Consider the following 56,299-nt stretch of genomic DNA (forward strand, 5'->3'; position numbering starts at 1 on the left):
GCAGGCCGTGCTCAAGCATTTCGGCCGTTCCGCGCACGGCTTGCCGCTGGCCAGCATCGAAGAAGTGTTCCAGGAAGTCGCCAGTGGCGCCGCCGACTTCGGCGTGGTGCCGGTGGAGAATTCGGGGCAGGGCACCATCCAGATCACGCTGGACATGTTCCTGACCTCGGACCTGAAGATCTGCGGCGAAGTCGAGCTGCGCGTGCACCAGTTCCTGATGTCGCGCACCGGCCGCATCGACGACATCGAGCGCATCTACGCGCACCCGCAGTCGTTCGCGCAGACCGCCGGCTGGCTGCGCGCCAACCTGCCGAAGGTCGAGAAAGTGCCGGTCTCCAGCAATGCCGAGGGCGCGCGCCGCGCGCGCGGCAACGACGACGCGGCCGCCATCGGTGGCGAGAGCGCGGCGCACGTGTATGGCCTGAAGAAGGTCGTCATGAGCCCGATCCAGGACGACAAGGACAACACCACGCGCTTCCTGGTGATCGGCCGCAGCATCTTCCCGCCGTCCGGCCACGACCGCACCTCCGTGCTGGTCTTCATCCACGACAAGCCCGGCGCGCTGTTCGACGTGCTCAGCCCGTTCGCGCGCCACGGGATCAGCATGAACCGCATCGAGTCGCGGCCTTCGCACCACGCCAAGTGGGAGTACGGCTTCTTCATCGACCTGGCCGGCCACATCGACGACGAGGCGATGAAGCAGGCGCTGGCCGAACTGAAGCAGCATTCCGCGCAGATCAAGGTGCTGGGGTCGTACCCGGTCGCCGTGCCCTGATCCGCATGCGCTCCTTCCCCCGCTTGCGGGGGAAGGCTGGGATGGGGGCAGCGTCCGGAGTCCGGGTACGCAGTCGTCCATTTCCCTTCAAGGTCGGCTTGCCCCCACCCCAGCCCTCCCCCGCAAGCGGAGGAGGGAGCAGAACCCGAGAGATTGAATGGCCATGACACAAGACTGGATCGCCTCCGCCGGCCAACCGCTGCGCGGCACCCTCGACATCCCCGGCGACAAGTCGGTCTCGCATCGCGCCGTGATGTTCGCTGCGCTGGCGGACGGCACGTCGACGATCGATGGCTTCCTCGAAGGCGAGGACACCCGCGCCACCGCGGCGATCTTCTCGCGGCTGGGCGTGCGCATCGAAACGCCGTCACCGTCGCAGCGCATCGTGCATGGCGTCGGCGTGGATGGACTGAAGGCCGCCGACGGTGAGCTGGACTGCGGCAACGCCGGCACCGGCATGCGCCTGCTCGCCGGCCTGCTGGCCGCGCAGCGCTTCGACAGCGTGCTGGTCGGCGATGCGTCGCTGTCCAAGCGTCCGATGCGCCGCGTCACCGGTCCGCTGTCGACCATGGGCGCGCGCATCGATACCGACGAAGGCGGCCTGCCGCCGCTGCGCATCCACGGCGGCCAATCGCTGACGGGGATCGACTACACGCTGGAAGTGGCCAGTGCGCAGGTGAAGTCGGCCGTACTGCTCGCCGGCCTGTACGCCAACGGCGAGACCGTCGTGCGCGAGCCGCATCCGACCCGCGACTACACCGAGCGCATGCTGAAGGCGTTCGGCGTGGATATCGACTTCTCGCCCGGCTTCGCGCGCCTGCGTGGTGGCCAGCGCCTGAAGGCCACCGACATCGCGGTGCCGGCGGACTTCTCGTCGGCGGCCTTTTTTCTGGTCGCGGCCAGCATCATTCCCGGCTCGGAGCTGCGGCTGCGTGCCGTCGGCCTCAACCCGCGCCGCACCGGCCTGCTGCAGGCGCTGCGCCTGATGGGCGCCGACATCACCGAAGAGAACGCCAGCGAGCATGGCGGCGAGCCGGTCGCCGATCTGGTGGTGCGTTACGCACCGCTGCGTGGCATCGCCGTGCCCGAGGCGCTGGTGCCGGACATGATCGACGAGTTCCCGGCGCTGTTCGTTGCGGCGGCCGCGGCGGAAGGACCGACGGTCGTGAGTGGCGCGGCCGAGCTGCGGGTGAAGGAATCCGATCGTCTCGCCGCCATGGCCAACGGCCTGCGCACGCTGGGCCTGCGCGTGGACGAAACGCCGGATGGCGCCACGATCTTCCCCGGCGAGCTGCAGGGTGGGGCGGTGGACAGCCACGGCGACCACCGCATCGCGATGGCGTTCTCGATCGCGGGCCAGCTCGCGAAGGGCGAGGTGCGCGTGGGCGATGTGGCGAACGTGGCGACGTCGTTCCCGAACTACGATGGGCTGGCGACGGGCGCGGGGTTCGCGCTGCGCAAGGCGTAGCGCTGTTGCTTTCTGTGGGAGCGACGTAAGTCGCGATGAAGCTTTCCCGGTAAGTCTTCGCGACTTACGTCGCTCCCACAGGCAAGATTCTGTCCAACCGGATTTGATGCATACAGAAAAGGGGGCGCCTGCCCGCGCCCCCTTTCCCTTCCTCGTCGGTGGTGCGTGACGCGTTAGATCGGCTTGAAGTCGACCGGGACCTTCACGCTGGTCGCGATGGCCTTGCCGTTGCGCATGGCCGGCTCGAAGCGCCACTGCTTCACGGCGCTCAGGGCCGCACGGTCGAGGTCACGCGCGCCGCTGCGCTCGACCACGCTGACGTTGACCGGATTGCCCTGCGCATCCACCTCGGCCAGCACCACGACGGTGCCGCCGACGCCGGCACGCAGCATCGAAGCGGGATACTTCGGCTCGGCGTTGCCGGCCAGCGGGCGGGCATCGCGGCTGATCGGGGCCGGGCGGTTGGCGGCGGCACGCTCGGCGCGCGCCTTCTCGGCGCTGGCCGTCGCACGCTCGTTGGCAGGCGTGGTGGCGGCCGGATCGTCGATCACGTTGCCAGGCACGGTCGCGACCGAGGCGCCGGTAGGCGCACGCGACTGGCTCCACCAGATCAGGCCGCCGGCGGTCACCGCGAAGGCGAGCAACAGCAGCAGGACGGGCGAGGTGGTGCGGCGCGGTTCGACCGTGGTGTCTTCGATCGTATCGGTGGCGCGGTATTCGTTGTTGGTGGGCATCGACATGTGAACCTCCGTTTCGCGTTGTGGGTTCCGCGTTGGAACGGTGCCGAGTCTTTGCGCGACGATGTTTGCGATGCGTGATTGGGCGATGAAGCGAGCGGGATTGAGTTCAGGTATTCGAACCGACGTTCATGTGCGTGCAGATCGCGTGCAGATCAACGCGACAGCAGCCACCACAGCGCCACCAGCACCAAGAGCGCACCAGCGCCCAACTTTCCCAATGGCAACGCGCACCCAGAATGTGTATCCGCCTCTAGGAGTCTGCCTTTCTCCAGTCCGTCTATCAGAGCGTCGATGGCCTCTTCCTGCGTCGTCCGGTATCCGGCGTCGCGGACACGGACGTCTGCATCATGCAGGTAGAACATCACGACCTTCGGAAGACGCACATCCGGGAAACGTTCATGCATCCACGCATTGAATGCGGGCACGGTGGTCGCGTACCAGAATTTCAGGTCTGCTTTCCCAGTAGGGCTGATCGCCCTCAATCGCCTCAGTTCGTCCGCGATCTCGCGCAGGTTGTCACGATGCACGCTGAAGGCATCACCGCATCTTGAAATCGATTGGCACCGTCACCGCACCCGGCACCGGCTGCCCATCGCGCTGCGCCGGCTGGAAGCGCCACTGGCGCACCGCGGTGAGTGCGGCGCGATCCAGATCGCGCGAGCCGCTGCGCTCGGCGACCTCGACCGAGGTCGGGATGCCATCGGCGCCCACTTCGACGCGGACCATGACCGTGCCCTGGTCGCCGTTGCGCATCGCCGACGACGGATACTCCGGGGCCGGGGTCTGGCCGGGAATCGGTACCGGCACCTCGCCGGGTGCGAGGGCGACCGGCGCGGCCGGGGCCGTAGCGTCGCTGGGCGTGGCCGGCAGCGGGGTCTCGGAGACCGGGGCCGGCATCGGCGCTTCTTCCACCAACTGCGGACGCTCTTCCGCGGCCGGCCGCGGTGCCGGCTCTTCCATGCCGCTGGCGCCGGCGCCGTTGGCCAGCGGCTCCGGCAGCACTTCGATCGGCAGCGGCTTGCCCGGCGTGGTGGCCTCCGGGGTATAGAAGCCGTCGTCGCGGCCGGCCCACCAGACGATCACGAACAGCAGCAGGCCGATGCCGAAGGCGATGCCGGCGTTGCGCAGGGCAGTGCGGGGCAGGCGGAAGGTGAAGTGCGGGTCGTGCGGTTGCTGGGCCGACATGGGAGTCACCGGAAAAGACGCGCCGATTCTTGCACAGCCGCGGTTAACCGCGCGGGCAGGCGGTCGCAGATGGGCGATAATGCCGGCTTCCCACGCCAGACAGCTGTTTCCATGCTCGATCCCGTCCTGCTCCGCACCCAACCCGCCGAACTCGCCCAGCGCCTCAAGGAGACCCGCGGTTTCGACCTGGGCGTGTCCCGCATCGCCGACCTGGAAGCCTCGCGCAAGCATATCCAGAAGCGCACCGAGGAGCTGCAGAACCTGCGCAACACCCGCTCCAAGGCCATCGGCCAGGCCAAGGCCAAGGGCGAGGACGTGGCCGCGCTGATGGCGGAAGTGGCTGGCTTCGGCGATGAGCTGAAGGCCTCGGAAGTGAAGCTGGACGAGATCCGCAGCGAGATCGAAGCTATCGCGCTGGGCATCCCCAACCTGCCGCACGCCAGCGTGCCGGTCGGCAGCGATGAGGCCGGCAACGTCGAGCAGCACCGCTGGGGCACGCCGCGCAGCTTCGAGTTCGACGTCAAGGACCATGTGGAGCTCGGCGCCCGCCACGGCTGGCTCGATGCCGACACCGCCGCCAAGCTGTCCGGCGCGCGCTTCACCGTGCTGCGCGGCCAGCTGGCGCGCCTGCACCGGGCGCTAGCGCAGTTCATGCTCGACCTGCACACGAACGAGCACGGCTACGAAGAAACCAGCGTGCCGGTGATCGTCAACGCCGACTCGATGCGCGGCACCGGCCAGCTGCCGAAGTTCGAGGAAGACCTGTTTTCCACCCAGCTGGGCGAGCACAAGCGCTACCTGATCCCGACCTCGGAAGTGCCGCTGACCAACATCGTCCGCGACGAGATCCTCGACGACGCCCGCCTGCCGCTGCGCATGACGGCGCACTCGATGTGCTTCCGCTCGGAAGCCGGCAGCGGTGGCCGCGACGTGCGCGGCATGATTCGCCAGCACCAGTTCGAGAAGGTCGAACTGGTCTCCATCGCGCGCCCGGAAGAAAGCTACGACGAACACGAGCGCATGACGCGCAGCGCGGAAATCGTGCTGGAAAAGCTGGGCCTGCCGTATCGCCGCATGCTGCTGTGCACGGGCGACATGGGGTTCTCGGCCACCAAGACCTACGACCTGGAAGTCTGGCTGCCGTCGCAGGCCATGTACCGCGAAATCTCCTCGTGCTCGAACTGCGAGGACTTCCAGGCCCGCCGCATGCAGGCCCGCTGGCGCAATCCCGCCACCGGCAAGCCCGAGCCCGTGCACACGCTCAACGGCTCCGGCACCGCCGTCGGCCGGGCGCTGATCGCGGTGATGGAGAACTACCAGAACGCCGACGGCTCGATCACCGTGCCCGAGGCGCTGCGCCCGTACATGGGCGGCGCCGAGCAGATCGCCTGAGTCCTTCTCCCCGCACACGGGGAAGGCGGCAAACATTCCTTTTCCCCGCAAGCGGGGAGAAGGTGCCCGAAGGGCGGATGAGGGGCAGCTCTTCGTGCAGAAGCCTCCGTCTCGCAGCCCGTTGCTGATCGAACGTCGAATGTCACCGCGAGCCGCCGGCATGCCGCCTCCGCTCGCCCCTCACCCGCCTTCGGCACCCTCTCCCCGCTGTGCAGGGAGAGGGGAGTGAACCCGCCTTCTACTCACCAGAAAGAAAACGGCCCGCTTGCGCGGGCCGAACGGAGAGGAGTTGCGGGTACTTGGTAACTCAGGCGGCCTGGCGCAGCGGGGTGGGAATGCTGGCCAGCGCGGCTTCGATGGCCTGCGCCTTGTGCTCGGGCGAGTAGGCCACGCGCTCGGCGCGGATGAACTCGACGTCGGTGATGCCGAGGAAGGCGAAGACCTGCTTGATGTACGGCGCCACGAAGTCGATCGCGGTGCCGGCGTATTCGCCGCCACTGGCCTCGGCCACGATGACCTTCTTGCCGCCGACCAGGCCCACCGGGCCGTTCTCGGTGTACTTGAAGGTGCGGCCGGCCACGGCCACGCGGTCGATCCAGGCTTTCAGCGTGGACGGCACGCCGAAGTTGTAGCGGGGCACGCCCAGCACGATGACGTCGGCGGCCAGGAATTGCTGCATGGCGGCCTCGCTGGCTTGTGCGGCGGCGGCATCGCCCCCACCCAGTACGGCATTGGTCAGGTGGGCCAGCGGGTCGGCGTCGAGGTCGCGGTAGGTGACCTCCAGCCCGGGCACGCTGTCCTGCCAACGGGCTACGATGGCGGCGGTCAGTTGTCGGCTGACGGAGTTGGCGGCCAGCGCGCTGCTGTCGATGTGCAATAGTTTCACGGTGGTTCTCCAGTCGGATGCGGCCAGTGCCGCCTTGGAGATCACTGTAGGTCGTTGCATTAATGGGATAAACGTGGTCTAACGTCACTGATTGTTCTAAAGGCGGAATTATAGTCATGCAGCACGACCTCAACGACCTCTATTACTTCGCCATGGTGGTGGACCACGGCGGCTTCGCCGCGGCCGAGCGTGCCCTGGGCATTCCCAAGTCCCGACTGAGCCGGCGCATCAGCCAGCTGGAAACCGACCTGGGCGTGCGCCTGCTGCAGCGCTCGACGCGCCGCTTCGCGGTGACCGACGTCGGCACCAGCGTGCACCGCCATGCGCAGACGATGCTGGCCGAAGCGCAGGCCGCGCGCGAAGTGGTCGACCGCCTCAGTGCGGAACCGCGCGGCGTCGTGCGTGTCAGCGTGCCGGTGGCGGTGGCGCAGATGCAGTTGCCGAAGATCCTGCCGGCCTTCCTCGACAAGTACCCGAAGGTGCGGCTGCAGCTGCACGTCAACAACCGCCGGGTCGACATCATCAATGAGGGCTACGACGTGGCGCTGCGCGTGCGCGCCAAGCTCGACGACGACGGCAGCCTGGTGATGCGCAGCTTCGGCCAGATCCAGGAACTGCTGGTCGCCAGCCCGAAGTACCTCAACCGCGCCGGTCGCCCGAAGGTGCCGGAAGACCTGGCCGAGCACGTCACGCTGAGCATCAGCGAAGACGAGGCTCGCCAGCGCTGGGAACTGCACGGCCCGAACGGCGAGGTGCGCCGGATCGAACTGAATCCGCGCCTGGCCGGCTTCGATTTCCCGTTGCTGCAGTCGATGGCGAAGGACGGTTACGGCATCACGCTGCTGCCGGAGACAGTGTGCGCGGAAGCCGTGCGCAAGGGCGAGCTGGAAGTAGTGCTGCCGGAATGGAGCCTGCCGCAGGGCATCTGCCACGCGGTGTTCGCGTCGCGCCGGGGCCTGTTGCCGGCGGTGCGGGTGTTCATCGATTTCCTGGCCGAGCATCTGCCGCAGCAGATCGAGTCGTCGCGGCTGGATTGCGGTGGCAAGTGTGCGGAGGAGAAGGAGAAGGCCATCGCGATGGCCATCGACAACACCAAGGCCGCCAAGGTGAAGAAGGCCTCGTAAGCCACGGCGGCGGGGTTCGTGCGAAAATGCGCCACGGCCTGCAACGGGCCGGGCGCGCTGCCGGGGTAGGGCGGCGAGGCACCGCGACGGCGTCGCGGGCAGTTCCAGAAAACGGAGAGATGGCCGAGCGGTTTAAGGCAGCAGTCTTGAAAACTGCCGTAGGTGTAAGCCTACCGTGGGTTCGAATCCCACTCTCTCCGCCACTTCGATAACCATGAAACGTAGGATGGGTGGAGCGTAGCGATACCCATCGTTTCCATGTGCCGGATCGTCAGCGATGATGGGTATCGCTGCGCTCAACCCATCCTACTGGCTAGAGAGTGCAATCAAGCGGACATACTTCTGAAAGCGAGAAATCGATGACGATTGGGGTAAGTGAAGAGCACCTTCGGTAAGCTTTATCGGCAGTCTTTTGAGATAGCAATTAACCTAGCGGCACTCCCAAAAAGATACCTAAGGGCGTGAGGAGTGGATAGAGCTTCGGTAGGAGGTCTGCGGCTATAGCGCTTCCCGTAGCACTTTCGAGCACTGTCCGAAGTGAAGACAACGAGTCTCGCAAGATGCTTCGCTTGGGTGAGCCGGACTCAATCTGAGTAAGTATGGTTTTTGCATCAGCTGCTGCGATTTTCTCAGAGCTCTTATCCAATTCCCCTGCTCGCGCCAAAATTAACTGCATTAGTGACTTCAATGCATCAAGGTCGATTTCGTTCTCTTGATTTTGTCGGCCACCGGAGTGCTGCTGGATCTGAGAGTGACTCATTGTTCCTATGTTGTTCGTAGTGATGATCACGTTGCTTTGCGCAGCCTGCGTCACCTCTTTGCGTGTAAAAGTAAGTCCATCTCCCTTCACGCCTCGCCCTTCAAGCTCGAGTGCCCAATCAAGCACTCGATTTCTAGTTGCTTCAAGTGGTCGCAAAAGCGCTGACCTGGGTAGCTGGATAGCAATTTCTGTGTCGCTACCGATTGCTTCGCAAATTGCTTGTCGCTTCCCGGGAGGAACACTCATCATGATGAATCCGTCGCGGGCGTCCGATATTCCTTCTTCGAGTTCACGCACTGACTGGCGAAAAGCAGTTCGGTCCGCTAGAGATGAGATTTCTGGATTCTGAAAGAAAACAGGCTTCCAACTGCCGTCCCAATCTTTGGCCTGCAGCCTGCCTACAACTTCGCGATACGCAGGGAGGTCTACATCGTTCGGATACCCGTTAAGCTCGTAGCCAACCCATTGTTCAATGTCTGGTAGCTCAAGGCGGCGTGAAGCGACCTTAACTTTTCTCAGTAAATCGGCCAATGGCGTGTCTTTATCCATCGCTGCATTGACAATTTCATCGATGAGGCCCACAGAACCTCCTTATTGATTATTGGAGTTTTAACGATATTTAAAAGTAAGCGCGGATGCGAAATGCTGATTGCGATGACCTTTCCATTATCGGGCGCAAAGCTTCGATCTCAGAAATATAGAGCAGCAGCTTAGCCGGTAGGATGGGTTGAGCGAAGCGATACCCATGAAACCGGCTCCCCGAAGCCGGCCTCACCAGATTCCGCACAGCCCCAATCCATCGCTAGCCTTCCGTCGCCGACAAACCGATGGAACGTCGAATAGCCCGTAGGATGGGTTGAGCGCAGCGATACCCATCTCTGACGCTCTCCGAAACCCGCCTCATATCCGTCCCGGCCACAATTCTCCCAGCATCCCATCGCGCGCGGACCGATGGAATGCCGAGTTTCGGCGGGCCTGATTGGCCGCGATGAAGGGTAGAGTGGCTTCGCCGTTGAACGCCGCTTCGCTCCCCTCATTCTGCGTACTATCGCCTCTTCGCGTTGACCACCAACGTCTCATCCAAGGAGTCGCCTAGGCATGCCAGCACGTGCAACCCAAGTTGCTCGTCGGTGCAGTTCTTAGGCAGCGGTGAGTACTCTTTGTCGAGAGGTTTGCCGCTGGTTCCTTTGCTTACCCACGCCGTGAGGTCGTAATTCTGGTCATCGGGCCAGTCCTCACTGCTGACACTCCCGGATTCCCTGTCCGCCTTGTTCAAGTCCTTGTTCTTTATGTCGAGCGCCCGGGATACGGGCTCCCCGAGCGGCGCGTACACCTGCTCGAACTCCTCCCATTCGACCCATGGCAGCGACATGCCTATTGCATGGCGAATCGATTTTCCGAAGTCCTGTGGGCTGAGATCCGTCAGGTCGAATCTCGCTTCCAGGCGAAGCGGCGTATTCCCCAGCCTATTGACCAGCATCCTCGAAAAAATATAGACGTGATCTCGAAAGAGCTTTATGTGTGCAGCGTGGCAACGAAGTGATGTGCTGGTGCTCATCGGCAGGTTCCAGTTCCGTGGTTTCTGATCGGTCGCGACGATGGTAGAGGGGCTTCGCCGTTGAAAGCCGCTTTGCTCAACCCATCCTACGACCATTCGGTAGGCGGACCCTGGTCCGTGAGTCCGCTAGACTCCAGCCACGCCTAAACAAGACACCACCCACATGGCCCTGACGCCCACCCCCCTCACCGCCGCCATCGCCGGCGTCTTCGCCGGTGTCGCCATGTCGTTGATCTGGCCGAAGCTGGGGGACGAGACGATGTACTGGGTGTTCGCGTTCCTGCTGGTGATCGCGCTGCCCATGCACGTGCTGGTCGTGGGTACCAAACCCATGCAGACCGCCGAGGGCAGGGCGGGCATCGATGCCGCCGTGCTCAAGCGCGTCGCCATCTGGCTGGTGGCCGGCATCGCCAGCGTCGCCCTGATGAAGATCGTCACCGCCTGACACCCCGCGTGCGCCGCGCACGCACACGATACGCAGCGTCCTGAACCTGCCGCGCCGCCCCGACTGGACGATGGGCCGCGCACCTGCCTATCATCGTCCTGCCTGATTACGCATGCATACGCAAAGGGCCCCTTGGAATCGAGGAGCCAGCCATGCGTGGGCACACCCCCGTCTCGACACATCCGACGCCGCAGAGCGCCGAAGGCCTCGCGCAGTGGCGCCGGCTGACACGGCAGGGCAACACCGCCTTCGCCGCCGGCCGGCTGGACCTAGCCGCCCTCGACTACACCCGCGCCCTCCAGCTCGCCACTACGCTCGCGTCCGGTGCCGCACTGACCGCCACGCCCGACGACTGCCTCGCCGCCCTCGTCGTGGCGCACCACAACCTCGCCGATACCCACGAACGCCGCGGCGATGACAGCGCCGCGCTCGACCACCTGTGCGCTGCGCATGACGCGCTGATGCGCATCGCCTGCGATGCCGGCGCGCGCGACGACGTCCGCCTGCACGCCATCCGCCACCTGACCGAAGCCCGCATCGCGCTGCTGCACTGGCAGCGCACACACGGCCACTGCACGCGCACCGACGCCCTGCTGTGCGCCAGCGCCACCGTCGCCTTCTCGCCGTTCGACGGCGCCCGTCACTGATCCCGACTTTTCCCCCGGAGACCCCGACCATGCCGCACACGCTGCCCGCCCTGCCTTACGCCTACGACGCCCTGGAACCGCACATCGATGCGCAGACCATGGAGATCCACCACAGCAAGCACCACCAGACCTACATCACCAACCTCAACAACGCGGTGAAGGACACGCCGTACGCAGACACATCTGTCGAGGAACTGATCGCCGACCTTTCCAAGCTGCCCGCCGCGCTGCAACTGCCGGTACGCAACAACGGCGGCGGCCACGCAAACCACAGCCTGTTCTGGACGGTGATGGCGCCGGCCGGCGAGGGCGGTGGCGGCGCACCGACCGGAGCGCTGGCGGCGGCGATCGACAAGGACCTCGGTGGCCTCGACGCCTTCAAGGAGGCCTTCACCAAGGCCGCGCTGACCCGCTTCGGCAGCGGCTGGGCGTGGCTGGTGGTCGGAAGCGACGGTCGCCTGTCGGTCGAGAGCAGCGGCAACCAGGACAGCCCGCTGATGGCCGGCATCGGCTCCGGCGGCACGCCCATCCTCGGCCTGGACGTGTGGGAACACGCCTACTACCTGAAGTACCAGAACCGCCGCCCCGACTACATCGCGGCGTTCTACAACGTCGTCCGCTGGGACGAAGTGGCGAGGCGTCATGCCGAAGCCGGACGCTGACGCGCCCTTGGGTGGCCTGAAGGCGCCACAGCCGCTGCGCGCGCGCGACCTGCGCCGCGCGCTCGGCATCGCCATTCTCGTGCTCGGCGTGATCGCGCTGGGCTGGAACTTCTGGCAGTTCGTCAACAGCTCGCCGGTGATCCGCGACGCCTTCATGGGCGGCTCGGTCGCGGCGACGGCGACCGCGCTGGGCGCGTTGCCGGTGCTGTTCTCGCAGAACCTGTCCACGCGTACGCAGGACACGCTGCTCGGCTTCGGCGCCGGCGTAATGCTGGCCGCGTGCGCGTTCTCGCTGATCATGCCCGGGCTGGACGCGGCGCAGGGCACGCCGCTGTTCGGTGGCGGCGAAGCGGCAGCGAGTGCGCTGATCGGGCTGGCGATCCTGCTGGGCGGCGGCGTGATGATGGCGCTCGACCGGTTGCTGCCGCACGAGCACTTCATCAAGGGCAGGGAAGGACAGGTCTCGGAGAAGCTGCGGCGCACCTGGCTGTTCGTGTTCGCCATCGCCCTGCACAACCTGCCGGAAGGCCTCGCCATCGGCGTGGGCTATGCGGGAAACGACGGCGTGGCACGCGCGAACGCACTGGCCATCGGCATCGCGTTGCAGGACGTGCCGGAAGGCCTCGTCGTCGCGGTCGCGCTGCTGTCAGCGGGCTACAAGCGCTGGCTGTCGGTGTTCATCGGGGCCGCCAGCGGCCTGGTCGAACCGCTGGGTGCCGTGCTCGGCGCATCGGTGGCCGCGCACTCGCAACTGATGCTGCCGTGGGGCTTGGGCTTCGCCGCCGGCGCCATGCTGTTCGTGATCAGTCACGAGATCATCCCCGAGTCCCATCGCAAGGGCCACGAGAGCTTCGCCACCACCGGCCTGATGATCGGCTTCGTGCTGATGATGGTGCTGGATACGGCGTTGGGGTGATCCCACCGCCGTCCACACAACCCACGTCGCGACGTCAACGGGACTACGTAGGATGGGTGGAGCGAAGCGATACCCATCACGCCATCTCTCCAACATTGCCGACCTCACCTTCTAAGCATCCCCAATCCGAAGACAGGAGTCCTTCCCGCACAAACCGATGGAACGTCGAATACGGCCAATCCACCACACGCGCCACATACCCATGCTTCACCGGATTGACGTGGATATAGTCGATATGCCGCTGCAGATCCGCCTCGTCCCGGATCAGGTGCTCCCAATACCGCCGTTGCCAGATACCGCGTTCGCCCTTGCCGGCACGACTCGCACGACGATGCTCGCCTTGCGGCAGACCATGCGAGAACCGCGTCTTGATCAGGCGCCAGCGCATCGGAAAGTCGGTATCGCCGGGCGGTAGCGTCCACACGGCGTGCAGGTGGTCAGGAAGCACGACCATGGCGTCGATGACGAACGGATGCCGCTGGCGGGTATGCCGGACAGTGTCGCGCAGCAGGTCGACATGGTCGACCAGCAGGGTCGTGCGGCGGTCGGCGAGGTTGACGGTGAAGAAGTAGGTGCCGCCAGGGACGAGGGCGCGTCGGTAACGGGTCATTCCTTTGACCTTGTGGATGGCGATGATGGGTAGACCGGCGATGCGGAAGGCGCTTCGCTCCATTCATCCTGCCTCTGATGGATGGCGACGATGGGTATCGCTTCGCTCCACCCATCCTACAGGTGCGCGCATGGCCTCCGGCGCTTAACCCGTCCTCTGTTCTCCGTATCATCGGCTGACCATAGGAGGGGGCATGCGTCGAATGCTCGTAGCTACTGGTAGCGGATGAGACCGGCGTCGCGTGGCGCCGGAAGCACGGCCGCAGGCGAATGGGTCATTTCTATCCAGTGTCGGGTCTTATTGATGGATCAGCCGATCATTTCGATCCAGTGTTCGATCTTATTGATGGATGAGCGGATCATTTCGATCCAATGTTCCATCTTCTTGATGGATCAGCCGATCAATTCGATCCAACGTTCGATCCTGGCGATGGATGGGAGGATCGTTTCGATCCAGCGTTGGACCTTGCTGACTGGCAAGAGCATCTTTCAGTCACGTAGCGCGGGTAAGGCCCACGGCCGCACCCGGGGGGCGTCATCCATGACGGTCATCGCGTGCCCCGGGTGCGCTGCGCTCACCCGGGCTACGGAAGGAGATGTCGATCGACGGGGACGATCGGGGCATTTCGATCCAGGCATGGCTCTTTCCGGACAATTGGCCGGAAGAAAGGCCTCAGTCCAGCTTGTCCAGCAGCGCCCTGGCCACGCCGACCGCCGAGGCCGGGTTCTGGCCGGTGATCAGCTCGCGGTCGACCACCACGTGGGCCTGCCAGGGCTGGGCATTGCTGCGGTACTGCACGCCGGCCTGCTGCAGGGCGGTCTGCGGGTAGAACTTCATGGTGCCGCCGTTGAGCGCGCCCTTGGCCTGTTCTTCTTCGTCGTTGCTGATCACCGTCACCTGATAGCCGGCATAGATCCATGACGACGGCGCAGTGGCGCGCTGCTGGCCTTCCATCTGCTGCAGGAACGAGGCGTTGCCGGGCAGCGTCGACAGCAGGGCGATGGGGCCGTGGCAGACCAGCGCGGTCGGCTTGCCTTGGGTGTGGAAGTCGGTCAGCAGGCGGCCCAGCGCCGGGCTGGCCAGCAGGTCCTGCATCGGCGCGTGGCCGCCGGGGATGTAGACCGCGTCGAATTCGCCGTAGCCGATCTGCTCCACGCGGGACAGGCTGAGCACCGGCGACTGCGCGGCGGCGGTCAGCTTGAGCTGCGCCAGCAGCTCCTCGTGCGCCTTCAGGGCGGCGGGGTCGTTGCCGAAGTAGGCCGCATCGATCGAGGTGCGGTCGACCGTAGGCGCACGGCCTTCCGGGGTGGCGAAGGTGATGCGGTGGCCGGCGTCGCGCAGCGCCTTGACCGGCTGCATCAGCTCGTTGAGATAGAAGCCGGTGGGATAGACGCGGGCGTCGCGCAGCTCCAGGTGGTCGGCATCGGACAGCACCACCAGCACGTGGGCGGCCTGGGCGTTGGCGCTGCCGAGGGCCAGCAGCACGGCGGCTGCGAGGGGGGTGAACAGGTTCATGGCGGTCTCCGGGCGGGGCGGAATGCCCCGGTTGGCGCGCACTTTATTCCGGCCTTTAGGGGCGATAAATTGGCCTCGGGGGAAGTCATCTGTTCGCTGGAGGCAATAATTGGGGCGCCGATTCGATCATCTGGCCGATGTGGAAGCGCTGGTCGCCGTGGTCGACCACGGGTCGCTGACCGCGGCGGCCGTGGCGCTGTCGACCACGCCGTCGGTGGTCAGCCGTGCCGTCGCGCGGCTGGAGGCGCGGCTGGGCGGGCAAATGCTGCGACGGACCACGCGCCGGATCGGCCTGACCGAGGCCGGTCGGTTGTACGTGGAGCAGGCGCGTGCCGCCTTCCATCTGATCGACGATGCCGAACGCGCCGTGCAGGGCGAGGCGGGCACGCTGACCGGGCAGGTGCGGATCAGCGTGCCGACCACGTACGGGCATTACCGGTTGCCGGCGTTGCTGCGCGGCTTCGTGCAGCGGCATCCGCAGGTGCGGGTGGAGGTGAACATCGCCAACCGCAATGTCGATCTGGTGGCGGAAGGATTCGATCTCGCGATCCGGCTGGGCGAGCTGCCCGATAGTGGCCTGGTCGGGCGCAAGCTGGAAGACGCGAGCTTGAGCGTGGTGGCGTCGTCGGACTATCTCGCCGCGCATGGCACGCCGACGTCGCTGGCCGCGCTTGCGCTGCACACCTGCCTGCCGTTCGTGCTGCCGAGCAGTGGGCGCGTGGCGCCGTGGCTGTTCCGGGTGGAAGGCGACGATGTGGATTGGACGCCGGCTTCGCGCATCGAAGTATCCGACGATGTGCTCGGCGTGGTGTCGCTGGCGCAGGCCGGTGTGGGCCTGTGCCAGAGCTACGATTTCATCGTCGATGCGCCCCTGCAGCGCGGTGCGGATCTGGTGCGCGTGCTGCCGCAGTTGGCCGGACGCACGCGTCCGTTCTCGCTGATCTATGCGCCGCATCGTCGCCTGTCGGCCGCATCGCGCGCGTTGATCGACGCACTGGTGGAAGCGACATCGCGCGCGACGTGAGCGTATCCGCATGCGCGCACGGTGTTCGATGCCCGATGCGACAGCGGCGGAAATCCGCGGAAAACACGGGATTTCGCGCGTGCATTTAACATTCTTAACATCACGTTGACCTCTCAATGTGAGATGCGGACTACAATGCTGCATCGCATCAGTCGATGTCCGCGTCCATGTCTGGGGACGGACGCGCATCTGTAGCGCATATGCGCGCAGCGTGCCTGGCACGCGACGACTCTCTTCCTGCGCCCCTCACTGCGGCGTATTTCCGGTGCGTTTCCCCGCCTGCGTCCCTTGACGCTCTGCGTCGTGCCCCGTGCGCGGCCTCACCCGCGAACATGGAGTGCACCCGCATGACCCTGTTGAAATCCCCCTCGCAGCCGTTGCTGCTCGCCACCGATCTCGATGGCACTTTCCTCGCTGGCGATGCGGATGCCCGCAAGCGGCTGTACCACCTGGTCGATGCGCATCCGGACATCAAGCTGGCCTGGGTCACCGGACGCGGGCGCGAGGCGATCCTGCCGCTGCTCGCCGATCCCGGCCTGCCGACCCCCGATTACGTGATCTGCGATGTCGGCGCGACCGTGCTGCGCACCGCCGACATGCAGCCGATCCAGCCGCTGCAGTCGCAGATCGAAGCACGCTGGCCGGGCGAACACGTGGTGGCCGATGCGATGCGCCGGTTCCCGATGCTGGTGCGCCAGGAAGTGCCGCAGGAGCGTCGTTGCTCGTATTACTGCCATCCCGAACAGCTGTCGACGATCCAGGCCGAGGTGGAAGCCGTCGCCGCATCGCTGGGCTGCGAAGTGCTGTATTCGGCCGACCGCTATCTCGACATCCTGCCGCATGGCACACGCAAGGGCAGCACGCTGACCGCGCTGGTCGATGAGCTGTCCCTCGAACACGCCCGCGTGCTGGTCGCCGGCGACACGCTCAATGACCTGTCGATGTACGGCGAGGGTTTCCCCGGCGTCTGCGTCGGCGAGTCGGAACCGGCGCTGGTCGCTGCGACCACCGGCATGGACAACGTGCTGCATGCCGAGGCGCCGGGCTGTGGCGGCATCCTGCAGGCGATGGCGCATTTCGACCTGATCGAGGCCGAGGGCTATGCGCCGCCCACACACGCGCCCGGAAAGGCGGAACTGGTGATGGTCTACCACCGCCTGCCGTACGAGGAGCACATCGTCGATGGCCAGCGCCTGCGCAAGCCGCACACCTCGCCGAACGGGATCATTCCCAGCCTGCTGAGCTTCTTCGCCGATGGCCGCCCCGGTTCATGGGTGGCTTGGACGGTGGACGATCCGAAGGCGCCGCCGATCGAGCCGCGTGCGACCGTGGATGCCGAGCGCTATCCCGGCCTGACCGCGACCCATGTGCCGCTGACGAAGCACGAGGTGGACGTGTTCTACAAACGCTTCTCGAAGGAGGCGTTCTGGCCGGTGATCAACAGTTTCTGGGAACGCGCGCGTTTCAACGAGGACGACTGGTCGCTGTTCAAGCGCGTCAACCGGCGCTTCGCCGAGGCCGCCGCGGCCGAAGCCGCGCCCGGTGCGACGGTGTGGTTGCACGACTACAACCTGTGGATGGTGCCGTCGGTGCTGCGCGAGCTGCGCCCGGACGTGAAGATCGCCTTCTTCCACCACACGCAGTTCCCGTCGGCGGACATCTTCGCGATCCTGCCGTGGCGCCGCGAGATCCTCGGCAGCCTGCTGGCCTGCGACTACGTGGGCTTCCATATCCCGCGCCATGCGGAGAACTTCACCGACGCGGTGCGCAGCACGTTCCCGGTGGAAGTGACCGCGCGTGCGTCGTGCGCGCCGCGCTTCCTGACCTTCGGCTGTGCGGTCGGGGTGGAGGACATGGCCACCGAGCTGCGCATCGACGGTCGCACCGTGCGCATCGGCGCGCACCCGATCGGCACCGACGTGGGCCGCATCCGCGCCAGCCTGGAGACCGAGCAGGTAGCCGACGACATCGTGCGGATCCGCGACGAGATCGGCCGGCGCAAGCTGGTGCTGTCGATCGAGCGCCTGGACTACACCAAGGGCATCCTGCAGAAGCTGCATGCCTTCGAGCGCCTGCTGGACGAATCGCCGGAACTGCGCGGCGAGGTGACGCTGGTGCTGGTGTGCGTGCCGGCGGCCAAGGAGATGACCGTGTACCGCCCGCTGCAGCAGCAGATCGAGCAGGCGGTGGGCCGCATCAACGGCCGTCTGTCGCAGCTGGACTGGACGCCGGTGCGCTTCTTCTCGCGCGTGCTGCCGTTCGCCGACGTGGTGGCGCACTACGCCGCGGCCGATGTCATGTGGATCACGCCGCTGCGCGATGGCCTGAACCTGGTGGCGAAGGAGTTCGTCGCCGTGCAGGGCCTGGAGGGCGGCGATGGCGTGCTGGTGCTGTCGGAGTTCGCCGGTGCGGCGGCCGAACTGAAGGGCGCGGTGCTGACCAATCCGCACGATCCGGCGGACATGGCGCGCACGCTGCGGCAAGCGCTGGTGATGACACCGGGCGAACGCGAAGATCGCCAGCGCAGATTGTTCGACATCGTGCGCCACCACGACCTGTCGCGCTGGGGCCGCGAGTTCCTGGCGGCGGCGCGAGGTCGCCAGGACGAGGGTGACGCAGGAATCCCGACCGCTCGGGCGGCTTAATGCATTTACGTTTGACGCGACCGTGTGGACGCCGCGATAGTGACTTCACACACGGGGCAGGAGACCCACGATGCGCATGTTGGTCGTACGCAGCATGGCCTGGCTGTTGATCGCCGCGACGGCGCTGGTGCTGCTCGGGCTGGCGCAGGTGCCGGAACTCTGGGCCGGCTGACGCAGGCAAAAGAAAACCCGACCATGGGCGATCGGGTCTGAAAGGGGGAGTCCCCGGCTCCGGCAGTGCTGCTTGCTCAAGGCAGCGCCCTTGTTCCATTGCAGAGCGGCCATTCCTGGCCTGCGCAGGGCGTGCTGCCGGGGACGTGCGTATCGTCGCCCACGCCGTTCACATTCACAGTCGGGTGTTGTCCCGGCGTGCTGTAGGAAAAATCCTACCCACCTGTGCGGATCAACCGAACAGACCGTTGATCGCGCCGTAGCCCATCGCCTGCGGATCGGGCAGGGCCGTGCGGTCCTCGCGCAGGAACGTGCCGACCTGTGCAGCCAGTCGCCCGTACATCGACTCGACGAGCGCCGAGCCGGTGCTGACGCGACGCACGCCGAGGGTTTCGAGCGCGGCGAGGTCCTGCAGTTGCGGGCGCAACATCACGTTGAGCGGCAGACTGCACCGCGCGGCGATGGTGCGGATGGCGTCGACGTCGACCAGTCCCGGCACGAACAGGCCGTCGGCACCGGCCTCGCGATAGGCCACGGCACGCCGCAGGGTTTCGTCCACATGCATGCCTTCGGTTGCCAGACCGCGCAGGTAGACATCGGTGCGCGCATTGATGAAGACGTCGACGCCCTGCGCCGTGCAGGTCTGGCGGATGGCGCGGATCTTCGCCGCCAGCAGGGCCGGATCGCCGGCGCCATCCTCGAGGTTGATGCCGGCGGCACCGGCGCGCACCACGCGCAGGACGGTATCGGCGACCTGGGCAGGATCGTCGGAGTAGCCGCCTTCGACATCGACGGTGAGCGGCACGTCGATGACGCGCGCGATGCCGGTGACGGCGTGCAGCAGGGCGTCCACGTCGAGGGCATCGCCGTCGGGATAGCCCTGCGCCCATGCCAGGCCGGCGCTGGTGGTGGCGACGGCGGGCGCACCGAGGTGTTCGATCAGACGGGCGGTGCCGGCATCCCAGGCATTGGCGAGGCGGAGCAGGCCGTGCGTGTGCAGGGCGCGGAAGCGTGCGGCGGTCATGGCGTCACGGGTGTCGTCGGAATGGGGTCGACAGGGTGCCACGCCCGTGCCGGGTGGACTCACCCCATGCGGTCACCGACCTTGCGCCGGTGACCTCGGCTCAGGCGCAGAGCCGCCAGCCTTCGAACAACCGCCAGCGGCCGTCGCCGCCTTCGATGTTGATGGCGTAATCCAGACCCTGCCGGTGGCGCTGGTTGGCGAGCTTGACCGCGTACCCGAGCGCCGCGCCGCGGCTGCTGAAATGCAGGGGCGGCGACTCGTTGACGGACAACTCGAAGGTGCCGTCGTCGGCCGGGGTGTGGAACAGGTCGAAGGTCATCATGGCGAGCGCTGAAGCATGGTGTCTGTGCGACAACGTACGGGGCGTTCCGTGACGTCGGTGCATACGCGCAGCATGCCGTTCGCCGGGGTTAAGCGGCGTGCACGCCGCGTGAGAAAACTGTGCGGTCGGACTGAACGGCCTACACGCGGCCTTCGCATTTCTGTCCGTACAACGACCGCAGTGGTCGGGCGGCGGATCCACCCCCTCTGCTTCCCGCGCAAAACCCTGCTTCCGAGTCGCAAGGCTGACACCCAGGGCACCACGAGAGAACCGAACGCAGCTTCTCCGGACACCCCCTGTTCCGTGCTGCGCCTGGCGGTGGACCGCGAGTCCGACATCGTCGCCGCCCGGAGAGCCAGGCGTGTTCTCGCCGCAAACGCAAACGGGCCCGCAAGGGCCCGTTCGTGTGTCCGGCGGCAGGACCGCGATCAGTGCGCGTTCTGGTGGTCCCAGGTCCGCAGGCCCTGTTCGACCACGCGCAGTGCGTCGTCCACGCGTGAGGCGTCGAGCTCGGCGGTGGTATCGCGCTCGCTGTGGATCACCTGCATCACCTTCGGCACCTGCGCCGGCTTGCCGCCGCCGAAGACCGCGAGGATCGGATCGATCTCGTCGCCGCCGACCAGCGAGAACGACACCGCCGGCCAGCCGGCCTTGAGAAAGGCCAGGTGGTCGGTGGGCGGGTACTTATCGCCGGGCGAGAAGCCGAGCTTCTCCTTCGTGCTGGCCTCGCGCAGCGCGGCGACGAAGGGCGTGCCGCCGTCGGGCGCCATCATCCACAGCGTGTCGCCCCAGCCGAACACGTCGAAGTTGACGTACAGCGCGGGCTGCTCGCGTCCCGCCGTTTCGACCCACGCATGCGCGCCGAGCAGGCCCTTCTCTTCGAGATCCCAGAACACCACCTGCACACGATGGTGTTGCAGCGGCTTGGTCTTCAATGCCTGCGCCAGTTCCAGCACCGCGGCCACGCCGGAGGCGTTGTCGGTCGCGCCATGGCCGACGGCGACCTTGTCGTAGTGCGCGCCGATCAGCAGCAGCGGGGCGTTGTCGGGGCCACCGAGGTCGGCGACGAGGTTCTCGCCGGCCTGGTCGCCGCGCACGAACGCCTCGCGCTTCCACGCGATGCCGAGCGTATCCAGGCGCGCGCCGATGGCGTCGCCGCGCGCGACGGTGCCCTTGCCCGCACTGATGGCTTCCACCTGCTGGTGCCAGCGGCTGGAGACGTCCGCGGCCCAGGCCGGTGCACTGGCGAGCAGCGAGAAGAGCAGGGCGCAGCGCAGGCTGCGGCGGCGATGGTGCATGGTGGAATCCCCGATGGAAAACGATGGAAACCCGAGTATGCCGCACCCCGAGCGCGGGCTCGATGGCGCTACATGCATGTAGGGCGTCGACACCCGATACAATGTTAATTGCGCGGCGACGGACGGCCCCCCTACGCTCGACCCGTCCCTTCAAGGCAGCCGTTTTCATGACCATCCGCGTTTTCCTGATCGACGACCACGCCCTGGTACGCACCGGCATGCGCCTGATCCTCGGCGCCGACGCGGACATCGAGGTCGTGGGCGAAGCGGAGACCGGCGAGGCGGCACTGCCGTTGATAAGGCAGCTCAAGCCTGACGTGGTCCTGTGCGACCTGCACCTGCCGGGCTACAGCGGACTGGAAGTGACCGAACGCATCGTGCGTGCCGACATCGGCGTGCGCGTGATCATCGTGTCGGTGCTCGAGGACGGCCCGCTGCCCAAGCGTCTGCTCGAAGCCGGCGCGTCCGGTTACCTCGGCAAGGCCGGCGATGCGGCCGAACTGATCCGCGCCGTGCGCGACGTGGCGCGCGGCAAGCGCTACCTGGGCAGCAACGTGGCGCAGAATCTGGCGCTGCATACCGTCGGCGGCGATGCATCGCCGTTCGATGCGCTGTCGCCGCGCGAACTGGAGGTGGCGATGCTGCTGACCCAGGGCCTGCGCCAGGAAGAAATCGCACGCCGCCTGAGCCTCAGCGCAAAGACGGTGAACACGCACAAGACGCGCCTGTTCGAGAAGACCGGCGTGCAGGACAACATCGCCCTGGCGCGACTGGCCGCGCAGTGGGGCCTGATGGATCCGACGCGCGCGTTGTAGCGGGTAGTCGCGCCTGCGGCCGCCGTTCAGTGTGCAGGCGACGCAGGTTTGTCGGCTTCCGGTTTGCTGGTTTCGAGTCTGGCCGTGCAGGTCTGCAGGGACGTCACCATGGTGTCCGCCAGACGGTCGGCGCGCGCTTCCAGTGCCGCGCGGCTTTCGCCCTCGGCAGGCACGGCAAGCACGGCGATCTCGTAGCGGTTGCCGCCATGCACGAACAGGCGATGGACCGAAAGCGAGTACAGCGGTTCATCGGGCACATTCAACAGGGGACGCGCAACCGGAAATGGCTCGTCCGGGTCATCCCGACCGATGTTGAGCAACCGCACCCGCACGGTGGGGCCGAAGGCCGATGTTCCCGTGTCGACGCGGTAGCGATCCGGCGAGGTGGCCGCGCCGATGCTGCGTGCGTTGTCCTGTTCGCGGCGCAACTGCAGGTTGTATTCGTCCGAGGGGGTGCGGTCCTTCGGAACGGTGGAGGTCACGACGAACGCGCTAGGGCCGTCCTGGTAGCGCAGCCGGTAGTACGAGATCGCGCCGCCTCCCAGTGTGCCGTAGACAACATCCTCGGCCGGGTGCAGCCGGGGCATGTCGATGCAGTAGACATCCAGGAACCGCCAGTCGAACAGAAGCGCCTGCGATCCTCCCGTGCCCTTGGCCTGGTAGGGGCCATCGGTCCAGCCACGGACGCTGCGTTGTTGGGCGTTTACGCCACCAAGGGCGGTCAATGCCAACAGGAGGACCAGCACGACGCGTGACACGCACGCGGACAGGCAGATTCGACGCATGACCGGCATCCTTGCTGGGGAACGTAGGGCGACTGTACTTCTGCGGTGGCGGGTTCGCCAGTCGCCGTGGCTACAGCACCGGCTCCCGGAAACGACACTGGCCGCTTGCGCGGCCAGTGTGTTTTTCCCTCTGCGGAGAAACGCAGTACGTCAGGCGTTGCGTTCTTCCGTGCTGTCGTCGTCCTGCTTGTCGGCCTGAGCGATCTCGTCGACCGGCTTGACCGGGGTGACCACCGGCTCGAACAGGCTGCGGGTGACCGACGGCGGGGTATCCGCATCGGCGACGAAGAACAGCGAACCGGTGGCCGGTGCGGCTACGGGCTTCGGCGCGGCCGGCGGCGGGGTCGGCGCAGCGGCTTCGACCGGCGCTTCGACCTCGGCGGTGGCTTCGTTCACGGCGTCGACCAGGTCGATCTGCACGGGCTCGTTGCGCACGGCGGCGACCACCGGCGTCTCCACGACCTCGACGGCGGTGACGACCGCCGCCGGGGGCGCGACCGTCTCGACGACCACGGGTTCGACAACCACGGGAGCCGGTTCGGCGGCGATCTCGGCCTTGACCGTCTCGACGATGGCAACGGCCGCTGGCGCTTCGTGCTGCACCGTGACGGCCACCTCGGGCTGGACGCGCGCGGCTTCGGCCTTCACTTCCTCGATCACCTCGGCGGCCGCGACGGTTTCGACCACGACCGGGGCGGGCACGACGGCGGGCGTCGGATCGGCGGCGACCACCGGTACCGGAGCGGCCACTGCGGCGGCTACGACCGGTGCCGCGGCAACGGCAGCCGGCTGCGGCTGCGCTTTCGGCGGACGCGGTGCGGCGACGGCAGGTTCTTCATCGTCGAAATCGAACTCAGGCTGCGAACGGTCGGCGACCGGGGCGTCGTCGTCGCTGCCCAGATCGTCCGCCAGCATGCCTTCTTCGCCCGCGGCACCGGCTTCGCCATTGCCACGGCGACGGCGGCGGCCACCACGACGGCCACGGCGGCGACGGCCGCCTTCACCCGTGTCGCCGTCGGCGGACGGTGCGGCCTCACCATCGACCGCGACGACCTGCGTCGCATCGATGTCGATCGCGGCGGGCACATCGGTGGCCGGAACCGGCGTCGGTACGGCGTCGGGTGCCGTGCGCACGGCGTCCTGCGTGCCGACAACCACGGCGGCGGCCGTCGTCACCGCATCGTTGGCGACCGGTGCTGCCGGCTTCGCGGTGTCCTGCTGCGGGGCGCGCGGCTGGCGCTGACCCTGGCCTTCCTGCTGCGGCTTGCCACCCTGCTGGCCCTGCGGCTGCTTGGGCGCCTTGGGTTGCTGCTGGGTAGTGCCCTGGGCGTTCTGCGGCTGGCCCTGCGGCTTCTGCTGCTTCTGGCCCTGCTGCTCATTGCGCGGCTTCTGTTGCTGGGCGTTGCCGCCTTGCGCCTTGTCGCCCTTGTTGCGCTCGTCGCGGCGGTTGTTGTCCTGCTTGCCACCGCGGCCCTGGTTCTGCTGGCCGCGGTTGTCGCCCCGGTTGTCGCGGTTCTCGCGACGGCCGTTGTTGTTGCGGTCGTTGCGCTGGCGGTTGTCCTGCTGCGGACGGGCCTGCGGGGCAGGTGCTGCGGCTTCGCCACCGCCGAAGAGGCGCTTGAAGAAGCCGACCACGCCGCCCGAGGTGGGCGCGGCGACGGCGACCGGCGCGGCCACGGGGGCCGGCGCGGGCGCCGGTGCCGGGGCTTCACGCTCTTCGCGCACCGGAGCCGGCTGCGTGTGCTTGACGTGGGTGACGGCGGGCGCGGCCGGAATGTTGAGCTGCGCCTTGGTCAGCGCATGCACCGGCAGCTTGCGCTGGGTGCCGCGGTGGTAGCTGGGCTTGCTGCTTTCTTCGCCCAGCTCGTTCTCGCGGATGCGGGTGACTTCGTAGTGCGGCGTGTGCAGCGCTTCGTCGGCCACGATGATGACCGGCGCGTCGTGGCGCTGTTCGATCTCGCGCAGCGCGCTGCGCTTCTCGTTGAGCAGGAAGTTGGCGATCTCGAGCGGCGCCTGGATCAGCACCTGCCCGGTGTTGTCCTTCATCGCGTGCTCTTCGGCCACGCGGATGATCGACAGCGACAGCGACTCGACGCTGCGCATGCGGCCATGGCCTTCGCAGCGCGGGCAGACGATCTGGCTGGATTCGCCCAGCGACGGACGCAGGCGCTGGCGGGACATCTCCAGCAGGCCGAAGCGCGAGATGCGGCCGATCTGCACGCGCGCGCGGTCGTACTTCAGCGCGTTCTGCAGCTTGTTCTCGACTTCACGCTGGTGCTTGTTGCTCGACATGTCGATGAAGTCGATCACCACCAGGCCGCCGAGGTCGCGCAGGCGCAGTTGGCGGGCGACTTCCTCGGCCGCTTCCATGTTGGTGTGGAACGCGGTTTCCTCGATGTCGCCACCCTTGGTGGCGCGCGCCGAGTTGACGTCGATGGCGGTCAGCGCCTCGGTCTGGTCGACCACGATGGAGCCGCCGGAGGGCAGGCGGACGTTGCGTTCATAGGCGCCTTCGATCTGCGATTCGATCTGGAAGCGGTTGAACAGCGGGATGTCGTCCTTGTACGGCTTCAGCTTGCGCAGGTTGTGCGGCATGACCTGCTGCATGAACTCGCGGGCGGTTTCGTACAGTTCGTCGGTGTCGACCAGGATCTCGCCGACGTCACTGCGCAGGTAGTCGCGCAGGGCGCGGACGATCAGGCGGCTTTCCTGGTAGATCAGGAACGGGGCCGGCTTGGTCAGCGCGGCTTCGGCGATCGCCTTCCAGACGCTCAGCAGGTAGTCCAGGTCCCACTGCAGCTCTTCGGCGTCGCGGCCGACGCCGGCGGTGCGGATGATCACGCCCATGTCGTCGGGGATCGCCAGCGCATCCATCGCCTTCTTCAGCTCGGCGCGGTCGTCGCCCTCGATGCGGCGCGAGACGCCACCGGCGGTGGGCGAGTTCGGCATCAGCACCATGTAGCGGCCGGCCAGCGAGATGAACGTGGTCAGGGCGGCGCCCTTGTTGCCGCGCTCGTCCTTGTCCACCTGGACGACGACTTCCTGGCCTTCCTTCAGCAGTTCGCGGATGCCGGCCTTGTTGTGGTCGACGCCGGCCTGGAAGTAATCGCGGGAGATTTCCTTCAGCGGCAGGAAGCCATGGCGGTCCGCGCCGTAATCGACGAAGGCGGCTTCCAGCGAGGGCTCGAGCCGGGTGATGCGGCCCTTGTAGATGTTGGACTTCTTCTGTTCCTTCGACGGCTGTTCGATATCGATGTCGTACAGGGTCTGACCGTCGACGATGGCCACGCGCAGCTCTTCGGCCTGCGTGGCGTTGATCAACATGCGTTTCATTGTGCGTTCCTCGCGCGCTGCTACCGCGCGGAACGCCATGGCGTTTCGCCTCTGGAACGTTGCACCGCCCCTTGCGCAGGCGCAACGGGGCAGATTCGGGTTTCCAGCGCTACGACACCACGGCAGGCCGCGGGAGCGCTTTTCTTTCTAATAGGTGTTGCGGGGCCGGAGGCAGCTTCCCTTGGGAGGGGGCGCCACGCGGGACATGTTCAGCATCAGGTGCCGTCACGCACCCGGCGGTATCCGGGCCTGCCGATCAGCCGCTAACATGGCCGCCCCTGGGGCGGTGGCCGCGCACTTGCCGGAATCGCGGGGAGACGGGCTTCTGGCCCAACAGCAACTCCCTGCGAAATCAAACCCTTATCTCGCCCTCCGAGTGTAACAGAATGAATGGCTCCAACCCCAGCCCCCCCTCCGAGAAGCCAGCCGCAGGCGCCAAGACCGCCGTGCGGACGGTCACGGTCCCGGAGGACCGGGGCGGGCAGCGGCTTGACAACTTCCTGCTCGGCCAGCTGAAAGGCGCGCCGCGCAGCCTGGTCTACAAGCTGGTGCGCAGCGGACAGGTGCGGGTGAACGGCGGGCGGGCGAAGGCCGAACGCAAGCTGGAGGGCGGGGACGAGGTCCGCATTCCACCGGTGAGTCTCACCGAGGTGGGAGAAAAAGTGGCGCCGCCGGCCGGCTTCCTGAAGCGGATGGAGGCGGCCATCGTGTTCGAGGACGAGCGGCTGCTGGTCATCAACAAGCCCTCCGGCGTGGCCAGCCACGGCGGCAGCGGCATCAGCCATGGCGCCATCGAAACCATGCGTGCGCTGCGACCGAACCAGACGCTGGAACTGGTCCACCGGCTGGACCGGGACACCTCCGGCCTGCTGGTGATGGCCAAGAAGCGTTCGGCGCTGTCCGAACTGCAGGCGCTGCTGCGCGAGGACAGCGAGGACGGCACCCGCAGCATCGAGAAGCGCTACCTGACCCTGCTGGTCGGCCGCATGCCGGACGGCGTGATGAGCGTCGACGCGGCGTTGCACATCGGCCTGCGCCAGGGCGGTGAGCGCCACGTGCAGGTGCACCGCGACGGCAAGGAGTCGCTCAGCCACTTCCGGGTGCTGGAACGGCGCGGCGGACATTCCTATTGCGAGGTCCGCATCGAGACCGGCCGCACCCACCAGATCCGCGTGCATGCCCAGCATATCGGCCATCCCGTGGCCGGCGACGACAAGTACGGCGACCCGGCGGTCAACAAGCGCCTGCGCGAGCAGGTGGGCCTGAAGCGCCTGTTCCTGCACGCCGCCTCGCTGCAGTTCGCGCTGGATGGCGGCAGGACGCCTTACGTTCTCAACGCCCCTTTGGCCGACGACCTTGCGGCGGCGCTGGATCAGTTGGGCTGAGCGTTGCCGCTCAGTGCCAGAGACCGAGGATCAGTCCGAACAGGGTGAACTGCAGCGTGTGGTAGCCCGCATCGATCAGCCACAGCGTCGTGCCGCGTTGCGCGAACAGGTAGTTGATGCCGAAGCTCGCGGCGACGAGGCCGATGCCTGCCAGTGCTCCCGTGCAAACCGCCGTCGCCAGGGCCGGCGCCGGTCCCAGCAGCCAGGCGAACACCGTTGCCGCGACAAGCGAGAACACGAACGCGCCGCCGAAGATCTTCCCCGGATGTCCCTGCTTCTGCGGATCCATGCCGGCGGCGGTGCTCCATGCCTTGCCGAACAACGGCCCATACCAGATGCCACCCAGCAGGAAACTGGAAAGCGCGGCCGCCATCACGGCCCAGAGGTTGATGCCGTCCATCACGAGCGACTCAGCCCGCGCCCTGCCCGAAGCACCGCGTCGGCTTTTCCAGCACCGGTGGGAACGTCACCGGGACGTTGATCGTATGCGTGACCGGCTTGCCGTTGCGCGTGGCGGCGCGGAACTTCCACGTTTGCACCGCCTCCAGCGCGGCCTTGTCGAGCGCGGCGTTGCCGCTGCTCTGCACCTGGCCCACGCGCGTCGGCACGCCATCCTGTTCGATGGTCACGCGCAGTACCGTGGTGCCGCCGTCGCTGTTGCACTCGGCTTCGGCTGGGTAGGTGGGTGGCGGCGTGTCGATCGCGGCCAGTTCGGTCGGTGCGATCAGCGGTGCGGCGGATTCGTCCTGCTTCTTCGTGCACGCCGACAGGGCGAACACGCCGGCGAGCAGCAGGACGGGCGACAACAGGGTGCGGCGTTCCATCAGGATTCTCCCAGCAAGGCGCTGGCCTTGGCCGCGCAGATGAAGTCGTTCTCGCTCAGGCCACCCACGTCGTGGGTCGAGTAACGCACGACGGCCCGGTTGTAGTGCACGCCCAGGTCCGGGTGGTGATCCTCGGCATGCGCGACGAAGGCGAGGGCGTTCACGAACGCTATCGTCTCGTAGTAGTTGTCGAACGGAAACGTGCGCAGCAACGCATGGCCGTCTTCCACCACCTCCCAGCCGGGCACCTGGGGCAGCAGTTCCGCGATACGGGCGGGCGGCAGGCGGTGCTCGCTGCCGCGCAACGGCACGCAGTGCGCGCGGGCGAGGGGGATGAGGTCGGACATGGCGCATCTCCTGCGGGGCGACCAGTCTGAATGAACCACGACGACCGGCCTATGGATGTGAATGCCCATGGGGCAGGGGGCTAGAATAGCCGCATGATCCAGATTTCCGACAGCGCGCAGGCGCACTTCCGCAAGCTGATCGAGCGCGAGGCCCTGCCCGGATTGGGCGTACGCCTGAGCGCCGTCCATCCGGGTACCGCACAGGCCGACGCACGGCTGGAGTTCGCCGAACCGCGCGACCTCGCCGGTGACGAATGGGCCGTCGATTGCGACGGGTTCACCCTTTACGTGGATGCGGCCAGCGTGCACTGGCTGGACGGCGCCGACATCGACTACGTGATGAAGGGTGCCAGCACGCAGCTGACCATCAAGGCGCCGCGCATCAAGGGCGAGGCCCCTGGTGATGCCGCATCCCTGGTCGAGCGCGTGCGCTGGGTGGTCGACAATGAGATCAATCCGCAGCTGGCCGCGCACAAGGGGCGGGTGGCGGTGGAGGAAGTCGGCGGTGACGGGGTGGTGTGGCTGCGCTTCGGCGGCGGCTGCCACGGCTGCGGTATGGCCGACGTCACGCTCAAGCAGGGCATCGAGAAGACCTTGATGGCGCGCGTGTCCGGCGTCACCGCGGTCCGCGACGCGACCGATCACGGGACCGGTGATGCGCCGTACATCCCGCGCGGCAACGCGGCCTGACGGAGCCGAGCGCCGGTGACGAACGCCACCGACGTCATCGCACACCTGCTGCCGCGCAAGGCGGCACCCATCGTCGAACGCCAGACCGGCCTGCCTTTCGGGTGGGGACTCTGGTTGCGTGCGCTGCCCGAGCGGCTGGGCCGCATCACGCGCGAGAAGGCGGACGCCATCCTCGATCTGCTGGCCTCGCACACACCGAAGGCCAGGCGCGCCGCGCCGTTCCTGCCCAGCCGGTTCTACGCCCTGCGCTCGCTGTTCTACCAGGGGTGGGGACCACCTCCACGCGAAGAGCGCTGGATGCGCTGGGCAGCGGCGTTCACCAGCAGCACGCTGCACCTGCTGTTCTTCCTGTTCCTGCTGTGGGTGGCGCTGGTACAGATCCCGCCGCCGCCGGAAGAGGCCGGCGACAGCAGCCGCGTGCGGCTGGAAATGATCGGCGAGGGCAGTCCCGAGGCGATCGGCGGCGCGACCGAGGCGGGCGAAGCGGTCGCCGAACAACCGGCCAGCGCTGCCGCGGCTTCGCCACCTTCAGCGGCACCGTCGCCCAGTCCACCTCAGCCGGCCGCGTCGTCACCGCCATCCTCGGACGCTGCCGCGCCTCACGTCGCTGTGGACGTACCGCCGGTTCCCGCGCGCGATGTGCCGGTGCCCGAGATCGCGGACCAACCGCTGCAGGTGACCGAGGTGGCCGAACCCACTCGCGCCTTCGTGCGGCCGCCGCCCACGCCCAGGCAGCCGGAGATCACGCAACCCGCGATACGTGAAGTCGGCGTCCCCACCCGCGACATTCCAACGCCGATCACCGCGCCGGTCGTACGGCGCGACGTGCCTACGCGCAGCGTCGATGTGCCGACGATAGCCACGCGCGACGCTGAAGTGCAGGAGCGCGAGATGACCGCGCCCGCGCCGCAGGTGCGCGCGGTACCGGTACCGTCGCGGGAAGTGACGCCACGTGCCATCGCGGCGCAGGAACGCAGCGTGCGGCAATCGGAAGTCCGGGAGCCGTCGCCCCGACCGGCACCCGCACCGGTGCCCGCCGCGCAAGCGCCCTCCAATGCAGGCACCTCGGTCGCTACAACACCCTCGAGATCGACCGCGCCGAGCACGTCCAGCAGCGCGACGTCACCGCGAGGGACGACATCGCCTGCGTCCCGTACGCCAGGCCCTGCTGCTGCAACGAACCCCGGCGGATGGAACACGCCCGCGCGCACCGATGACTGGGGCAATTCTCGCCGCAACGCGGCGGGCGACAGCGCCGCGGACGGACGCGATCAGGCTGGTCTGTACAACGCCGATGGCAGCCTGCGTGTGCCGGGCAATGCCGGCGACAACGCTGCCGCCGATCGCGGAGCACCGGGCGGCGGCAACGATCAATGGACCCGCGAGCGTCTGGAGGAAGCAGGCACCTGGTTGCAGCGGCCGCCGTACGACTACGAGCCCACCAGCTTCGACAAGTACTGGGTGCCCAGCGAGTCGCTGCTGGCCGAGTGGGTGCGTCGCAACGTGCGCGAAGTGGACATTCCGATTCCGGGCACCAACATGAAGCTCAAGTGCTCGATCTCGGTACTGCAACTGGGCGGTGGCTGCGGCCTGGGCAGCCTGTTCCCGGAACCGCCGAAGGCGCGTCCGCCGCCGGAGATCCCGGTCAAGCGGACGCCGATCCCGACCGACAGCTGATGTCCGGATGACGAAAGATGTGTCGCGTGGCGTGTGAGCGACGTAAGTCGCGATAGGGCGCTGCGGTGGTTCATCGCGACTTGCGTCGCTCCCACAGAAGGCCAGGGTGTCGCCGCATACAAAAACGGAGCCTCTCGGCTCCGTTTTCGCATTCCCGACGAGGGCAGAAAGCGGCTTAGCGGTGCACCTTGTGCAGGTCGCGCAGCTGCGAGGGGCGCGAACCGAAGTAGGCGGCCAGGTCGGAAATGTCCTGGTCGCTCAGGTTCGCGGCCTGCGGCGTCATCAGCGCGTGCTGGCGGTCGCCGCTGCGGTAGGCCTGCAGCGCGTGCGCCAGGTAGTCGCCGTACTGGCCGCCCAGCTTGGGGTAGGTGTCGTCGATTGGCGCATTGCCCTCGGCGCCATGGCAGTCCACACAGCTCTGGCCGGTGGCCTGGCCCTTGGCCTTCGCCAGCTCCTCGCCCTTGGCGATGTGGCCCTTCGGCAGGCCTGCCGAAGAACTGGAGCCGTGCTGGCCGCTGGCATGGCCGGGATTCTCGGCCGAAGCCTCGGTGTTTTCCTTCGAGCAAGCCACCACGGTGAGGGCCGCAAACAGGACGATGGCTAGACGCTGGGCGTGCTTGGCGTTGGGCATGGTGGGCTTACTTGACGGTGGAGAGGAAAGCGGCGATGTCGGCGATGTCCTGGTCGGAGAAGCTCTGCGCCTGGGCCTGCATCGTGGGGTGCTTGCGGTTGCCGTTGCGGTACTCGATCAGCGCATTCGCCAGATAGTCGGCCGACTGGCCGCCGATCTTGGGCACCTTGAAGCTGGGATAGGCGTTCTTGTAACCCTCGATGCCATGGCAGCCCTGGCAGGTATAGGTGAGGGTGCGGCCGGTGTCGGCGTTGCCGGCCAGCGGCTTGGCGGCGGGAGCCGCGGCTGGTGCTGCGGCTTCAGTGGCGGCCGGCGCGGTGGCCGGGGCTTCCTGTTGGGCGGTCAGGGCGGCCAGCGGAAGGGCGGCCAAGGCAAGGCAAGCGGCGAGCGGCAGCGGTCGCATCATTCTCGGAGAACTCTCAGGTTGCGCGCGCCACGGACCACCGCAGCGCTTGGCTGAACGCAGTATAGCCTGCGACCGAATGTCGCGCACAGGCAGGGCTGCCATGCAGCCCGCTACGCCTTGGTTTGCCGCCGGATGGTTGCCGTGCTTGGGCGCATACATACGTTGACGATGACGTGGGGCCCGCATCGTCATGGCGCATCGTCGTCGTCACTCTCATGCCCACGCGTGGCAATCCATCCAGGTACCGGTCTGCATGCAGCACGAATGCGGACGCAAGTCACCATGACCTTCGGCGCATGGAAGTCATTCAGGGGTGATATACCTTCATACAACACCACCACAACGCCACGACGGTACCGCCCCATGTCCCGACCCCGCCCCCACTCCGGCCGTTCCTACCTGCGTCTTGCACTGGTCCCCGTGATCTGCGGCCTGCTGGTCCTGTCCGCCTGCAAGGGGGGCGGCCCCGCGGCCGAGGCCCAGGCCAAGAACGGCGAGGAGAAGAAGGAGTCCGAGGCCGTCCCGGTCGAGGTGGCCCAGGCTACCCGGCGCGCGGTGGCTGCCAGCTACAGTGGCACCACCACGTTGGAGGCGCTGGGCGAGTCCCAGGTCGTCGCCAAGACCTCGGGCGTCGCGCTGGCCGTGCTGGTCGAGGAAGGGCAGGTGGTCCGTGCCGGCCAGGCGCTGGTGCGGCTGGACCCTGACCGTCCGCGCCTGCAGGTCGCCCAGGCCGCAGCGCAGATGCACAAGCTGGAGAACAACTACCGGCGCGCCCAGCAACTGGTCGAACAGCGGATGATCAGCGCCAACGACGTGGACCAGATCAAGTACGACCTGGAGAACGCGCGCGCCGTCTACCGCGCGGCATCGCTGGAACTGTCCTACACCACGATCACCGCGCCGATCTCCGGCGTCGTCGCCTCGCGCTCCATCAAGTCTGGCAACTTCGTGCAGATCAACTCGCCGATCATCCGCATCGTCGACGCCTCGCGGCTGGAAGCCACGTTGAACGTGCCCGAGCGCGAGATCGCCAAGCTCAAGCCGGGGCAGGCCGTCGGACTGGCGGTGGATGCGTTGCCGGGCAAGCAGTTCACCGGCACGGTGGCTCGCGTCGCACCGGTGGTCGACAACGGAACCGGTACGTTCCGCGTCGTGGCCTCGTTCCCCGGCGACGGCGAATTGCAGCCGGGCATGTTCAGTCGCCTCAACATCAACTACGACCAGCGTGCCGATGCGTTGGTGGTTCCGCGCACCGCCCTGCTGGAAGACGGCGGCGAGCCTGCCGTGTATGTGGTCCGTGACGGCAAGGCGCAGCGCACCGTGCTGAAGCTGGGTTACAACGATGCCGGCTGGGTCGAAGTGCGCGAAGGGCTGAAGCCCGGCGAGCAGGTCGTTATCGCGGGCAAGGCCGCGTTGCGCGAAGGCAGTGCCGTGCAGGTGATCGGCCAGGACAAGAAGCCCGCCACCGTGGCCAAGGCGCCGGCCGCAGAGGCGAGCAAGCAATGAGTGCGCACGGACCTTCGTCCGGCGGTGGCTTCGACCTGATCGAGTTCTCCACGCGCCGCCGCGTCACCATCGCGATGATGACGCTCACCCTGGTGCTGTTCGGCCTGATCTCGCTGTCCAGCCTGAAGGTCGAGCTGCTGCCGGACCTGAGCTATCCGACGCTGACCGTGCGCACCGACTATGAAGGTGCGGCGCCGGCGGAAGTGGAAACGCTGATCTCGCAACCGGCGGAAGAGGCCCTGGGCATCGTCAAGGGCCTGCGCAAGCTCAAGTCGATCTCGCGCACCGGGCAGAGCGACGTGGTGCTGGAGTTCGCCTGGGGCACCGACATGCAGCAGGCCGGGCTGGACGTGCGCGACAAGATGGAAACGCTGCAACTGCCGCTGGAGGCCAAGGCTCCGGTGCTGCTGCGCTTCAATCCGTCCACCCAGCCGATCATGCGCCTCGCGCTGTCGTCCAAGCAGGAGGCCGGCAACGAAGCCGATGCGATCCGCCGACTGATGGAGCTGCGTCGTTACGCCGACGAGGACCTCAAGCGCAAGCTCGAACCCGTCACGGGCGTTGCCGCCGTCAAGGTCGGTGGTGGCCTGGAAGACGAAGTCCAGGTCGACATCGACCAGCGCAAGCTGGCCCAGTTGGGCCTGTCGCTGGATACCGTGATCCAGCGCCTGCAGCAGGAAAACGTCAACCTCTCCGGCGGTCGCCTGGAGGAGGGCTCGCAGCGCTACCTGGTGCGCACCGTCAATCAGTTCACTACGGTCGAACAGATGCGCGAGATGCTGCTGACCACGGCGGCAGGGGCCTCGTCCAGCAGCTCGACCGGCACCAACCAGCAGCTGATGACGGCGATCCTGGGCAGCAGCGATCCCAACGTGATCGCCGCGCTGCGCAGCGACAGCAGCGGTGGCGCGCCCAGCGTGCGCCTGAAGGACGTGGCCGACGTGCGCCAGGGTTACAAGGAGCGCGAAGCGGTAATCCGCAGCGCCGGCCACGAGGCGGTGGAGCTGGCGATCTACAAGGAAGGCGACGCCAATACCGTATCGACTGCCGATGCGCTGGAACAGCGCCTGGAGATCATCCGCAAGGAGATGCCCAAGGACATCGAGATGACGGCCGTGGAGGACCAGTCGGTCTTCATCCGCCACGCCATCAAGGACGTCAAGGTCGATGCGGTGATCGGCGGCCTGCTGTCGATCCTGATCATCTTCCTGTTCCTGCGCGATGGCTGGAGCACCTTCGTCATCTCGTTGTCGCTGCCCATCTCGATCATCGCCACGTTCTTCTTCATGGGCCAGCTGGGCCTGAGCCTGAACGTCATGTCGCTGGGCGGCCTGGCCCTGGCCACGGGCCTGGTCGTCGACGACTCGATCGTGGTGCTGGAGTCCATCGCCAAGGCCCGCGAACGCGGAATGGGCATCCTGGAAGCGGCGATCAAGGGCACGCGCGAAGTGTTCATGGCGGTGGTGGCATCGACGCTCACCACGATCGCGGTGTTCCTGCCGCTGGTGTTCGTCGAGGGCATTGCCGGGCAGCTGTTCCGCGACCAGGCGTTGACGGTGTCGATCGCCATCGCGGTGTCGCTGGTGGTGTCGATGACGCTGATCCCGATGCTGAGCGCGCTGAAGGGCCGCCCGCCGTTGGAGTTCCCGGCCGAAGAGCCGCGTGAGCCGTGGCGTCCCGAGAGCCGCTGGAAGAAGCCCGCGGCCTATGCGGGACGTGGCGTCGGCGCGTTGTTCCGTTATGGCTTCTTCTGGTTGGTATGGCTGGTGGTGCGGATCTTCCGCGGCCTCGCCGCGGTGATCGGGCCGGTGATGCGCAAGGCCAGCGACCTGGCGATGGCGCCGTACGGCCGGGCCGAAGCCGGCTACCTGCGGATCCTGCCGGCCGCGTTGAAGCGTCCCGTCCCGGTGCTGGGCGGCGCGGCGCTGGCGTTCGCGCTGACCCTGGCTGCGTTGCCGCTGCTGGGCGTGGACCTGATCCCGCAGCTGGCGCAGGACCGCTTCGAGATGACCGCCAAGCTGCCGCCGGGCACGCCGCTCGCACAGACCGACGCCCTGGTGCGCGAGGTGCAGCGTGCGCACGCGGGTGAAGAAGGCGTGCGCCTGCTGTACGGCGTGTCGGGCACTGGCACGCGACTGGACGCCAGTCCCACCGAAAGCGGCGAGAACATCGGCAAGCTGTCGGTGGTCATGACCGACAACGCACGCGAGCAGGGTCTGATCGAAAGCCTGCGCGGGACGATGAAGCAGTGGCCCGAGGCCCAGGTCGACTTCGCCCGTCCGGAGCTGTTCGCCCTGGCTGCCCCGCTCGAGATCGAGATCGAGGGCAACAACCTGGAGTCGATCCGCGTGGCGGGCAACCGCCTGGCCGAGATGCTGCGGCAGAGCCCGCACTACGCCGACGTGAAGTCGACGGTGGAGCAGGGCTTTCCGGAGATCCAGATCGTGTTCGACCAGGACCGTGCCGCTGCGCTGGGCCTGACGACGCGACAGATCGCCGATGCCGTGGTCAACAAGGTGCGCGGCAACGTCGCCACGCGCTACAGCTTCCGCGACCGCAAGATCGACGTGCTGGTACGCGTGCAGGAATCCGAGCGCGCCTCGGTCGACGACATCCGTCGCCTGATCGTCAATCCCAGCGGCAACAAGCCGGTGGAACTGATCTCGGTGGCCGATGTCATCGCCACCACCGGTCCGAGCGAGATCCACCGCGCCGACCAGCGGCGCGTGGCCATCGTGTCGGCCAACCTGCGCGACATCGACCTGGGCAAGGCCATCACGGAAGTGCGGGACATGGTGGCGAAGAACCCGCTGGGTACCGACGTGGGCATGCGCATCGGCGGCCAGGGCGAGGAACTGGGCGAGTCGATCAAGTCGCTGCTGTTCGCATTCGGCCTGGCGATCTTCCTGGTCTACCTGGTCATGGCGTCGCAGTTCGAATCGCTGCTGCATCCGTTCGTCATCCTGTTCACCATCCCGCTGGCGCTGGTCGGTGCGGTGGCGGCCCTGCTGCTGTCCCGCTCGCCGGTGTCAGTGGTGGTGTTCATCGGCCTGATCCTGCTGGTCGGCCTGGTAGTGAAGAACGCCATCATCCTGATCGACAAGGTCAACCAGCTGCGCGAGGAAGGCGTGGCCAAGCGCGTGGCGCTGGTGGAAGGCGCACGCTCGCGCCTGCGCCCGATCATGATGACCACCCTGTGCGCGGTGTTCGGCTTCCTGCCGCTGGCGCTCGCCTTCGGCCAGGGTGCCGAGGTGCGCTCGCCGATGGCGATCACGGTGATCGGCGGCCTGCTGGTGTCCACACTGCTGACGCTGCTGGTGATCCCGGTGGTGTACGACCTGCTGGACCGCAAGCCGGATGAGTTCTACGCCGAACGCGGTCGTCGCGCGCGACTGGTCGCCGCGCAGGCCGAACAGGTGATCTCGCACGAGGACGATCCCATCGGCGGCGTCGAGGGCTGATCCGGATGAACATCACCGAGCTGTCCATCCGCCGTCCCGTCACCACCATCATGCTGTTCGTGTCGATGGTGGTGATCGGCCTGATCGCCTCGTTCCGGTTGCCGCTGGAGGCCGAGCCGGAAGCCACCATTCCGTTCTTCTTCGTGTCGTTGCCGTATCCCGGATCGACCCCCGAAGAGGTCGAGCGCAACCTGCTGCGCCCGGTGGAGGAAGCCATCGCCACGATGCCGGGCATCAAGACGATGAATTCGCGCGCCAATGCCGAAGGCGGCCAGATCCAGGTCGAATTCAGCGATTGGGACCGGGACATCGCGATGGCCGCCTCCGAGGCGCGCGAACGCATCGATGCGGTGCGGGACGAGTTGCCGGATGATTTCCGCCGCTATTACGTGCAGCGCTGGAGCACCAGCGACCAGGAGGCGATCAGCCTTCGCCTCAGTAGCCAGGAAGACCTGACGGCCCGCGCCGACCTGCTGGAGCGCAGCATCAAGCAGCATCTGGAGCGGTTGCCGGGTGTGGCGCGCGTCGAGGTCGAGGGCGTGGCAAGGCAGGAAGTGCTGGTCGCGCTGGACAAGGACCGCATCAGTGCTCATGGGGTCGCGCTCAACGAGCTGGTCAGCAAGTTGCAGGCGGCCAACTTCTCGGTGTCCGCCGGGCAGATCACCGAAGCCGGCCGCCGTCTGCGCGTGCAGCCGCGCGGCGAGTTGCTCGAACTGCAGGCCTTGCGTGACCTCCCGATCGATGGCCGTGGCACGCGCCTGTCCGATATCGCCGATGTCAGCCTGCAGCCGCAGCGCATGAGCTACGTGCGCAAGATGGAAGGCAAGCCCAGCGTGGGCGTGGACATCTACAAGGAGCGTTCGGCGAACCTCGTGGACCTGTCGAGGACGGTGGGCAAGGAAGTGGAGGCGCTGCGGCAGGACCCGGCGATGCACGGGGTCGACATCGAGGTCGCCTGGGATTCGGGCAAGGCGGTGACCAGTTCGCTGCTGGCGCTGGCGGAGGCGGGGGCGATCGGCCTGGTGCTGTCGGTGATCGTGCTGTACGCGTTCCTGCGCCATTGGCCGTCGACGCTGATGGTGTCCATGGCCATCCCGATCTGCTTCATCATGACGCTGGGCTTCATGTACTTCACCGGCATCAGCCTGAACATCATCTCGATGATGGGCCTGCTGCTCGCGGTCGGCATGCTGGTCGACAACGCCGTGGTGGTGGTGGAGAGCATCTACCAGGAGCGCGAGAAGTTCCCCAACCAACCCGAGGTCGCGTCGATCATCGGTACCCGCCACGTAGCCATCGCGCTGTCGGCGGGCACCCTGTGCCACTGCGTGGTGTTCCTGCCGATGATGTTCGGCGAGAAGAACATCATCACGATCTACCTGTCGCAGCTGGCGGTGACGATTTCGGTGTCGCTGCTGGCCTCGTGGCTGGTGGCGGTGAGCCTGATCCCGATGCTGTCGGCACGGATGAAGACGCCGCCTGCAGTGAAGTCGCCGCTGATCAGCCGTCTGCAGAACCGCTACGCGCGCGTGCTGCGCTGGACGCTGGAACACCGCGGCTGGAGTGTCGCCGGCATCCTGCTGATCTCGGCGATCAGCGTGTTCCCGATGATGAACACCAGCGGCGGTGGCGACGAGAACGATCCGGACGAGATCAACATCTTCTACCAGTGGAAGGGGTCCTATTCGAAGGAGGAGATGGGCAAGGAAGTGCAGCGGGTGGAGGACTTCGTCAACGCCAACCGCAAGGAATTCCACATCAAGCGGGTGTACAGCCGTTACTCGGAGCAGGGCTGGGCGCAGACGCGGCTCTACCTGGACATCGACGACCGCGAGGTCAGCAAGAAGATCGAGGAAGAAGTCCGCAAGGGTCTTCCGCAATCGGCACGGGCCAAGCTCGGCATCGGCTGGCCGGGCGGCATGGGCAGCGAAGGCCAGGGCATACGCTTCAGCCTGATCGGCGACTCCAGCCAGACCCTGCAAGAGCTGGCCGAGGACATCATGCCCATCCTGGCGCGCGATCCGAAACTGCGCGATGTGCGCGTGGATGTCGGCGACGCCAATTCCGAGTTGGCCGTGCAGGTGAACCGCGAGCGTGCGGCATCCTACGGTTTCAGCGCGCAACAGGTGGCGCAGTTCGTCGGCATGGCATTGCGTGGCTCGTCGCTGCGCGATTTCCATCGCGACGACGTGGAGATCCCGGTCAACGTGCGCTTCGCCGGATCGGACCACTACGGCATCGAGGATCTGTCGTCGTTCATGGTGCGCAGTGCGTCGGGCCAGGAAGTCCCCTTGCTGGCGATGGTCGACGTCAACGTCAATCCCGCCGCCACGTCCATCCAGCGCCTGAACCGGCAGACCATGCTGCGGATCGAGGCGGGACTGGCCAAGGACGTGTCGATGGAGGACGCGCGCAAGTCCCTGGAGGCCACGCTGGACGGCATGGAGTTCCCGCCGGGGTACGGCTACACGTTCAATGGCGCGGGCTTCAACATCAACTTCGACGGCATGGACCAGATGGTGACCGCCATCATGATCGCGCTGGTGTTGATGCTGGTGATCATGGCGGCGGTGTTCGAGTCGCTGCTGTTCCCGGTCGCCATCATGTCCTGCGTGCTGTTCTCGATCTTCGGCGTGTACTGGCTGTTCTGGTTGACCGGCACCGAGATGAACATCATGGCGGTGATCGGCATCCTGGTGCTGATGGGCGTGGTGGTGAACAACGGCATCGTGATGATCGAACACATCAACAACCTCCGGCGCCGCGGCATGGCGCGCACGGATGCGCTGGTGGAAGGCAGTCGCGAACGCCTGCGCCCGATCATGATGACGATGGGCACGGCGATCCTGGCGATGATCCCGATCGCGCTGAACACGCAGACCGCCGACGGCATGCCGCCTTACCACCCGATGGCGCGCGCCATCGCTGGCGGGCTGGCGTTCTCCACCGTGGTCAGCCTGCTGTTCCTGCCGACCATCTATGCATTGCTGGACGACCTGCGCAGCGGGACAGCCCGTTCGATCAAGCGCGCTCGCCAGCGCCGCGGCGAGGCCCGTGTCGCGGCAACCGCCACCAGCCCGCACGGAGACTGACGCGGATGGCAAAAGAAAAGCCGGGCAATGCCCGGCTTTTTCCTTGGATCGGACCGCAGGGGGACTCAGCCGACCAGCTTGCCCAGCATCCGAAGACCGCCGGTCCACACGCCGATGGCGGTGCCGAGGCTGGTCAGGAAGAAATTCAGCAGCACGCGCGCCACGCGGTTCTTCCACCAGCCGCGCATCGTCTGCACGTCGTCGCGCAACGCCATGAAATCGGCGTAGGTCGGCTTGCGCAGTGTCGCTTCCACGAACGCGCTGACCGTGCCCGACGCGAGCGCAGGATGCAGCGGCGTGAGCGGTGAGGAAATGAAGGCCGCCAGGATGCTGAGCGGATGGCCGCCCGCGATCGCGCAGCCGATGGCGCCGAGGATGCCGGTCGCCAGCACCCATTGCAGCAGCAGGTCCGAACCGACATCGACGCCACCCTGCCAGAAGCCCCAGGCGAAGCCACCGACCAGGAACAAGCCGATGATGACTTCCATCCAGGGGAACCGCGACTTGGCTTTCACGACCTCAAGCGATTGACGTATTTCGGAAGGATCGGCGGTGTCGTCCCTCAAGTGCCGGGTCAGGCCGGGCAGGTGGCCCGCGCCGACCACGGCCAGCACGCGGTAAGGCGATGCCGAATCGGTCGGCTTGCCGGCGGCGACCTGGCGCAGCGCCGATGCCATGTACTGGTCGCGCTCGGCGATGATGGCCTGGTACAGCTGCGGGCTTTCGGCGGCGAACTCGCCGAAGCTCGATTCCATCAGGTCGCCCTGCTTGAGCTTTTCGATCTCGTCGTCGCCGACCTCCTCGTCGCCGAACATGCTGGCCAGGATGCCGGCACCGACCTTGGTCCGCTGCCACCAGCCCAGCGACTGCAGGGCGCGCTTGAAGGTCAGCCCGACTTCGCGGTCGATCAGGTGGACCGGCAGTCCGCGCGCCTTTGCATCCAGTGCGCCTGCTTTCAGCTCTTCGCCAGGCTCGACATCGAGTTGTTCGGCCAGCCGGCGCTGGTACGCCGCGAGCGCAAGGTTGGCGGCGAACAGATGCGTCTTGCCTTCGCGGATGACCTTCACCAGGTCCAGCCGCGCCAGTGTGTCGGGGTCGGTCAGCGACTGCAGGCGACCGGCATCCAGTTCCACCGCCACGCTGTCGTAGTCGCCACTGGCGACGGCAGCGCGCACGGCATCGACGCTGGCGCGCGACACGTGGGCAGTGCCGAGCAGGGTGTAGCGCACGCCGTCGCGCTCGACGATCTCGTGGGGCTGGCCGTGCAGCGGATCGGAAACGGTAACGTTCGGTTCGGTCATCGTGTCATTCGTCTTGCGGGGGCGCGGCAGTGCCGTGGCCGAGGGTGCGCTGCATCTGCACGGTGTCCAGCCAGCGGTCGTGCTTCCAGGCGATGCCGCGGAAGATGCCGACCAGGGTGAAGCCGAACTTTTCGTGCAGCCGGATGGAGGCGGTATTGGTGGGTTCGCCGATCACGGCGATCATCTGCCGGTAACCACGCGCTTCGCAGTCATCGATCAACGCCTGCATCAGCGCGGCGCCGATACCCTGGCCTTGCTGGCCGGGTACGACGTAGACCGAGTTCTCCACGGTCTTGCGATAACCGGCGCGGGCGCGGTAGCTGCCGGCGTAGGCGTAGCCGACGAAGCGGCCATCGAGTTCTGCGACGAGGTACGGATAGCCGGCGTCCAGCACTCCCTGCATGCGGCGCGCCATCTCGGCTTCGTCCGGCACGTCGTACTCGTAGGTGTTGACGTGGTCGCGGACTTCGTCGGCGTACAGGGCGGCGATGGCCGGCACGTCGGCCGGCGTGGCGTCACGGACGATCAGCGGCACGCCCGGACCTCAGTCGATGTAGCGCTTGAGCAGGTCGCCGTACGCATCGATGCGGCGGTCGCGCAGGAACGGCCAGATGCGACGGACGTGCTCGCTGCGCGCCATGTCGACCTCGGCCATCAGGATGGTTTCGTCGGTGCCGGCTTCGGCGATGAATTCGCCCTGCGGACCGAGCACATGGCTGTTGCCCCAGAACTGGATGCCAGACGCGCCCAGCGGTGAAGGCTCGTGACCGACCCGGTTGCAGCTCAGCACGGGCAGCCCGTTGGCGACCGCGTGGCCGCGATGGCTCAGTACCCAGGCATCGCGCTGGCGGTTCTTCTCGGGTTGTTCGTCGTCCGGGTCCCAGCCGATCGCGGTGGGGTACAGCAGCAGGTCAGCGCCGGCCAGCGCCATCAGGCGAGCGGCTTCCGGATACCACTGGTCCCAGCACACCAGCACACCGAGACGACCGACGGAGGTGTCGATGGGCGTGAAGCCGATGTCGCCCGGGGTGAAATAGAACTTCTCGTAGAACCCCGGATCGTCGGGGATGTGCATCTTGCGGTACTTGCCCGCGATGCTGCCGTCCTTCTCGTAGACGACGGCGGTGTTGTGGTACAGCCCGGCGGCGCGACGTTCGAACAACGACGACACCAGTACCACGCCATGCTGCTTCGCCAGCTTCCCGAGACGCTCGGTGCTGGGGCCGGGGATAGGTTCGGCCAGATCGAACTCCTGTACCGACTCGTGCTGGCAGAAGTACGCACCGTTGTGCAGTTCCTGCAGCAGCACGAGCCTGGCGCCCTGCTTGGCCGCCTCGGCGACGCGCGCCTCGATCACCGACAGGTTGGCGTCGGCATCGCCGTGGTTCTTTTCCTGGATCAGGGCAACGGGCAGGGTAGTACGGCTCATCGGGCGAGGCGGGGGCTATCGGGGGGAGGGCGCATGGTACCGCGTCCTCCGTGATGGCAGGCGTCCCGGGGGTGAATGCACGGATTCAGGGCGTATCGCGCGAGGCTTCCAGCTGCTTCTGGCGCCTGCCCAGCGCCACGCCGGTAACCGCCCATGCCACCGCCACACCGGCACCGATGAACATGGCGGCCGCGGGATGCTCCGCCAGCACGTCCAGTGCCCGCTTGACCCAGCCGCTCAGCGCATCGCCACCGCGATAGACCACGGTATCGATGAAGTTCTTTGCCTTGTACTTCTGTTCCGCGGGGACGACGGTGTAGAGCATCTCGCGGCCGGGTCGCACGAAGGCGTATTCGCCCGCTCGCCGAACCACCATCACCACCACGAAGACCGCGAACACGGGCGACAGCGCCAGCCAAAGGAAGCCGCCGGCCATGATCACCGGCACGGCCACCAGCAACACGCCCACACCCAGCTTCTGCGCGATGCGGCCGGTGATGAACAACTGGCTGAGAATGGCCAAGGTCTGCACCACCGTATCGATCAGGCCGAAGACCTGGGTCTGCTCTTCCTTGTCGGTGAACCGTTCGGCGACCAGCTTTGCCTGTTCGAAATAGAGGAACGTGGTGACCGTCGCCAGCAGCAGTACGAAGAACGCGATGCCGAGCAGGTACGGCGAACGGAACACCGCGGTCGCACCGGCGAACGGATTACCGCCCAGCGGCCGTTGCCGCTGTTCGGAGGAACTGGCACCGGCAGGCAATGGATGGCGATCGCGCCAGCGGTGCAACCAGGTCGCCGTCGCGGCGCTGGCCCCGATGAGCACGGCGGAGAAGAGCATCAGGCCGCCGTGCCCCAGGGGCTTGACCAGCAGGGTGGTCAGCAGCGGCCCGGCCAGTCCGCCGAGACTCGCGCCAGCGGCGATCAGTGCGAACAACCGCTTGGCTTCGTGGCTCTCCATCACGTCCGCCAGCACGCTCCACGCCAACGAGATCATCAGCAGGTTGATGACCGACACCCAGATGTAGAACGTGCGCGCCAGCCAGACATCGTCCGGCGTCGCCAGCATCGCGACGCCGTACCCCAGCAGGCTGGCCACCACCATGCCGAACACCCACGGCACGATGCGCCGCCGCGCGACCTTCGACGCAATCCAGCCGTACAGCGGCAGCACGATCAATGTGGCGACGAAGGTACCGGTGAACAGCCATTGGAGGTTGTCGACGCCACCTGCGACGCCCATCGTTTCGCGGATGGGCCGCAGCATGAAATAGCCGGCAAACAGCAGGAAGAACATCGCCAGTCCGGCGCCGACCACGGGCGCCTCGTGCTCGCGGACATTGAACAGACGGGCGATCCAGCCGGCAGCGCCGGGCGCGGGAGGTGTCGGCATCGGCTCAGGCCACTGCAGCGATCAGGGCGTCGCGCTGCGCCGGGGTCAGATCGGGGCCGGTACCTGCTTTCAGGTTGTCGGTCTGGCGATCGGGCTTTCCGGTCGCCGGAATCACCGCGGTCACCGCCGGGTGACTCAGGGCGAATTTCAGGAAGGCCTGCGCCCACGATGTCACGCCGGCCTCGGCCAGCGCAGGCGGCACCGGCTTGTCCTTCACTTGCGCGAACAGCTTGCCGTCCTCGAACGCACGGTTGATCAGCACCGCCACGCCGAGTTCCTGCGCCAGCGGCAGTACGCGTTTTTCGGCGCCGCGGCTGGCGACCGAATAATTGATCTGCAGGAAGTCCGGCTTCTCGGCCTGGACGATGTTGGCGAGTTCTTCCTGGGCACGCTCGACATAATGGGTCACGCCGACGTACTTCACCTTGCCCTGTGCCTTCAGTTCGCGCGCAACGGCCAGCTGCGTCTTCAGGTCACCCAGGTTGTGGACCTGCAGCAGTGCCACCTTGTCTGTCTTCAGCCGACGTAGCGTGTCTTCGAACTGTGCCATGCCGGCGTCGCGGCCGGTCACGCCTGAAAGCTTGGTCGCCAGCCAGGCTTTTTCGGTGAGGCCTTGCTCGGCGAGTAGGGCGCCCATGACGTCTTCGGCAACGCTGTAGGTGGGGGCGGTATCGATCAGGGTCGCGCCGGCGGCGAAGAACCGCGCCAGCACTTCCTTCAGCGGATCCCGTTCGGCTGCGCTCTGGCCGACTTCGAAGCTCCCTGAAGTCCCCATGCCGATGACGGGGACGCGTTCGCCCGAGGACGGGATCGCGCGGGTATTCAGCGGTCCCGGCGCGACGGGTGCTGCAGCGTTCGCAGGCGAGGGTGCGGCTGGTGTCACGCCATTTCCGCCAGCCTGGGCCGCGTCGCGGCAGGCCGCCAGTCCGAGGCCGGCGGTGGCCAGCGCGGTGGTGGTCAGGAACTTGCGTCGTGAATACACGGCCGTCTCCTCGATCAGGGGGAAACGGTGGTTATCCGGGATCGTGTAAGGCGATATGTAAACGAAGCGTTCAATCTGCGCCCAACTGAAGTCACGGTGCTGCGAACCGTGCGGCCGGGTCGATACTCAGTCCAGCAATCCCGCAGGCAACTGCATGGTGATGCAGTGCAGGCTGCCGTTCTGCCAGATCAGCGACCGGCAGGGCACCTGTACGATCTCGCGGTCCGGGTAGGCCTGCGCCAGGACCGCGGCGGCGGCATCGTCGGCCGCGTCGCCGTAAGCCGGCATCAGCACCGCGCCGTTGATGATCAGGTAGTTCGCGTAGGACGCCGCAAGGCGGCGGCCGTTGTCGATCACCGGCTGTGCCCAAGGTAGCGGGAACGTGCGGTAAGGATGTCCTTCGGCCGTGCGCAGGGCAGTGATGTCGGCAGCCATGGCCTGCAGTTCCGCGTAATGCGCGTCGCTGGCGTCATCGCAGGCCTGATAGACAATGGCGTCACCCGGCGCGAAGCGGGCGAGGGTATCGATGTGGGCGTCGGTGTCGTCGCCCTCCAGGTAGCCATGGTCCAGCCAAAGCACCCGGTCCTGCTTCAGCCAGCGCGCCAGCTTGTCCGTCAGCGCCTCGCGGGAGGCGTCGGGATGCCGCTCGTGCAGGCACTGCCATGTGGTCAGCAGCGTGCCGGCACCGTCGGTCTCGATGGCGCCACCTTCCAAAGCAAAATCAATACTTTGGACGAAATAGTTATGAAACAACTGCATACCGGAGAGCTCGCCGACCAGGCGATCGTCCCGGCTCGCTTCGTACTTGCCGCCCCACCCTGTGAAGCGGAAGTCGAGCAGCTTGAAGCGGTCGCCATCGCGCAGGGTGATCGGGCCGGAATCGCGCAGCCAGGTATCGTCGTACTCGGCCGGCACGAAGCGCACGCGCCCCATGTCCACGCGAGCGGAGCGCAGGCGGGCTTCGGCGTATGTCTGCAGGTCGTCGTCGGCGACGCAGATCGCCACGGACTGGAAACGGGTGATCGCAGCGACGAGGGCGACGTAGGTTTCTTCTACCTCGGCAAGGCGATCGGCCCAGTCGGTCTCGGCGTGCGGCCACGCGATCAGGACCGCGGATTGGGGTTCCCACTCCGCGGGGAAGCGAAAGGCATCAGTCATGGCGTCAATGTCGCGGCCGAGCCGCGCGTGTGTCAGCGGATGGGGGGCTTCGGGCCGATTTCCTCGGCACTGGCCTTGTTGATTACCACGTCGATGACGCGGCTCTTCTCGAAGTATACGGTGAAGCCCGGATACACCCATCGGTGAATCACCGGCCATTGGCGCTTCTGGCCGCCGCGCGGCTCGAGTTTCTGCTGCGGGGCACCGAAGCGGGCCTCCACGTCGGCCGTGGTCTGGCCGCGCACGGGCGCTGCGGCGGCAGGCGTTTCCTGCGCACGCTCGATCAGCAGGGTGTCGGCAAGCGCCGGGCCGGACAGGCCGAGCAGGGCGATCAAGGGCAGGGCAAGGACGCGACGGCTCATGGTTGGGTTCCCCTAGGTGACTCGCCTTTTATAACAAAAGGCCGAAAACAAAAAACCGCCCGAAGGCGGCTTTCTGCGGATTGCCCGGATCGCCTTGCAGCGGTCGGGCAGATCGGCCGTTCTCAGCGCTGACGCGCCTTGAAGCGGGGGTTGGACTTGCAGATCACGAAGACCTTGCCGCGGCGGCGGACCACCTTGCAGTCGCGGTGACGGGCCTTCGCCGACTTCAGGGAGGACAGGACCTTCATGAGTTGAAACCTCGGCGTAAATGTATGGGGTGAAACGAAGCCCGGCATTCTAACGGTAATTCCATAGCCGGATCAAGCGGTTGCATGGGCCGATGCGGAAGACCCGCTCGGACGTCGTCGGCGCGGGGTCGCCGAGCGCTCATAATGGAGGCCCTCTGACTTCTGGAAGCCCGTATGCCTGACCTCGCTCCCGTTCTGACCATTGATGGCCCCTCCGGCGCTGGCAAGGGGACAGTCAGTCGGATCGCGGCGTCTCGGCTGGGCTGGCACTACCTGGATTCCGGCGCCCTGTACCGGGCGGTGGGCGTAGCGGCGAGCTGGGCCGATCTGGACGTCTCCGACCCCGCCGCACTGGTCCGCTGTGCCTTCGATACCCGGGTGAGCTTCCGGGAGACCGAGGCCGGCTTGCGGGTGATCGTCGATGATCTGGACGCGACCGACGAGCTCCGTCTGGAAACGACCGGTGCGCTGGCATCCGCCATCGCCGCTATCCCGGAGGTTCGCTCGGCCCTGAAGGAACGCCAGCGGGCCTTCCGTCAGGCCCCGGGGCTGGTGGCGGATGGGCGGGATATGGGGACCGTCATCTTCCCGGACGCCCCTTACAAGGTCTTTCTGACCGCCAGCGCCGACGAGCGGGCCGAAAGGCGCTATAAGCAGTTGAAAGACAAAGGGGTTTCCGTCACAATCGACGGTCTGCTGCGCGAGATCCTCGCCCGCGATGCCCGTGACGCCCAGCGCACGGTGGCGCCCCTGAGGCCGGCCGACGACGCCGTTCTCATCGACACCACCGGCCTTGGCATCGACGCGGTCGTCGAGCGCGTGCTGGCCCTGGTGCCCGCACGCGCAGGTTGAGCCTCGCGCTGCAGAAGGTCCGTGCGGAATCCTCCGCGCGGTTTCTCCAACCACAACACTCACGGCCATACGCATCCCGCGCAGGCCGACAACGGGTGGACCGTCCGTACTCGCGTGCGCCGGTCTGTGTCATCAACCGAGTATTTTTCAATGACCGAATCATTTGCCGAACTGTTTGAACAGAGCCAGACCCAACTGGCCAAGCTGAAGCCGGGCGCCATCGTCACCGGCGTCGTCGTGGAAGTCCGCAACGACGTCGTGGTGATCAACGCCGGCCTGAAGTCCGAAGGCATCGTGCCGATCGAACAGTTCCGGAACGACGCCGGCGAAATCGACGTGGGCGTGGGCGACGAAGTGAAGGTGGCCCTCGACTCGATCGAGAACGGTTTCGGCGAAACCGTCCTCTCGCGCGAGAAGGCCAAGCGCGCCATGGTGTGGGACGAGCTGGAGCAGGCGCTCGAGAAGAACGAGACCATCACCGGCCGCATCAGCGGCAAGGTCAAGGGTGGTTTCACCGTCGACATCAAGGACGTCCGCGCGTTCCTGCCGGGTTCGCTGGTCGATGTGCGCCCCGTGCGCGACCCGGGCTACCTGGAAGGCAAGGAACTCGAGTTCAAGCTCATCAAGCTGGATCGCAAGCGCAACAATGTGGTCGTCTCCCGCCGTGCGGTGGTCGAGAGCGAGCATTCGGAAGAGCGCGAGCAGCTGATGGACAAGCTGCAGGAAGGCGTGGTGCTGAAGGGTGTGGTCAAGAACCTCACCGACTACGGCGCGTTCGTCGACCTGGGCGGCATCGACGGCCTGCTGCACATCACCGACATGGCGTGGAAGCGCGTGCGTCATCCGTCCGAAGTCGTGGAAGTCGGCCAGGAACTGGACGTCCGCGTGCTGAAGTACGACCGTGAGCGCAACCGCGTCTCGCTGGGCCTGAAGCAGCTGGGCGAGGATCCGTGGGACAACATCGCCCGCCGTTACCCGGCCAACAGCCGCGTGTTCGGCAAGGTCTCCAACGTCACCGATTACGGCGCGTTCGTCGAGATCGAGCCGGGCGTCGAAGGCCTGGTGCACGTGTCCGAGATGGATTGGACCAACAAGAACGTCAACCCGTCCAAGGTTGTCCAGGTTGGCGATGAAGTCGAAGTCATGGTGCTGGACGTGGACGAAGAGCGTCGCCGCATCTCGCTGGGCATGAAGCAGGTCGCCGCCAATCCGTGGGAAACCTTCGCGGCCACCCACAAGAAGAACGACAAGGTGTCCGGCCAGATCAAGTCGATCACCGACTTCGGCATCTTCATCGGCCTGGACGGCGGCATCGACGGCCTGATCCACCTGTCCGACATCAGCTGGAACACCACCGGCGAAGACATCGTGCGCAACTTCAAGAAGGGCGACACGCTGGAAGCCGTGGTGCTGGCCGTGGACCCGGAGCGCGAGCGCATCAGCCTGGGTGTGAAGCAGCTGGAGCAGGATCCGTTCGGCCAGTACATGGCCGCGCACCCGAAGGGTTCGAAGGTCGAAGGCACGGTGAAGGAAGTGGACGCCAAGGGCGCCACGGTCGAGCTCGCCGATGGCATCGAAGGCTACGTCATGGCGCGCGACATCAGCTACGACCGCGTGGACGACGCCAGCCAGCACCTGAAGGTGGGCGACAAGGTCGAAGCCAAGTTCATCGGCATGGACCGCAAGGGCCGCACGCTGCAGCTGTCGATCAAGGCGAAGGACGAAGCCGAGACCGCCGAAGCGCTGGCCGAGTACAACAAGTCGGCCGCCGAGGCCTCCACCGGTACCACCAGCCTGGGCGCGCTGCTGCGTGCACAGCTGGACGGTGGCAAGTCCGAGTAAGCGGCTCGCGCCGTTGCAGTATCACCCGCAGTAACGTTCCCCACCGGCCCGGAGATCCCGGGCCGGTGCGGGTACATCCGCCCGAATTCCGCACGCGATGACCAAATCCGAACTCATCGAGATCCTCAGCCGCCGTCAGCCGCACCTCAAGGCAGAGGACGTGGACTTGGCCGTCAAGGCATTGCTGGAGATGATGGGCGGCGCCCTGTCGCAGGGCGATCGCATCGAGATCCGCGGCTTCGGCAGTTTTTCGCTGCACTACCGGCCGCCACGCATGGGCCGTAATCCCAAGACCGGCGAATCGGTCGCGCTCCCGGCCAAGCACGTCCCCCATTTCAAACCGGGCAAGGAGCTGCGCGAACGCGTCAGCGACGTCACGCCCGTCGAAGAGGGCGGCGAGTAGTCCCGCTCCGGCGCGTGTCGTCCTGCGCCGACTCCGTTAAGCTAGGCGTCGTCCTGCAAGGAGTCGCCTGATGAACATGTTCCGCCTGGTCGTCGCACTGCTGTTCCTGGCCTACGGACTCATCATCGGCGTGCTCAACACGCAGCCGATCACGCTGAAACTCCTGTTCACCGAATTCCAGACCTCGTCCGGCGTCGGCATCATGCTGTCCTTGCTGCTGGGTGTGGTGGTGGGTGGCATGATCGTGGTCGCCACGCTGGTGTGGCCGTTGTACGCGAAACTGCGCAAGGCGCACCGCTCAGCAGCTGCTGCAGTGAGCGACGGCGGCCCCTCGACCGCCGACAGCGGTCGCTGAGCCATGGCCTTCCTTACCGAGTGGTTCTGGTTCTTCCTGTTCCTGCCGCTGGCCGCGCTCAGCGGCTGGATCATCGGCCGACGTGGCGGGCAACGGCATGGAGACACGCAGGTCAGCCGCCTGTCGAGTACCTATTTCCGCGGTCTCAACTACCTGCTCAACGAGCAGCCTGACAAGGCGATCGAACTGTTCCTGCATATCGCGGAACTGGACAAGGAGACGTTCGAAACCCAGGTCGCACTGGGGCATCTGTTCCGTCGCCGTGGCGAAGTGGATCGCGCCATCCGCCTTCATCAAGGCCTCGTGCAACGTGCCGACCTGAGCGACGCGCAGCGCGTGCAGGCCTTGCTTGCCTTGGGTGAGGATTACATGCGGTCGGGTCTTCTCGATCGGGCGGAAACCGTCTTTACGGATCTGGCGCAGATCGATCAACGTGCGCCGCAGGCGCTCAAGCATTTGATCGGCATCTATCAGGCGGAGCGTGATTGGGAAAAGGCGATCGACAACGCCAGGCGCTATGAAGAGGTCACGACGGAGCCGATGGGCAAGCTGGTGGCCCAGTTCGAGTGCGAGCTGGCCGAACGGCAGCGCACGGCGAACAATATCGAGGCTGCGCGTGCCGCTGTTGCGCGCGCTTACCAGGCGGATGCCGGCAGCGTGCGCGCCGGCATCATCGAAGGGCGGATCGAGGTGGACGCGGGCAATGCCGAAGCGGCAATCCGTGCCTTCGAGCGCGCCGCACGGCACGATCCGGATTACCTCCCCGAGGTTCTTCCCAGTCTGCTGACCAGCTACGACCAGGTCGGCGATCTGTCGGGCGCACGCGCGTTCCTGTCGGAGATGTGCGAGCACTATCGGGGTATCGCGCCGGTGCTCGCGCTGACGAAACTGGTGGAGCGTCAGGACGGCGTTGCGGCCGCGCGCGCCTATCTTGCGCGCCAGCTGAAGGACAGGCCATCGGTCAGGGGTGAGGCCTCACTGATCGATCTCACGCTGGCAGAGGGCGCTGATCCCGCAGCCACCCTGCATGACCTGAAGCACATCACCGACCAGTTGCTGGTGCGTAATCCGAGCTACCGCTGCACGCGATGCGGTTTCGGTGCCCGGACGCACCACTGGCAATGCCCGAGTTGCAAGGAGTGGGGCACGGTCAAGCCGCTATTGAACTACGCGGTGGTTTGATGCCGCCTCTGGCCGTCTGGCTGGCACTGATCGCATTGATTACCGCCGCGGCCACATGGTGCGCGCGGCGCTACGCCCTGCGCGGCAATCTGATGGACCAGCCCGGTGACAGGCGCAGCCACCAGGTCGCCACCCCACGAGGCGGCGGCATCTCCATCGTGCTGGTAGTGCTGACTGTCGGGTTTTATCTCATGTCGCGCGATACGTCCTTTCGCGCGCTGTGGATCGGTTTTCTGCCTGGCCTGCTGATCGTGGCCGGCATTGGATGGTGGGACGACCATCGGCCGCTGTCCCCTTGGTTGAGGCTGGCGGTCCAGGCGGTGGCTGCCCTGATGCTGGCCGCCGGGGCAGGGTGGCACAGCGGACATTGGCTACCGGCGGTGTTGGCCTTCGGGGCTGTCATGGTGCTGGTCAATGTGTGGAACTTTATGGATGGCATCAACGGTCTGGCTACCACCCAGGCCGGGCTGACGGCCTTGGCATATGCGGGACTGTTGGCGGGCGAGTGGCGCTGGCTGGCATTGGCGCTCCTGGCGGGTTGCCTGGGCTTTTTGCCGTTCAATTTTCCGAACGCGCGGATATTCCTGGGAGATGTGGGCAGCGGCGCACTTGGTTTCATCCTGGCGGGGCTGGCCGCCGCCGCGTTGACCACGATGCCACCGGTTACCGCCCCGTTGTTGCTGATCCCGTTGTGCGCATTCCTTATCGACGCGGGCTTCACATTGGCGGGGCGCATGCTTCGCGGAGAGCAGTGGTGGTCGCCGCATGTGGGACACCTCTACCAGAGGTGCTCAAGGCGCTTTGGACATACCGCTGTCACCTTGGTTTACATGGCGTTCGGTAGTATTAGCATATTGTTAAGCCTCGCATGGCCGTCGACCACATGGGCCGCCACCCTCCTGATTGTGGCGTTGACCTACGTTGTTGGCGGGACGCTCTGGGTTTTGTTGCGCCGGGGATGGCGTGATTAGTCGTTGGAGAAGGAACTGATGGAATCCTGGCGGGATCGATTGGGGGGCTTCATTCCCCGTGCGCTCGTGGCGGCTCACGATCTGGCCATGGTCTGGCTGTGTTGGCAGGTGCTGCACCGGCTGCGCTACGCCATGCTGCCGCACACGCCCGAGTTTCCGCTCTGGTCGAACGAGATCGCGGTCGTGCTGTTGGCCCAGGGGGCCGTGTTCTGGTGGATGGGGCTCTATCGCGGGCTTTGGCGCTTCGCCAGCCTTCCGGACCTGTGGAACATCGTCAAGGCCTGTGCGCTGGGGTTCCTGGGCGTCGTGCTGGGCCTGTTTTTCTACAATCGTTTCGGATCTACGCCCCGGGCTGTTCTCGGCTTCTACCCCTTTGCGCTGGTGGGATTCCTCGGCCTGCCGCGATTGGCCTATCGCGCCTGGAAGGACAGTCAGGTCCAGCGCACGACCGAAAGCGCATCTCGCGTACTCGTCCTCGGGGCTGGTCGCGCGGGCGAAGCGCTCGTTCGCGAGCTTCGGCGTACCGGTGTGTACCACCCGGTAGCCTTCCTGGACGATGCTCCACGGCTCCATGGATCGAAGCTGCTCGGTATTCCAGTGCTCGGTGGACTGGAGAATGCCGCCGCCGTCGCACGCGAGACCGCGGCACGGATGCTCGTCATCGCCATGCCATCGCTGGACGCCCCCGCAATGCAGCGCGTCGTTGCGATCTGCGAGAGCACCGGGCTCCCGTTCCGGATGGTCCCGCGCCTGGTCAATGTCCTGGAAGGACAGTCCATGCCGGGCGATCTGAAGGAAGTCGCGATCGAAGACCTGTTGGGCCGCAAGTCGGTCACGCCGGACTGGAAGCTGATACGCGGCTGGCTGGGCGGGCGCACCGTCATGGTGACGGGCGCTGGCGGTTCGATCGGCTCGGAGCTGTGCCGCCAGTGCGCGCGACATGGCGCGCAGCGGATAGCCCTGGTGGAGATCGACGAGTTGGCGCTTATCACCATCCAGGGTGATCTGCGGCGCGCGTTCCCCGATCTTGAGGTTCTTCCCGTGCTGGGCAATTGCGGTGACCCTGCCGTGATCGCGCATGCACTGCGTGTCGCCGAGCCGGATGCCGTGTTCCATGCCGCCGCGTACAAGCAGGTGCCCTTGCTTGAAGGACACCTGCGGGAAGCGGTCGGAAACAACGTACTCGCGACGGAAACCGTGGCGCGGGCGTGCCGGGAGTCGGGGGTCGGCACGTTCGTGCTGATCTCGACCGACAAGGCGGTAGATCCGGTGAACGTGCTCGGCGCGACCAAGCGGCTTGCTGAGATGGCGTGCCAGGCGCTGGACGACGGTCGTTCCAGTACGCGTTATGTAACGGTGCGGTTCGGCAACGTCCTGGATTCGGCTGGCAGCGTGGTACCTCTGTTCCGCGAACAGATCCGAAAGGGGGGGCCGGTGACGGTCACCGATCCGGACGTCACGCGTTACTTCATGACCATTCCGGAGGCCTGCCAGCTGATCCTGCAGGCGGCATCGGGTGCGGCCCACGCATCGATCTACACGTTGGACATGGGTGATCCGGTGCCGATCCGGCTCCTGGCGGAGCAGATGATCCGCCTGGCCGGCAAGCAGCCGGGGCGCGACATCGCCATCGTCTACACGGGATTGCGCCCGGGCGAAAAGCTGCATGAGACGTTGTTCCATGCCGACGAACGTTATCAGCCCACGTCGCATTCTAAGATCATGAAGGCGCTGGCGCGCGATGTGTCACCAGAGTTCTTGGAGCTCGCCCTGCAACGGCTGCGCGCCGCGTACACCCGTTACGACACCGCAGAGCTTGGCGAGGTACTCAGGGTCGCTGTTCCGGAATTCGCGCCTCTGGCGAGCGATCAGGATGAAGCGTCGGGTAATATCGTGGTCTTTCCCAGCCGTGACGCGCGTAGGATCCGATGACCCGAGCCAGAATCCGCAAGGCCGTGTTTCCCGTCGCTGGGCTCGGCACCCGCTTCCTGCCAGCGACCAAGACCGTTCCGAAGGAGATGCTGCCGATCATCGATCGGCCGCTGATCCAGTACGCCGTTGACGAAGCCGTCGAGGCTGGTTGCGACACGCTCATCTTCGTGACCAACCGCTACAAGCATGCGGTGGCGGACTATTTCGACAAGGCCTACGAACTCGAACAGAAGCTAGAGCGCTCCGGCAAAGCGGAACAGTTGGAACTGGTCCGCAACGTGCTGCCGCCGCACGTGCGTGCGGTATTCGTCACCCAGGCCGAAGCTCTGGGCCTTGGGCATGCGGTGTTGTGCGCCAAGCCGATCGTCGGCGACGAACCGTTCGCGGTCCTGCTCCCCGACGACCTGATCTGGAACCGCGGTCCCGGTGCGCTGAAGCAGATGGCCGATGCGGCCGAAGCCGGTGGCAGCAGCGTCATCGCGGTGCAGGACGTGCCGCGGGAGCAGACGGGCAGCTACGGTATCGTCGCGACCGAGGCGTTCAATGGCCGCGAGGGGCGCATCAGTGCCATCGTCGAGAAGCCGAAGCCCGACGTCGCGCCGAGCACGCTGGCCGTCGTGGGGCGTTATGTCCTCGACGCGCGCATCTTTTCGCTGCTGGAGAGCACGACGCCGGGCGCGGGCGGCGAGATCCAGCTGACCGATGCGATCGCGGCGCTGCTTGCGGAGAAGCCTGTTCATGCCTATCGGTTCCAGGGCACGCGTTTCGACTGCGGTACCCACATCGGCCTGATCGAGGCGACGATCCGCTACGCACTCGACCATGAGAAGCTCAGCGACGCAGCGCGAAGCATGATGCAGAGTGCCCTGAACGAGTTGGGCGTGCAGGACCTCGGCTGAGCGGATTGCCGTGGGGTGGGTGCGGCGTAGACGCGCCGCGCCGCTGCCCGCGTTTGGAGATGGCTCCGTGCAGATGGCATCGCGCAACTATTATGCGGAGACGGCAGGCACTGCTCCGGCGCTGCAAGTGCTGCAGTCACGCGTCGAGGCAGAGGTCTGCGTCGTGGGCGGTGGTTTCGCCGGTTTGAACACGGCGCTGGGTTTGGCCGAACGCGGTGTACGCGATGTTGTGCTGGTGGAAGCGGATACGCCGGCATTCGGTGCTTCCGGGCGCAATGGCGGGTTCGTGTTCGGCGGCTTTTCGCGTGGTGAAGCCTCACTGCTACGCGATCTTGGGCCGGTGCGTGCGAACGCCTTGTACGCAGGGACGACGGAGGCGGTGGAACTGATCCGTCGTCGTATTACCCGATATGGCATCGCGTGCGATGACACCCAGGCGGGGATCATCTGGGCGAACTGGTTCGACGACCGGGAGGTGCTCAGGCAGCGGCAGGCGCTGCTCCTGGATACCTTCGGTCAGGACTGGCAATGGATGGATCGCGACGAGGTCCGTCGCCAACTGCGCACGACCCGCTATCACGACGCCCTGTACGAACCGCGGGCGTTCCACTTCCATCCATTGAAGTATGCCAACGGGCTCGTGCGCGTAGCGGCTGAGCAGGGCGTTTCGCTGTTCGCCCGGTCGCCGGCGGTGTCGCTGCACCGTACCCGCGACGGTTGGCGCGTCACGACGCCTTCGGGAAGCATTGATGCCAGGCAGGTAGTGCTTGCCTGCGGTGGGTATCTGGCGGGTCTGCACAGGCGGGTGGACGCCGGTGTCCTGCCCATCGCGACCTACGTCATGGTTACGACGCCACTGGGTGCACGGCTG

General features: G+C 66.4%; 52 protein-coding genes and 1 tRNA gene (2 of these 53 only partly in view). 27 read left to right on the plus strand and 26 right to left on the minus strand.

What is annotated here, in order from left to right; all coding sequences use genetic code 11:
* Together pheA and aroA are read left to right on the plus strand one after the other, a co-directional pair.
* Positions 1 to 775, plus strand: partial view of a prephenate dehydratase gene (gene pheA, locus IB230_RS01020; protein WP_192267880.1) — the 3' portion only. The gene continues 377 nt to the left of window position 1, outside the view; the window shows 775 of its 1,152 coding nt (coding positions 378-1,152); its start codon lies off the left edge, out of view; it ends in the stop codon at positions 773 to 775.
* Positions 776 to 932: 157 nt separating this feature from the next.
* Positions 933 to 2,243, plus strand: a complete 1,311-nt coding sequence (gene aroA / locus IB230_RS01025) for a 3-phosphoshikimate 1-carboxyvinyltransferase (protein ID WP_192267882.1) — start codon at positions 933 to 935, stop codon at positions 2,241 to 2,243.
* A gap of 173 nt (positions 2,244 to 2,416) precedes the next feature.
* Here the strand turns inward: aroA and IB230_RS01030 are convergent, their stop codons facing one another.
* The 3 genes from IB230_RS01030 to IB230_RS01040 all read right to left on the minus strand — a co-directional run bounded on the left by IB230_RS01030 (position 2,417) and on the right by IB230_RS01040 (position 4,168).
* On the minus strand, positions 2,417 to 2,983 hold the full coding sequence (locus tag IB230_RS01030) for an energy transducer TonB (RefSeq protein WP_192267884.1): 567 nt from the start codon (positions 2,981 to 2,983) through the stop codon (positions 2,417 to 2,419).
* 152 nt (positions 2,984 to 3,135) lie between these two features.
* Complete coding sequence (locus IB230_RS01035; protein ID WP_192267886.1) at positions 3,136 to 3,510, minus strand: hypothetical protein; 375 nt, start codon at positions 3,508 to 3,510, stop codon at positions 3,136 to 3,138.
* A 10-nt stretch (positions 3,511 to 3,520) separates the two neighbouring features.
* The gene (locus IB230_RS01040; RefSeq protein WP_192267887.1) at positions 3,521 to 4,168 is read right to left on the minus strand and encodes an energy transducer TonB; all 648 of its coding nucleotides are present in this window, start codon (positions 4,166 to 4,168) and stop codon (positions 3,521 to 3,523) included.
* A 111-nt stretch (positions 4,169 to 4,279) separates the two neighbouring features.
* Here IB230_RS01040 and serS point away from each other — a divergent pair, with 111 nt between their 5' ends.
* Positions 4,280 to 5,560, plus strand: a complete 1,281-nt coding sequence (gene serS / locus IB230_RS01045; protein WP_192267889.1) for a serine--tRNA ligase — start codon at positions 4,280 to 4,282, stop codon at positions 5,558 to 5,560.
* A 307-nt stretch (positions 5,561 to 5,867) separates the two neighbouring features.
* Here the strand turns inward: serS and IB230_RS01050 are convergent, their stop codons facing one another.
* A complete protein-coding gene (locus tag IB230_RS01050) occupies positions 5,868 to 6,446 on the minus strand; it encodes an NAD(P)H-dependent oxidoreductase (RefSeq protein ID WP_192267891.1) in 579 nt (192 codons plus the stop codon).
* 116 nt (positions 6,447 to 6,562) lie between these two features.
* On the opposite strand from IB230_RS01050, the gene IB230_RS01055 reads away from it, so the two are divergent.
* The gene (locus IB230_RS01055) at positions 6,563 to 7,570 is read left to right on the plus strand and encodes a LysR family transcriptional regulator (protein WP_192267893.1); all 1,008 of its coding nucleotides are present in this window, start codon (positions 6,563 to 6,565) and stop codon (positions 7,568 to 7,570) included.
* 113 nt (positions 7,571 to 7,683) lie between these two features.
* Positions 7,684 to 7,773: transfer RNA gene (locus IB230_RS01060), tRNA-Ser, on the plus strand.
* 221 nt (positions 7,774 to 7,994) lie between these two features.
* Here the strand turns inward: IB230_RS01060 and IB230_RS01065 are convergent.
* A complete protein-coding gene (locus tag IB230_RS01065; RefSeq protein ID WP_192267895.1) occupies positions 7,995 to 8,912 on the minus strand; it encodes a hypothetical protein in 918 nt (305 codons plus the stop codon).
* A 463-nt stretch (positions 8,913 to 9,375) separates the two neighbouring features.
* Entirely contained in the window at positions 9,376 to 9,888 is a 513-nt protein-coding gene (locus IB230_RS01070; protein ID WP_192267897.1) for a hypothetical protein, read from the minus strand.
* Between the two features lie 163 nt (positions 9,889 to 10,051).
* On the opposite strand from IB230_RS01070, the gene IB230_RS01075 reads away from it, so the two are divergent.
* From IB230_RS01075 to IB230_RS01090, 4 genes are all read left to right on the plus strand, one after another.
* A complete protein-coding gene (locus IB230_RS01075; RefSeq protein ID WP_192267899.1) occupies positions 10,052 to 10,333 on the plus strand; it encodes a hypothetical protein in 282 nt (93 codons plus the stop codon).
* Between the two features lie 152 nt (positions 10,334 to 10,485).
* Entirely contained in the window at positions 10,486 to 10,980 is a 495-nt protein-coding gene (locus tag IB230_RS01080) for a hypothetical protein (RefSeq protein ID WP_192267901.1), read from the plus strand.
* Between the two features lie 29 nt (positions 10,981 to 11,009).
* On the plus strand, positions 11,010 to 11,642 hold the full coding sequence (locus IB230_RS01085) for a superoxide dismutase (RefSeq protein ID WP_192267903.1): 633 nt from the start codon (positions 11,010 to 11,012) through the stop codon (positions 11,640 to 11,642).
* Complete coding sequence (locus IB230_RS01090) at positions 11,623 to 12,558, plus strand: ZIP family metal transporter (RefSeq protein WP_192267905.1); 936 nt, start codon at positions 11,623 to 11,625, stop codon at positions 12,556 to 12,558. Before IB230_RS01085 ends, IB230_RS01090 begins: the two co-directional genes overlap by 20 nt.
* Positions 12,559 to 12,634: 76 nt before the next feature.
* Here the strand turns inward: IB230_RS01090 and IB230_RS01095 are convergent, their stop codons facing one another.
* Positions 12,635 to 13,231 (minus strand): transposase, encoded by a 597-nt coding sequence (locus tag IB230_RS01095; RefSeq protein ID WP_225589113.1) that lies wholly within the window; start codon positions 13,229 to 13,231, stop codon positions 12,635 to 12,637.
* A 609-nt stretch (positions 13,232 to 13,840) separates the two neighbouring features.
* The gene (locus tag IB230_RS01100; RefSeq protein WP_192267907.1) at positions 13,841 to 14,683 is read right to left on the minus strand and encodes a type 1 glutamine amidotransferase domain-containing protein; all 843 of its coding nucleotides are present in this window, start codon (positions 14,681 to 14,683) and stop codon (positions 13,841 to 13,843) included.
* A gap of 109 nt (positions 14,684 to 14,792) precedes the next feature.
* Between IB230_RS01100 and IB230_RS01105 the strand changes: the two genes are divergently transcribed.
* On the plus strand, positions 14,793 to 15,707 hold the full coding sequence (locus IB230_RS01105; RefSeq protein ID WP_192267909.1) for a LysR family transcriptional regulator: 915 nt from the start codon (positions 14,793 to 14,795) through the stop codon (positions 15,705 to 15,707).
* Between the two features lie 347 nt (positions 15,708 to 16,054).
* Entirely contained in the window at positions 16,055 to 18,352 is a 2,298-nt protein-coding gene (gene ggpS, locus IB230_RS01110; RefSeq protein ID WP_225589115.1) for a glucosylglycerol-phosphate synthase, read from the plus strand.
* Positions 18,353 to 18,755: 403 nt separating this feature from the next.
* On the opposite strand, the gene IB230_RS01115 is transcribed toward ggpS, so the two are convergent.
* From IB230_RS01115 to IB230_RS01125, 3 genes are all read right to left on the minus strand, one after another.
* A complete protein-coding gene (locus IB230_RS01115) occupies positions 18,756 to 19,547 on the minus strand; it encodes an isocitrate lyase/phosphoenolpyruvate mutase family protein (RefSeq protein WP_192267911.1) in 792 nt (263 codons plus the stop codon).
* A 100-nt stretch (positions 19,548 to 19,647) separates the two neighbouring features.
* On the minus strand, positions 19,648 to 19,869 hold the full coding sequence (locus tag IB230_RS01120; RefSeq protein ID WP_192267913.1) for a hypothetical protein: 222 nt from the start codon (positions 19,867 to 19,869) through the stop codon (positions 19,648 to 19,650).
* A gap of 428 nt (positions 19,870 to 20,297) precedes the next feature.
* A complete protein-coding gene (locus IB230_RS01125; protein ID WP_192267914.1) occupies positions 20,298 to 21,167 on the minus strand; it encodes a M20/M25/M40 family metallo-hydrolase in 870 nt (289 codons plus the stop codon).
* A gap of 167 nt (positions 21,168 to 21,334) precedes the next feature.
* Between IB230_RS01125 and IB230_RS01130 the strand changes: the two genes are divergently transcribed.
* The gene (locus IB230_RS01130) at positions 21,335 to 21,982 is read left to right on the plus strand and encodes a response regulator (protein WP_192267916.1); all 648 of its coding nucleotides are present in this window, start codon (positions 21,335 to 21,337) and stop codon (positions 21,980 to 21,982) included.
* Between the two features lie 26 nt (positions 21,983 to 22,008).
* Here the strand turns inward: IB230_RS01130 and IB230_RS01135 are convergent, their stop codons facing one another.
* Together IB230_RS01135 and rne are read right to left on the minus strand one after the other, a co-directional pair.
* On the minus strand, positions 22,009 to 22,767 hold the full coding sequence (locus IB230_RS01135; protein ID WP_192267918.1) for a hypothetical protein: 759 nt from the start codon (positions 22,765 to 22,767) through the stop codon (positions 22,009 to 22,011).
* Positions 22,768 to 22,917: 150 nt separating this feature from the next.
* On the minus strand, positions 22,918 to 26,100 hold the full coding sequence (rne, locus tag IB230_RS01140) for a ribonuclease E (RefSeq protein ID WP_192267920.1): 3,183 nt from the start codon (positions 26,098 to 26,100) through the stop codon (positions 22,918 to 22,920).
* A 386-nt stretch (positions 26,101 to 26,486) separates the two neighbouring features.
* On the opposite strand from rne, the gene IB230_RS01145 reads away from it, so the two are divergent.
* A complete protein-coding gene (locus IB230_RS01145; RefSeq protein ID WP_192267922.1) occupies positions 26,487 to 27,485 on the plus strand; it encodes an RluA family pseudouridine synthase in 999 nt (332 codons plus the stop codon).
* Between the two features lie 10 nt (positions 27,486 to 27,495).
* Here the strand turns inward: IB230_RS01145 and IB230_RS01150 are convergent, their stop codons facing one another.
* Genes IB230_RS01150 through IB230_RS01160 form a run of 3 tightly spaced genes read right to left on the minus strand, consistent with a single transcriptional unit; the run spans position 27,496 to position 28,656 of the window.
* Positions 27,496 to 27,885, minus strand: coding sequence for a DUF1761 domain-containing protein (locus tag IB230_RS01150; RefSeq protein ID WP_192267924.1), 390 nt, complete (start codon positions 27,883 to 27,885; stop codon positions 27,496 to 27,498).
* A gap of 10 nt (positions 27,886 to 27,895) precedes the next feature.
* On the minus strand, positions 27,896 to 28,309 hold the full coding sequence (locus IB230_RS01155; protein ID WP_192267926.1) for an energy transducer TonB: 414 nt from the start codon (positions 28,307 to 28,309) through the stop codon (positions 27,896 to 27,898).
* The gene (locus tag IB230_RS01160) at positions 28,309 to 28,656 is read right to left on the minus strand and encodes a 4a-hydroxytetrahydrobiopterin dehydratase (protein ID WP_192267928.1); all 348 of its coding nucleotides are present in this window, start codon (positions 28,654 to 28,656) and stop codon (positions 28,309 to 28,311) included. Before IB230_RS01160 ends, IB230_RS01155 begins: the two co-directional genes overlap by 1 nt.
* A gap of 93 nt (positions 28,657 to 28,749) precedes the next feature.
* On the opposite strand from IB230_RS01160, the gene IB230_RS01165 reads away from it, so the two are divergent.
* On the plus strand, positions 28,750 to 29,346 hold the full coding sequence (locus IB230_RS01165; RefSeq protein WP_192267930.1) for an NfuA family Fe-S biogenesis protein: 597 nt from the start codon (positions 28,750 to 28,752) through the stop codon (positions 29,344 to 29,346).
* 15 nt (positions 29,347 to 29,361) lie between these two features.
* Entirely contained in the window at positions 29,362 to 31,023 is a 1,662-nt protein-coding gene (locus IB230_RS01170; RefSeq protein ID WP_192267932.1) for a hypothetical protein, read from the plus strand.
* A 175-nt stretch (positions 31,024 to 31,198) separates the two neighbouring features.
* On the opposite strand, the gene IB230_RS01175 is transcribed toward IB230_RS01170, so the two are convergent.
* Complete coding sequence (locus IB230_RS01175) at positions 31,199 to 31,654, minus strand: cytochrome c (RefSeq protein ID WP_192267934.1); 456 nt, start codon at positions 31,652 to 31,654, stop codon at positions 31,199 to 31,201.
* 7 nt (positions 31,655 to 31,661) lie between these two features.
* Positions 31,662 to 32,057: a cytochrome c gene (locus IB230_RS01180; protein ID WP_192271188.1), complete on the minus strand. Its 396-nt coding sequence runs from the start codon at positions 32,055 to 32,057 to the stop codon at positions 31,662 to 31,664.
* A 366-nt stretch (positions 32,058 to 32,423) separates the two neighbouring features.
* Between IB230_RS01180 and IB230_RS01185 the strand changes: the two genes are divergently transcribed.
* Genes IB230_RS01185 through IB230_RS01195 form a run of 3 tightly spaced genes read left to right on the plus strand, consistent with a single transcriptional unit; the run spans position 32,424 to position 40,119 of the window.
* Complete coding sequence (locus IB230_RS01185; protein WP_192267936.1) at positions 32,424 to 33,566, plus strand: efflux RND transporter periplasmic adaptor subunit; 1,143 nt, start codon at positions 32,424 to 32,426, stop codon at positions 33,564 to 33,566.
* Positions 33,563 to 37,027, plus strand: coding sequence for an efflux RND transporter permease subunit (locus IB230_RS01190; protein WP_192267938.1), 3,465 nt, complete (start codon positions 33,563 to 33,565; stop codon positions 37,025 to 37,027). Before IB230_RS01185 ends, IB230_RS01190 begins: the two co-directional genes overlap by 4 nt.
* 5 nt (positions 37,028 to 37,032) lie before the next feature.
* Complete coding sequence (locus tag IB230_RS01195; protein WP_192267940.1) at positions 37,033 to 40,119, plus strand: efflux RND transporter permease subunit; 3,087 nt, start codon at positions 37,033 to 37,035, stop codon at positions 40,117 to 40,119.
* Between the two features lie 65 nt (positions 40,120 to 40,184).
* Here IB230_RS01195 and IB230_RS01200 read toward each other — a convergent pair whose 3' ends face one another.
* From IB230_RS01200 to ykgO, 8 genes are all read right to left on the minus strand, one after another.
* Complete coding sequence (locus IB230_RS01200; RefSeq protein ID WP_192267942.1) at positions 40,185 to 41,420, minus strand: TraB/GumN family protein; 1,236 nt, start codon at positions 41,418 to 41,420, stop codon at positions 40,185 to 40,187.
* A gap of 4 nt (positions 41,421 to 41,424) precedes the next feature.
* Positions 41,425 to 41,955 (minus strand): GNAT family N-acetyltransferase, encoded by a 531-nt coding sequence (locus IB230_RS01205; protein ID WP_192267944.1) that lies wholly within the window; start codon positions 41,953 to 41,955, stop codon positions 41,425 to 41,427.
* Between the two features lie 9 nt (positions 41,956 to 41,964).
* Complete coding sequence (locus IB230_RS01210) at positions 41,965 to 42,849, minus strand: carbon-nitrogen hydrolase (RefSeq protein ID WP_192267946.1); 885 nt, start codon at positions 42,847 to 42,849, stop codon at positions 41,965 to 41,967.
* Between the two features lie 85 nt (positions 42,850 to 42,934).
* Positions 42,935 to 44,242 (minus strand): MFS transporter, encoded by a 1,308-nt coding sequence (locus IB230_RS01215; RefSeq protein WP_192267948.1) that lies wholly within the window; start codon positions 44,240 to 44,242, stop codon positions 42,935 to 42,937.
* A 4-nt stretch (positions 44,243 to 44,246) separates the two neighbouring features.
* Positions 44,247 to 45,224, minus strand: coding sequence for an aldo/keto reductase (locus IB230_RS01220; RefSeq protein ID WP_192267950.1), 978 nt, complete (start codon positions 45,222 to 45,224; stop codon positions 44,247 to 44,249).
* A 126-nt stretch (positions 45,225 to 45,350) separates the two neighbouring features.
* On the minus strand, positions 45,351 to 46,382 hold the full coding sequence (locus IB230_RS01225; RefSeq protein ID WP_192267952.1) for an agmatine deiminase family protein: 1,032 nt from the start codon (positions 46,380 to 46,382) through the stop codon (positions 45,351 to 45,353).
* A gap of 32 nt (positions 46,383 to 46,414) precedes the next feature.
* A complete protein-coding gene (locus IB230_RS01230; RefSeq protein ID WP_192267954.1) occupies positions 46,415 to 46,744 on the minus strand; it encodes a hypothetical protein in 330 nt (109 codons plus the stop codon).
* Positions 46,745 to 46,866: 122 nt separating this feature from the next.
* The gene (gene ykgO, locus IB230_RS01235; RefSeq protein WP_010342887.1) at positions 46,867 to 46,992 is read right to left on the minus strand and encodes a type B 50S ribosomal protein L36; all 126 of its coding nucleotides are present in this window, start codon (positions 46,990 to 46,992) and stop codon (positions 46,867 to 46,869) included.
* Between the two features lie 174 nt (positions 46,993 to 47,166).
* On the opposite strand from ykgO, the gene cmk reads away from it, so the two are divergent.
* The 9 genes from cmk to IB230_RS01280 all read left to right on the plus strand — a co-directional run.
* Positions 47,167 to 47,844: a (d)CMP kinase gene (gene cmk, locus IB230_RS01240; protein WP_192267956.1), complete on the plus strand. Its 678-nt coding sequence runs from the start codon at positions 47,167 to 47,169 to the stop codon at positions 47,842 to 47,844.
* Positions 47,845 to 47,994: 150 nt separating this feature from the next.
* Entirely contained in the window at positions 47,995 to 49,686 is a 1,692-nt protein-coding gene (rpsA, locus tag IB230_RS01245) for a 30S ribosomal protein S1 (protein WP_192267958.1), read from the plus strand.
* 97 nt (positions 49,687 to 49,783) lie between these two features.
* Positions 49,784 to 50,089: an integration host factor subunit beta gene (locus IB230_RS01250; protein ID WP_192267960.1), complete on the plus strand. Its 306-nt coding sequence runs from the start codon at positions 49,784 to 49,786 to the stop codon at positions 50,087 to 50,089.
* A 70-nt stretch (positions 50,090 to 50,159) separates the two neighbouring features.
* Complete coding sequence (locus IB230_RS01255; protein ID WP_192267963.1) at positions 50,160 to 50,444, plus strand: lipopolysaccharide assembly protein LapA domain-containing protein; 285 nt, start codon at positions 50,160 to 50,162, stop codon at positions 50,442 to 50,444.
* A 3-nt stretch (positions 50,445 to 50,447) separates the two neighbouring features.
* Entirely contained in the window at positions 50,448 to 51,626 is a 1,179-nt protein-coding gene (gene lapB / locus IB230_RS01260; protein WP_192267965.1) for a lipopolysaccharide assembly protein LapB, read from the plus strand.
* A complete protein-coding gene (locus IB230_RS01265; RefSeq protein ID WP_192267967.1) occupies positions 51,626 to 52,597 on the plus strand; it encodes a lipopolysaccharide biosynthesis protein in 972 nt (323 codons plus the stop codon). Before lapB ends, IB230_RS01265 begins: the two co-directional genes overlap by 1 nt.
* A gap of 18 nt (positions 52,598 to 52,615) precedes the next feature.
* Entirely contained in the window at positions 52,616 to 54,529 is a 1,914-nt protein-coding gene (locus tag IB230_RS01270) for a nucleoside-diphosphate sugar epimerase/dehydratase (RefSeq protein WP_192271190.1), read from the plus strand.
* Positions 54,526 to 55,428, plus strand: coding sequence for a UTP--glucose-1-phosphate uridylyltransferase GalU (galU, locus tag IB230_RS01275; protein WP_192267969.1), 903 nt, complete (start codon positions 54,526 to 54,528; stop codon positions 55,426 to 55,428). The genes IB230_RS01270 and galU overlap by 4 nt, the downstream gene beginning before the upstream one ends.
* Before the next feature lie 73 nt (positions 55,429 to 55,501).
* Positions 55,502 to 56,299: the 5' portion of an FAD-binding oxidoreductase gene (locus tag IB230_RS01280; protein WP_192271192.1), read on the plus strand. The gene runs 495 nt beyond the window's last position; only the first 798 of its 1,293 coding nucleotides appear in the window; it begins with the start codon at positions 55,502 to 55,504; its stop codon lies off the right edge, out of view.

The organism is Pseudoxanthomonas sp. PXM01, from assembly GCF_014851815.1.
In the GTDB taxonomy this organism is placed as follows: domain Bacteria; phylum Pseudomonadota; class Gammaproteobacteria; order Xanthomonadales; family Xanthomonadaceae; genus Pseudoxanthomonas_A.

Excerpts from the sequence above, each read along its gene's own strand:
- aroA (WP_192267882.1), top strand. The coding sequence starts at position 933 with ATGGCCATGACACAAGACTGGATCGCCTCCGCCGGCCAACCGCTGCGC.
- IB230_RS01030 (WP_192267884.1), bottom strand. The coding sequence starts at position 2,983 with ATGTCGATGCCCACCAACAACGAATACCGCGCCACCGATACGATCGAA.
- IB230_RS01040 (WP_192267887.1), bottom strand. The coding sequence starts at position 4,168 with ATGTCGGCCCAGCAACCGCACGACCCGCACTTCACCTTCCGCCTGCCC.
- serS (WP_192267889.1), top strand. The coding sequence starts at position 4,280 with ATGCTCGATCCCGTCCTGCTCCGCACCCAACCCGCCGAACTCGCCCAG.
- IB230_RS01055 (WP_192267893.1), top strand. The coding sequence starts at position 6,563 with ATGCAGCACGACCTCAACGACCTCTATTACTTCGCCATGGTGGTGGAC.
- IB230_RS01070 (WP_192267897.1), bottom strand. The coding sequence starts at position 9,888 with ATGAGCACCAGCACATCACTTCGTTGCCACGCTGCACACATAAAGCTC.
- IB230_RS01075 (WP_192267899.1), top strand. The coding sequence starts at position 10,052 with ATGGCCCTGACGCCCACCCCCCTCACCGCCGCCATCGCCGGCGTCTTC.
- IB230_RS01080 (WP_192267901.1), top strand. The coding sequence starts at position 10,486 with ATGCGTGGGCACACCCCCGTCTCGACACATCCGACGCCGCAGAGCGCC.
- IB230_RS01085 (WP_192267903.1), top strand. The coding sequence starts at position 11,010 with ATGCCGCACACGCTGCCCGCCCTGCCTTACGCCTACGACGCCCTGGAA.
- IB230_RS01090 (WP_192267905.1), top strand. The coding sequence starts at position 11,623 with ATGCCGAAGCCGGACGCTGACGCGCCCTTGGGTGGCCTGAAGGCGCCA.
- IB230_RS01095 (WP_225589113.1), bottom strand. The coding sequence starts at position 13,231 with ATGGAGCGAAGCGCCTTCCGCATCGCCGGTCTACCCATCATCGCCATC.
- IB230_RS01100 (WP_192267907.1), bottom strand. The coding sequence starts at position 14,683 with ATGAACCTGTTCACCCCCCTCGCAGCCGCCGTGCTGCTGGCCCTCGGC.
- ggpS (WP_225589115.1), top strand. The coding sequence starts at position 16,055 with ATGACCCTGTTGAAATCCCCCTCGCAGCCGTTGCTGCTCGCCACCGAT.
- IB230_RS01115 (WP_192267911.1), bottom strand. The coding sequence starts at position 19,547 with ATGACCGCCGCACGCTTCCGCGCCCTGCACACGCACGGCCTGCTCCGC.
- IB230_RS01120 (WP_192267913.1), bottom strand. The coding sequence starts at position 19,869 with ATGATGACCTTCGACCTGTTCCACACCCCGGCCGACGACGGCACCTTC.
- IB230_RS01125 (WP_192267914.1), bottom strand. The coding sequence starts at position 21,167 with ATGCACCATCGCCGCCGCAGCCTGCGCTGCGCCCTGCTCTTCTCGCTG.
- IB230_RS01130 (WP_192267916.1), top strand. The coding sequence starts at position 21,335 with ATGACCATCCGCGTTTTCCTGATCGACGACCACGCCCTGGTACGCACC.
- IB230_RS01135 (WP_192267918.1), bottom strand. The coding sequence starts at position 22,767 with ATGCGTCGAATCTGCCTGTCCGCGTGCGTGTCACGCGTCGTGCTGGTC.
- rne (WP_192267920.1), bottom strand. The coding sequence starts at position 26,100 with ATGAAACGCATGTTGATCAACGCCACGCAGGCCGAAGAGCTGCGCGTG.
- IB230_RS01145 (WP_192267922.1), top strand. The coding sequence starts at position 26,487 with ATGAATGGCTCCAACCCCAGCCCCCCCTCCGAGAAGCCAGCCGCAGGC.
- IB230_RS01150 (WP_192267924.1), bottom strand. The coding sequence starts at position 27,885 with ATGGACGGCATCAACCTCTGGGCCGTGATGGCGGCCGCGCTTTCCAGT.
- IB230_RS01155 (WP_192267926.1), bottom strand. The coding sequence starts at position 28,309 with ATGGAACGCCGCACCCTGTTGTCGCCCGTCCTGCTGCTCGCCGGCGTG.
- IB230_RS01160 (WP_192267928.1), bottom strand. The coding sequence starts at position 28,656 with ATGTCCGACCTCATCCCCCTCGCCCGCGCGCACTGCGTGCCGTTGCGC.
- IB230_RS01165 (WP_192267930.1), top strand. The coding sequence starts at position 28,750 with ATGATCCAGATTTCCGACAGCGCGCAGGCGCACTTCCGCAAGCTGATC.
- IB230_RS01175 (WP_192267934.1), bottom strand. The coding sequence starts at position 31,654 with ATGCCCAACGCCAAGCACGCCCAGCGTCTAGCCATCGTCCTGTTTGCG.
- IB230_RS01180 (WP_192271188.1), bottom strand. The coding sequence starts at position 32,057 with ATGCGACCGCTGCCGCTCGCCGCTTGCCTTGCCTTGGCCGCCCTTCCG.
- IB230_RS01185 (WP_192267936.1), top strand. The coding sequence starts at position 32,424 with ATGTCCCGACCCCGCCCCCACTCCGGCCGTTCCTACCTGCGTCTTGCA.
- IB230_RS01190 (WP_192267938.1), top strand. The coding sequence starts at position 33,563 with ATGAGTGCGCACGGACCTTCGTCCGGCGGTGGCTTCGACCTGATCGAG.
- IB230_RS01195 (WP_192267940.1), top strand. The coding sequence starts at position 37,033 with ATGAACATCACCGAGCTGTCCATCCGCCGTCCCGTCACCACCATCATG.
- IB230_RS01200 (WP_192267942.1), bottom strand. The coding sequence starts at position 41,420 with ATGACCGAACCGAACGTTACCGTTTCCGATCCGCTGCACGGCCAGCCC.
- IB230_RS01210 (WP_192267946.1), bottom strand. The coding sequence starts at position 42,849 with ATGAGCCGTACTACCCTGCCCGTTGCCCTGATCCAGGAAAAGAACCAC.
- IB230_RS01215 (WP_192267948.1), bottom strand. The coding sequence starts at position 44,242 with ATGCCGACACCTCCCGCGCCCGGCGCTGCCGGCTGGATCGCCCGTCTG.
- IB230_RS01225 (WP_192267952.1), bottom strand. The coding sequence starts at position 46,382 with ATGACTGATGCCTTTCGCTTCCCCGCGGAGTGGGAACCCCAATCCGCG.
- IB230_RS01230 (WP_192267954.1), bottom strand. The coding sequence starts at position 46,744 with ATGAGCCGTCGCGTCCTTGCCCTGCCCTTGATCGCCCTGCTCGGCCTG.
- ykgO (WP_010342887.1), bottom strand. The coding sequence starts at position 46,992 with ATGAAGGTCCTGTCCTCCCTGAAGTCGGCGAAGGCCCGTCACCGCGAC.
- cmk (WP_192267956.1), top strand. The coding sequence starts at position 47,167 with ATGCCTGACCTCGCTCCCGTTCTGACCATTGATGGCCCCTCCGGCGCT.
- rpsA (WP_192267958.1), top strand. The coding sequence starts at position 47,995 with ATGACCGAATCATTTGCCGAACTGTTTGAACAGAGCCAGACCCAACTG.
- IB230_RS01250 (WP_192267960.1), top strand. The coding sequence starts at position 49,784 with ATGACCAAATCCGAACTCATCGAGATCCTCAGCCGCCGTCAGCCGCAC.
- IB230_RS01255 (WP_192267963.1), top strand. The coding sequence starts at position 50,160 with ATGAACATGTTCCGCCTGGTCGTCGCACTGCTGTTCCTGGCCTACGGA.
- lapB (WP_192267965.1), top strand. The coding sequence starts at position 50,448 with ATGGCCTTCCTTACCGAGTGGTTCTGGTTCTTCCTGTTCCTGCCGCTG.
- IB230_RS01265 (WP_192267967.1), top strand. The coding sequence starts at position 51,626 with ATGCCGCCTCTGGCCGTCTGGCTGGCACTGATCGCATTGATTACCGCC.
- IB230_RS01270 (WP_192271190.1), top strand. The coding sequence starts at position 52,616 with ATGGAATCCTGGCGGGATCGATTGGGGGGCTTCATTCCCCGTGCGCTC.
- galU (WP_192267969.1), top strand. The coding sequence starts at position 54,526 with ATGACCCGAGCCAGAATCCGCAAGGCCGTGTTTCCCGTCGCTGGGCTC.